Origin of the sequence: Clostridium pasteurianum BC1, from assembly GCF_000389635.1 — a bacterium.
GTDB classification, from domain to species: Bacteria; Bacillota; Clostridia; order Clostridiales; family Clostridiaceae; genus Clostridium_I; species Clostridium_I pasteurianum_A.
This window is the reverse complement of record NC_021182.1, coordinates 4,669,693-4,727,363: the sequence shown is the minus strand read 5'-3', so window position 1 is coordinate 4,727,363 and position 57,671 is coordinate 4,669,693. Positions and strand designations below refer to the sequence as shown.

At 30.8% G+C, this 57,671-nt stretch carries 55 protein-coding genes and 1 pseudogene (2 of these 56 only partly in view); 43 read left to right on the top strand and 13 right to left on the bottom strand.

The genetic code is table 11. The annotated features are described in order from the left end of the window. The 9 genes from aroF to CLOPA_RS21985 all read left to right on the top strand — a co-directional run. Positions 1-932: the 3' portion of a 3-deoxy-7-phosphoheptulonate synthase gene (gene aroF / locus CLOPA_RS22025; protein ID WP_015617623.1), read on the top strand. The gene continues 100 nt to the left of window position 1, outside the view; the window shows 932 of its 1,032 coding nt (coding positions 101-1,032); its start codon lies off the left edge, out of view; its stop codon occupies positions 930-932. Beyond that, positions 913-1,773: a prephenate dehydrogenase gene (locus CLOPA_RS22020; protein ID WP_015617622.1), complete on the top strand. Its 861-nt coding sequence runs from the start codon at positions 913-915 to the stop codon at positions 1,771-1,773. The genes aroF and CLOPA_RS22020 overlap by 20 nt, the downstream gene beginning before the upstream one ends. Further along, the gene (gene aroB, locus CLOPA_RS22015) at positions 1,766-2,827 is read left to right on the top strand and encodes a 3-dehydroquinate synthase (protein WP_041711053.1); all 1,062 of its coding nucleotides are present in this window, start codon (positions 1,766-1,768) and stop codon (positions 2,825-2,827) included. Before CLOPA_RS22020 ends, aroB begins: the two co-directional genes overlap by 8 nt. Before the next feature lie 16 nt (positions 2,828-2,843). Beyond that, positions 2,844-4,136: a 3-phosphoshikimate 1-carboxyvinyltransferase gene (gene aroA, locus CLOPA_RS22010; protein ID WP_015617620.1), complete on the top strand. Its 1,293-nt coding sequence runs from the start codon at positions 2,844-2,846 to the stop codon at positions 4,134-4,136. After that, on the top strand, positions 4,117-5,199 hold the full coding sequence (aroC, locus tag CLOPA_RS22005) for a chorismate synthase (RefSeq protein ID WP_015617619.1): 1,083 nt from the start codon (positions 4,117-4,119) through the stop codon (positions 5,197-5,199). The genes aroA and aroC overlap by 20 nt, the downstream gene beginning before the upstream one ends. Before the next feature lie 407 nt (positions 5,200-5,606). Beyond that, on the top strand, positions 5,607-6,770 hold the full coding sequence (gene aroE / locus CLOPA_RS22000; RefSeq protein WP_015617618.1) for a shikimate dehydrogenase: 1,164 nt from the start codon (positions 5,607-5,609) through the stop codon (positions 6,768-6,770). A gap of 171 nt (positions 6,771-6,941) precedes the next feature. Next, positions 6,942-7,448, top strand: a complete 507-nt coding sequence (locus CLOPA_RS21995; protein WP_015617617.1) for a shikimate kinase — start codon at positions 6,942-6,944, stop codon at positions 7,446-7,448. Between the two features lie 145 nt (positions 7,449-7,593). Next, positions 7,594-8,028: a type II 3-dehydroquinate dehydratase gene (gene aroQ, locus CLOPA_RS21990; RefSeq protein WP_015617616.1), complete on the top strand. Its 435-nt coding sequence runs from the start codon at positions 7,594-7,596 to the stop codon at positions 8,026-8,028. Between the two features lies 1 nt (position 8,029). Further along, positions 8,030-8,656: a TrkA C-terminal domain-containing protein gene (locus tag CLOPA_RS21985; protein ID WP_015617615.1), complete on the top strand. Its 627-nt coding sequence runs from the start codon at positions 8,030-8,032 to the stop codon at positions 8,654-8,656. A 329-nt stretch (positions 8,657-8,985) separates the two neighbouring features. On the opposite strand, the gene CLOPA_RS26315 is transcribed toward CLOPA_RS21985, so the two are convergent. After that, entirely contained in the window at positions 8,986-9,249 is a 264-nt protein-coding gene (locus CLOPA_RS26315; RefSeq protein WP_041711052.1) for a hypothetical protein, read from the bottom strand. A 43-nt stretch (positions 9,250-9,292) separates the two neighbouring features. Continuing rightward, positions 9,293-9,508: an ATP-binding cassette domain-containing protein gene (locus tag CLOPA_RS26310; RefSeq protein WP_041711051.1), complete on the bottom strand. Its 216-nt coding sequence runs from the start codon at positions 9,506-9,508 to the stop codon at positions 9,293-9,295. A gap of 133 nt (positions 9,509-9,641) precedes the next feature. Between CLOPA_RS26310 and CLOPA_RS21970 the strand changes: the two genes are divergently transcribed. The 7 genes from CLOPA_RS21970 (at position 9,642) to CLOPA_RS21940 (ending at position 18,868) form a co-directional block, all read left to right on the top strand. After that, positions 9,642-10,769, top strand: coding sequence for a betaine/proline/choline family ABC transporter ATP-binding protein (locus CLOPA_RS21970; RefSeq protein WP_015617614.1), 1,128 nt, complete (start codon positions 9,642-9,644; stop codon positions 10,767-10,769). Next, positions 10,769-12,355 (top strand): glycine betaine ABC transporter substrate-binding protein, encoded by a 1,587-nt coding sequence (locus CLOPA_RS21965; protein WP_015617613.1) that lies wholly within the window; start codon positions 10,769-10,771, stop codon positions 12,353-12,355. Before CLOPA_RS21970 ends, CLOPA_RS21965 begins: the two co-directional genes overlap by 1 nt. Before the next feature lie 223 nt (positions 12,356-12,578). After that, positions 12,579-14,336: a helicase-related protein gene (locus CLOPA_RS21960; RefSeq protein ID WP_015617612.1), complete on the top strand. Its 1,758-nt coding sequence runs from the start codon at positions 12,579-12,581 to the stop codon at positions 14,334-14,336. A gap of 29 nt (positions 14,337-14,365) precedes the next feature. Further along, positions 14,366-14,563: a hypothetical protein gene (locus CLOPA_RS21955; protein ID WP_015617611.1), complete on the top strand. Its 198-nt coding sequence runs from the start codon at positions 14,366-14,368 to the stop codon at positions 14,561-14,563. Positions 14,564-14,675: 112 nt separating this feature from the next. After that, entirely contained in the window at positions 14,676-15,131 is a 456-nt protein-coding gene (locus CLOPA_RS21950; protein WP_015617610.1) for a MarR family winged helix-turn-helix transcriptional regulator, read from the top strand. Between the two features lie 21 nt (positions 15,132-15,152). Next, positions 15,153-16,880, top strand: a complete 1,728-nt coding sequence (locus CLOPA_RS21945; RefSeq protein ID WP_015617609.1) for an ABC transporter ATP-binding protein — start codon at positions 15,153-15,155, stop codon at positions 16,878-16,880. Continuing rightward, positions 16,877-18,868 (top strand): ABC transporter ATP-binding protein, encoded by a 1,992-nt coding sequence (locus tag CLOPA_RS21940; protein ID WP_015617608.1) that lies wholly within the window; start codon positions 16,877-16,879, stop codon positions 18,866-18,868. The genes CLOPA_RS21945 and CLOPA_RS21940 overlap by 4 nt, the downstream gene beginning before the upstream one ends. 170 nt (positions 18,869-19,038) lie before the next feature. Here the strand turns inward: CLOPA_RS21940 and CLOPA_RS21935 are convergent, their stop codons facing one another. The 5 genes from CLOPA_RS21935 to CLOPA_RS21915 all read right to left on the bottom strand — a co-directional run bounded on the left by CLOPA_RS21935 (position 19,039) and on the right by CLOPA_RS21915 (position 22,197). Beyond that, complete coding sequence (locus tag CLOPA_RS21935) at positions 19,039-19,941, bottom strand: AraC family transcriptional regulator (RefSeq protein ID WP_015617607.1); 903 nt, start codon at positions 19,939-19,941, stop codon at positions 19,039-19,041. 57 nt (positions 19,942-19,998) lie between these two features. Next, positions 19,999-20,469 carry a pyridoxamine 5'-phosphate oxidase family protein gene (locus CLOPA_RS21930; protein WP_015617606.1) on the bottom strand — a complete coding sequence of 157 codons (471 nt, stop codon included), beginning with the start codon at positions 20,467-20,469 and terminating at the stop codon, positions 19,999-20,001. 472 nt (positions 20,470-20,941) lie between these two features. Beyond that, the gene (locus CLOPA_RS21925; protein WP_015617605.1) at positions 20,942-21,514 is read right to left on the bottom strand and encodes a manganese catalase family protein; all 573 of its coding nucleotides are present in this window, start codon (positions 21,512-21,514) and stop codon (positions 20,942-20,944) included. Between the two features lie 26 nt (positions 21,515-21,540). Beyond that, positions 21,541-21,813, bottom strand: a complete 273-nt coding sequence (locus CLOPA_RS21920) for a spore coat protein CotJB (protein WP_015617604.1) — start codon at positions 21,811-21,813, stop codon at positions 21,541-21,543. Between the two features lie 15 nt (positions 21,814-21,828). Beyond that, a complete protein-coding gene (locus CLOPA_RS21915; RefSeq protein WP_015617603.1) occupies positions 21,829-22,197 on the bottom strand; it encodes a spore coat associated protein CotJA in 369 nt (122 codons plus the stop codon). A gap of 428 nt (positions 22,198-22,625) precedes the next feature. Here CLOPA_RS21915 and trxB point away from each other — a divergent pair, with 428 nt between their 5' ends. The 4 genes from trxB (at position 22,626) to rd (ending at position 24,825) form a co-directional block, all read left to right on the top strand. After that, positions 22,626-23,552 carry a thioredoxin-disulfide reductase gene (trxB, locus tag CLOPA_RS21910; protein WP_015617602.1) on the top strand — a complete coding sequence of 309 codons (927 nt, stop codon included), beginning with the start codon at positions 22,626-22,628 and terminating at the stop codon, positions 23,550-23,552. Between the two features lies 1 nt (position 23,553). Then, positions 23,554-23,793 carry a glutaredoxin domain-containing protein gene (locus CLOPA_RS21905; RefSeq protein WP_015617601.1) on the top strand — a complete coding sequence of 80 codons (240 nt, stop codon included), beginning with the start codon at positions 23,554-23,556 and terminating at the stop codon, positions 23,791-23,793. An 88-nt stretch (positions 23,794-23,881) separates the two neighbouring features. After that, positions 23,882-24,418: a peroxiredoxin gene (locus CLOPA_RS21900; protein WP_015617600.1), complete on the top strand. Its 537-nt coding sequence runs from the start codon at positions 23,882-23,884 to the stop codon at positions 24,416-24,418. A gap of 242 nt (positions 24,419-24,660) precedes the next feature. Continuing rightward, complete coding sequence (rd, locus tag CLOPA_RS21895) at positions 24,661-24,825, top strand: rubredoxin (protein WP_015617599.1); 165 nt, start codon at positions 24,661-24,663, stop codon at positions 24,823-24,825. 43 nt (positions 24,826-24,868) lie between these two features. Here rd and asnB read toward each other — a convergent pair whose 3' ends face one another. Continuing rightward, complete coding sequence (gene asnB / locus CLOPA_RS21890) at positions 24,869-26,710, bottom strand: asparagine synthase (glutamine-hydrolyzing) (RefSeq protein WP_015617598.1); 1,842 nt, start codon at positions 26,708-26,710, stop codon at positions 24,869-24,871. Between the two features lie 841 nt (positions 26,711-27,551). Between asnB and asnS the strand changes: the two genes are divergently transcribed. From asnS to CLOPA_RS24595, 11 genes and pseudogenes are all read left to right on the top strand, one after another. After that, positions 27,552-28,943, top strand: coding sequence for an asparagine--tRNA ligase (gene asnS, locus CLOPA_RS21885; protein ID WP_015617597.1), 1,392 nt, complete (start codon positions 27,552-27,554; stop codon positions 28,941-28,943). A gap of 324 nt (positions 28,944-29,267) precedes the next feature. Next, positions 29,268-29,951, top strand: coding sequence for a glycerophosphodiester phosphodiesterase (locus tag CLOPA_RS21880; protein WP_015617596.1), 684 nt, complete (start codon positions 29,268-29,270; stop codon positions 29,949-29,951). 4 nt (positions 29,952-29,955) lie between these two features. Then, a complete protein-coding gene (locus CLOPA_RS21875; RefSeq protein ID WP_015617595.1) occupies positions 29,956-30,789 on the top strand; it encodes an ABC transporter permease in 834 nt (277 codons plus the stop codon). A 20-nt stretch (positions 30,790-30,809) separates the two neighbouring features. After that, the gene (locus tag CLOPA_RS21870) at positions 30,810-31,793 is read left to right on the top strand and encodes an ABC transporter ATP-binding protein (RefSeq protein ID WP_015617594.1); all 984 of its coding nucleotides are present in this window, start codon (positions 30,810-30,812) and stop codon (positions 31,791-31,793) included. 49 nt (positions 31,794-31,842) lie between these two features. Beyond that, positions 31,843-33,009, top strand: coding sequence for an extracellular solute-binding protein (locus CLOPA_RS21865; protein ID WP_015617593.1), 1,167 nt, complete (start codon positions 31,843-31,845; stop codon positions 33,007-33,009). Positions 33,010-33,083: 74 nt separating this feature from the next. Then, entirely contained in the window at positions 33,084-33,923 is an 840-nt protein-coding gene (locus tag CLOPA_RS21860) for an ABC transporter permease (protein WP_015617592.1), read from the top strand. 336 nt (positions 33,924-34,259) lie between these two features. Further along, positions 34,260-34,715 (top strand): hypothetical protein, encoded by a 456-nt coding sequence (locus CLOPA_RS21855; protein WP_041711049.1) that lies wholly within the window; start codon positions 34,260-34,262, stop codon positions 34,713-34,715. Positions 34,716-34,747: 32 nt separating this feature from the next. After that, the gene (locus tag CLOPA_RS21850; RefSeq protein ID WP_015617590.1) at positions 34,748-35,713 is read left to right on the top strand and encodes a CehA/McbA family metallohydrolase; all 966 of its coding nucleotides are present in this window, start codon (positions 34,748-34,750) and stop codon (positions 35,711-35,713) included. Positions 35,714-35,786: 73 nt separating this feature from the next. Next, a complete protein-coding gene (locus CLOPA_RS21845) occupies positions 35,787-36,674 on the top strand; it encodes an MBL fold metallo-hydrolase (RefSeq protein WP_015617589.1) in 888 nt (295 codons plus the stop codon). Between the two features lie 73 nt (positions 36,675-36,747). Beyond that, positions 36,748-37,452 carry a GntR family transcriptional regulator gene (locus CLOPA_RS21840; protein ID WP_041711048.1) on the top strand — a complete coding sequence of 235 codons (705 nt, stop codon included), beginning with the start codon at positions 36,748-36,750 and terminating at the stop codon, positions 37,450-37,452. A gap of 41 nt (positions 37,453-37,493) precedes the next feature. After that, positions 37,494-37,673 (top strand): annotated as a pseudogene (locus CLOPA_RS24595) (response regulator transcription factor); the annotation flags it as partial. Between the two features lie 13 nt (positions 37,674-37,686). Here the strand turns inward: CLOPA_RS24595 and CLOPA_RS21835 are convergent. Both CLOPA_RS21835 and proB read right to left on the bottom strand, forming a co-directional pair. Continuing rightward, positions 37,687-38,943, bottom strand: coding sequence for a glutamate-5-semialdehyde dehydrogenase (locus CLOPA_RS21835; RefSeq protein WP_015617587.1), 1,257 nt, complete (start codon positions 38,941-38,943; stop codon positions 37,687-37,689). A gap of 27 nt (positions 38,944-38,970) precedes the next feature. Then, positions 38,971-39,771, bottom strand: coding sequence for a glutamate 5-kinase (gene proB, locus CLOPA_RS21830; protein WP_015617586.1), 801 nt, complete (start codon positions 39,769-39,771; stop codon positions 38,971-38,973). 178 nt (positions 39,772-39,949) lie between these two features. Here proB and proC point away from each other — a divergent pair, with 178 nt between their 5' ends. After that, positions 39,950-40,756 carry a pyrroline-5-carboxylate reductase gene (gene proC / locus CLOPA_RS21825; RefSeq protein WP_015617585.1) on the top strand — a complete coding sequence of 269 codons (807 nt, stop codon included), beginning with the start codon at positions 39,950-39,952 and terminating at the stop codon, positions 40,754-40,756. Positions 40,757-40,821: 65 nt separating this feature from the next. Here the strand turns inward: proC and CLOPA_RS21820 are convergent, their stop codons facing one another. After that, a complete protein-coding gene (locus CLOPA_RS21820; RefSeq protein WP_015617584.1) occupies positions 40,822-42,906 on the bottom strand; it encodes a glutamine synthetase III in 2,085 nt (694 codons plus the stop codon). Positions 42,907-43,687: 781 nt separating this feature from the next. On the opposite strand from CLOPA_RS21820, the gene murI reads away from it, so the two are divergent. The 5 genes from murI to CLOPA_RS21795 all read left to right on the top strand — a co-directional run bounded on the left by murI (position 43,688) and on the right by CLOPA_RS21795 (position 48,815). After that, positions 43,688-44,452, top strand: coding sequence for a glutamate racemase (gene murI, locus CLOPA_RS21815; protein ID WP_015617583.1), 765 nt, complete (start codon positions 43,688-43,690; stop codon positions 44,450-44,452). Between the two features lie 458 nt (positions 44,453-44,910). Then, positions 44,911-45,426 (top strand): peptidylprolyl isomerase, encoded by a 516-nt coding sequence (locus tag CLOPA_RS21810; protein WP_015617582.1) that lies wholly within the window; start codon positions 44,911-44,913, stop codon positions 45,424-45,426. A gap of 490 nt (positions 45,427-45,916) precedes the next feature. After that, a complete protein-coding gene (locus CLOPA_RS21805; RefSeq protein WP_015617581.1) occupies positions 45,917-46,297 on the top strand; it encodes a DUF3783 domain-containing protein in 381 nt (126 codons plus the stop codon). Between the two features lie 12 nt (positions 46,298-46,309). After that, positions 46,310-46,996 carry a helix-turn-helix domain-containing protein gene (locus CLOPA_RS21800; RefSeq protein WP_015617580.1) on the top strand — a complete coding sequence of 229 codons (687 nt, stop codon included), beginning with the start codon at positions 46,310-46,312 and terminating at the stop codon, positions 46,994-46,996. A 19-nt stretch (positions 46,997-47,015) separates the two neighbouring features. Then, entirely contained in the window at positions 47,016-48,815 is a 1,800-nt protein-coding gene (locus CLOPA_RS21795; protein ID WP_041711046.1) for a heme NO-binding domain-containing protein, read from the top strand. Between the two features lie 146 nt (positions 48,816-48,961). Here the strand turns inward: CLOPA_RS21795 and CLOPA_RS21790 are convergent, their stop codons facing one another. Then, the gene (locus tag CLOPA_RS21790) at positions 48,962-49,861 is read right to left on the bottom strand and encodes a radical SAM protein (RefSeq protein ID WP_015617578.1); all 900 of its coding nucleotides are present in this window, start codon (positions 49,859-49,861) and stop codon (positions 48,962-48,964) included. Between the two features lie 70 nt (positions 49,862-49,931). Beyond that, positions 49,932-50,978 carry a YkvI family membrane protein gene (locus tag CLOPA_RS21785; RefSeq protein ID WP_015617577.1) on the bottom strand — a complete coding sequence of 349 codons (1,047 nt, stop codon included), beginning with the start codon at positions 50,976-50,978 and terminating at the stop codon, positions 49,932-49,934. Between the two features lie 331 nt (positions 50,979-51,309). On the opposite strand from CLOPA_RS21785, the gene CLOPA_RS21780 reads away from it, so the two are divergent. The 6 genes from CLOPA_RS21780 to CLOPA_RS21755 all read left to right on the top strand — a co-directional run. Beyond that, on the top strand, positions 51,310-52,527 hold the full coding sequence (locus CLOPA_RS21780) for a hypothetical protein (RefSeq protein ID WP_015617576.1): 1,218 nt from the start codon (positions 51,310-51,312) through the stop codon (positions 52,525-52,527). A 66-nt stretch (positions 52,528-52,593) separates the two neighbouring features. Then, on the top strand, positions 52,594-53,565 hold the full coding sequence (locus CLOPA_RS21775) for a TIGR01212 family radical SAM protein (RefSeq protein WP_015617575.1): 972 nt from the start codon (positions 52,594-52,596) through the stop codon (positions 53,563-53,565). 87 nt (positions 53,566-53,652) lie between these two features. Then, positions 53,653-54,762: an ABC transporter ATP-binding protein gene (locus CLOPA_RS21770; protein WP_015617574.1), complete on the top strand. Its 1,110-nt coding sequence runs from the start codon at positions 53,653-53,655 to the stop codon at positions 54,760-54,762. 12 nt (positions 54,763-54,774) lie between these two features. Continuing rightward, complete coding sequence (locus CLOPA_RS21765; RefSeq protein ID WP_015617573.1) at positions 54,775-55,719, top strand: PucR family transcriptional regulator; 945 nt, start codon at positions 54,775-54,777, stop codon at positions 55,717-55,719. A gap of 392 nt (positions 55,720-56,111) precedes the next feature. Beyond that, entirely contained in the window at positions 56,112-56,822 is a 711-nt protein-coding gene (locus tag CLOPA_RS21760) for a 2-phosphosulfolactate phosphatase family protein (protein ID WP_015617572.1), read from the top strand. 155 nt (positions 56,823-56,977) lie between these two features. Next, positions 56,978-57,671, top strand: partial view of an ABC-F family ATP-binding cassette domain-containing protein gene (locus CLOPA_RS21755; protein ID WP_015617571.1) — the 5' portion only. It continues 863 nt past the right edge of the window; only the first 694 of its 1,557 coding nucleotides appear in the window; its start codon is at positions 56,978-56,980; the stop codon falls past the right edge of the window.

Here is a 57,671-nt window from a genome sequence, read left to right as displayed (position 1 = left end):
ATAATTACTGTATACTAGGTTTAATAGGAGATACCAGAGCAATTGATCCAGAGCAGATTCAGGCATATGAAGAGGTTGAAAAAGTTATGATTGTTCAGGAACCATATAAGAAAGCAAATAGATTATTCCATCCTGAAGATTCTATAATAAATATAAATGGCAGAACTATTGGGGGAGGTAAATTAGCTGTTATAGCAGGACCATGTTCTGTTGAAAGTGAAGATCAGATTGTAAGTATAGCAGAAGATGTTAAAGAAGCAGGAGCAGGATTTTTAAGAGGTGGTGCTTTCAAACCTAGAACATCACCTTACAGTTTCCAAGGTATGGAACTAGAAGGCTTAGAACTTTTAAAAATTGCCAGAGAAAAAACAGGACTTCCAATAGTAACAGAATTAATGGGAACTAAGATGCTTGAAAGATTTGTTGAAGATGTTGATGTAATACAGGTTGGAGCTAGAAACATGCAGAACTTCGAGCTTTTAAAGGAACTGGGAAAAACTAATAAGCCTATTCTTTTAAAGAGAGGATTATGTGCTACCATTGAAGAATGGCTTATGTCAGCAGAATATATAATGGCTGGTGGAAATGAAAATGTAATACTGTGTGAAAGAGGAATAAGAACTTATGAGACTTATACTAGAAATACGCTAGACTTAAGTGCTATACCGGCTATAAAGAAACAAAGTCATCTTCCAGTTATAGTTGATCCAAGTCATGCAGCAGGAATGTGGTGGATGGTAGAACCTCTTTCAAAAGCAGCTGTAGCAGTTGGAGCAGATGGATTAATAATTGAGGTACATAATGATCCTGCTAATGCTAAATGTGATGGTCAACAATCCATAAAACCAAATAAATTCAAGTCTCTAATGGACTCTTTAAAGGAAATAGAAAAATTTAAATGGAGCTTTAACGTTGATAAGCTTGGAATTTAATATTACCGTTGTTGGACTTGGATTAATTGGTGGATCTTATGCTATGGCCCTTAAGGAGCTAAAGCCTAATAATTTATGGGGAATTGATATTGATTTAAAGGCAATTAAAGCTGCAGAAGCTTTAGGAATTATAGATAAGGGATATGAAGATGCTTCAGTACCTCTAAGTAAATCAGATATAGTTATAGTATCTCTATACCCGGAGGCAGCAATAGAATTTATTAAAAAGCATAAGAATGATTTCAAAAGGGGTGCAGTTATTACTGACACCTCTGGTATTAAGGAAAGTATAGTAAAAGAGGTATCAGCCCTTATACCAGATTATGTTGATTTTATTGGAGGACATCCAATGGCAGGAAGAGAGTCAAAGGGACTTGCCTTTGCCTCTAAGGACATTTTTAAAAATGCAAATTACATAATAACACCAACAGAGAAAAATGAAAAAGAAAATATCAAGTTAATAGAAGAAATTGCTAAAAATATAGGCTGCAAAAATGTGGTTTTAATAGATGCTAAAGTGCATGACAAAATTATAGCCTATACCAGTGCTATACCACATATAATTGCTGTGGCTTTAATGAATTGTGATAATTTTGATGAACAAAGGGGCTTCTTTATAGGGGGAAGCTTTAGAGATGCAACAAGAGTAGCATTAATTAATCCTGATTTATGGTCAGAATTATTTATTTCCAATAAAGATAATATAATAGCTGAACTGGAGGAGTTTGAAAACAATTTAGCTGTTATGAAAAAAGCTATTGAAAATGAAGATGTGTCTTCAATGAAAGAGATATTCAATAATGCAGGTTCAAAAAGGAGGAAACTTAACAGCAATGAGTGATATTATGATAAAGCTTTCGCATAAAACTTATCCCATTCATATAGAAAAGGGATTAATGGACTCCATTGGGAAAGAAATAAAGAAAATATATAGTGGCAAGAAAATTGCTGTAGTAACAGATTCTAATGTTAATAGTTTCTATGGACAAAAGCTTGAAGAAGCTTTAAAAGAGGAAAATTATAATGTAAAGACCTTTGTTGTAGAAGCTGGAGAAAAGAGTAAATCAATTAATGTACTACTAAAGCTTTATGATGATCTTCTAGGTTTCGAAATGACTAGAGGAGATCTTATAATAGCCCTTGGTGGAGGGGTAGTGGGAGATTTGACTGGATTTGCAGCTGCAACTACATTAAGAGGAATACCTTTTGTTCAGATTCCTACATCTCTATTGGCTCAAATAGACAGCAGTATAGGGGGTAAGGTAGCTGTAGATCTTCCGAGAGGTAAAAATTTAATAGGAAATTTCTATCATCCTGAAGCGGTATTTATTGATCCCAATGTGTTAAAAACCTTAGATAAAAAATTTCTTCATGATGGCATGGGCGAAGTTATAAAGTATGGTGCTATCAAGGATAGGGCTTTATTTGATACGCTGCTTAGCTTTAATGATGATGAAGAACTTTTAAACAATATAGATGAGATAATTTATAAATGCTGTAATATAAAAAAGGAAGTAGTGGAAAAGGACGAAAAAGATAAAGGTGACAGAATGATGCTGAATTTTGGGCATACTATAGGTCATGCTATTGAAAAATATTTTAATTATGAAAGATATACTCATGGAGAAGCTGTGGCTATTGGTATGTATAAAATTACTGAAAAGAGCGAAGCTATGGGTATAACTGAAAAGGGAACTGCAGATTTATTAAAGAAGATATTAATTAAATATAGTTTGCCTTTTGAAATCGAAGCTTTAGATAAGTGTAAAGTATTAGAAACTATATCTATGGACAAGAAAAATGATAGAGACAGAATTAATATTATTTTATTAAATAAACTAGGTGAAGCTTTTATTAAAAATATAGATAGCAAACTTATGGAAAATTATATTTAGGAGAAGTGGATAGGCTATGAATTACGTTAAGATAACTCCATCAAAATTAAAAGGCAAGGTAACAATTCCACCATCTAAGAGCTTAAGTCATAGAGCTATAATTGCAGCAGGACTTTCTAAAGGTAAGAGTGTAGTAGAAAACGTTATGTTTTCAGAGGATATATTAACTACTTGTAATGCTATGGAGGCACTAGGTGTAACTATAGAAAAAAAAGAAGAAGAAAATAATATTTATACTTTGATAATAGATGGAAGTACTGAGTTAAAATTATTGAAGAAAGAAATAGACTGTTCAGAATCGGGTTCATCTCTAAGATTTTTTATACCTATATGTTTAGCTGAAGAAAATGATGTTGTATTTACAGGAAGGGGGAAATTAGTTTCCCGTCCTCTGAATCAGTATTATGAAATTTTTGATAAACAAGGTATAAAGTATTCCAATGAAAATGGAAAGCTTCCCTTGAAGGTACAGGGTAAAATTCAGTCTGGAGAATTTACTATAGACGGAGATGTAAGCTCTCAGTTTATAACGGGACTTATGTTTACTTTGCCATTACTTCAGGGTGATTCTAAAATTATAATTAATAAGAAGCTTGAATCAAAGGGATATTTGGATCTAACTATGGACATATTAAATAGATTTTCGGTAGAAGTAATAAATAAGGATTATAAAGAATTTTTAATAAAGGGAAATCAGCAATATAAAAGTATGGACTATAGAGTTGAAGGGGACTTTTCACAGGCGGCCTTTTGGCTTGTGGCAGGTATGATAGGCGGAGAAATAGATTGTCTTGATTTAAATCCTGACTCTAAGCAAGGTGACAAAGAAGTATTAGATATAATAAAGAGAATGAATGGAGCACTAAACATTACTAGTGATAAAATATATGCAGAAACAACAAATACAAGTTCTACAGTTATAGATGCATCTCAATGTCCTGATATAATACCGGTACTAGCAGTTTTAGCGGCTTTAAGCGAAGGCACTACAGAGGTTATTAATGCAGGTAGACTTAGAATAAAAGAGTCAGACAGATTAACTGCCATAACTACAGAATTAAACAAATTAGGTGCAGATTTAGAAGAAAAAGAAGATGGTCTTATAATAAGAGGGAAAAAAGAGCTTACAGGCGGGGAAGTGGACAGCTGGAATGATCATAGAATTGCCATGGCCCTTGCAGTAGCTTCTATAAGATGTAAAGATGAGGTTACTATAAAAGACAGTGGATGTGTAAAAAAATCTTATCCTACCTTTTGGGAGGACTTTAAGAAGCTAGGAGGAAATGTCCATGAGTGGAGTGTGGGGTAAAAATATTAAACTTTCAATTTTTGGAGAATCCCATGGAAATGCTATAGGAATTACTATAGATGGACTTTTGCCAGGAATTGAACTGAATATAGATTACATAAAGAGAGAAATGGAAAGAAGAATGCCTGGTAAAAATAAGCTTTCTACTGCCAGAAAGGAAGCAGACCAGTTTGAAATTCTTTCCGGTTATTTTAATAATAAAACTACCGGTTCACCATTATGTGCTATAATAAGAAATTCAGATCAGCATTCTAAGGATTACAGTAAACTAAAGAGTCTTATGCGTCCGGGACATGCAGATTATACTGGAAATATAAGATACAAGGGTTTTAATGATTATAGGGGTGGTGGACATTTTTCTGGTAGAATTACTGCACCACTTGTGTTTGCAGGAGCTGTAGCTAAGCAAATTTTAGCTGAAAAGGGAATACTTATTGGCAGTCATATAAAAAGTATTGCTAATGTTGAAGATGATTCTTTTCACAAAGTGAATATAGAAGATTCTCTGTTATCGGGTTTATTAAAAGAAGAATTTCCTACAATCAACAAAGAAAAAGGCGTAGAAATGAGGAAGCTGATAATAGATGCTAAAGGAGAACTAGATTCTGTGGGTGGAGTAGTTGAAACAGCAGTTTTGAACTTACCAGTAGGCATTGGCTCCCCGTTTTTTTATTCCGTAGAAGCTCATTTGTCTCATATGATTTTTTCTATTCCAGCGGTAAAGGGAATAGAGTTTGGAGAAGGTTTTGATATAACTAAACTTAGGGGTTCAGAGGCTAATGATGAGTATTATATAGAGAATGATCAGGTGAAAACTCGTACTAACAATAATGGTGGAATACTAGGTGGTATAACAAATGGTATGCCTATTGTATTTAGAACGGCTTTTAAGCCTACAGCATCTATAGCTAGACTTCAACATACTATTGATATAGAAAAGCATGAAAATGCAGAGCTTGAAATAACAGGTCGTCATGATCCTTGTATTGTTCAAAGAGCTGTACCTGTGGTAGAAGCAGCAGCGGCAATTGCCATATTAGATTTGATGTATGATATTAAATAATAGAATTATTACAACAATAACTAGTCAGTTTAATATATAATCTTATAGGAGATAAAATTTTCATTATGTCTTATATAGTTATTTTATTGAATTTGACTTGTTATTTAGTTTAAGGTGATTTAAATTTATATGTATAAAGGTAAATTATCATAAATGAAATATGACATGTTCTTATTATAGTGATCATTAGAATTGTATTATGTAGTATTATTCATTGAATAAGTATTAAAATAGACAGATTTACGGGATAATTATTTTATCCGATGACTAGTCGCTGTAACGCTCCACCTTCTAAAAAGTTGGAGATAACAGCGACACGTCCCTGGATAATTCATCTAAACTTGGTGGGAGTACAAACTCCCACCAAGTAAGATTCATTGATATTAATAAGGAGGTGGCAGTTTTCTGTGAAAGATTTAGAAGAACTTCGTGAAGAAATTGATACTATAGATAAACAACTGGTGGCTCTTTTTGAAAAGAGGATGGAAGCTGTTTTAGATGTAGCGAAATATAAAATTAAAAATTCTATACCAATTTTAAATGCTGAAAGAGAAAAACAGGTTATAGAAAAAAATATAAGAATTTTAAAAAATAAAGAATTTAGTAATGCTGTAGAAGATTTTTTTAAGTCAGTAATGTCTATAAGTAGGAATCTTGAAGCACATAATATGCCTGATGATAAGAATATAGGAAAACAAAGTAACATAGAAAATTTTGAACCTAAGATTGAGGATAATGTAAAGATTGAAGCTGACAAAACTCAAACTAAAAGTACCTTATTTGGACTTATAGGAGAAAAATTAGGGCACAGCATATCTCCAGCTATACATTCAAAGCTTTATAAAATATTGGGAATGAACGCTGTTTATGAATTATTTGAAATAGAAAAGAAAAAACTGGAAGTAAATTTCAAAGCTTTAATAGCAAATGGAGTAAAGGGTTTGAATGTTACTATACCCTATAAAGTGGATATTATAAAATATTTAGATGAAATATCCGTGGAAGCAGATAAAATAGGAGCTGTTAATACTATATGCTTTAAAAATGGCAAAGTTATTGGGCATAATACAGATTATCATGGTTTTGGCAAAATGCTTGAAAAAAATAATATACCAGTAAAAAATAAAAAAATTGTAGTTTTAGGTGCTGGCGGTGCTGCAAAGGCAGTTATACAATATTTTATAGACAACAATGCTAAAGATATACTACTGGTAAGTCGAGATAAAAAAAAGGCAGCAGAAAACTTTAAGGGTACAAAAATAATTGATTATGATGAACTTAAAGCGTTGGAACAAGGTGATGTAATTGTAAATTGTACACCTTGTGGAATGTATCCCAAAACAGAAATTTCTCCTGTAGATGAGAATTGCATAGGTAAATTTTCTTCAGCTGTTGATTTAATATATAATCCAAAGGAAACTTTATTTTTAAAGTATGCTAAAGAAAAGGGGATAAAAGCAGTTAATGGGCTATATATGCTGGTTGGGCAAGCCATAGCTGCTGAGGAACTGTGGAATGATAGTACTATTGATGAAAATATAGTGGATAAAATATACCAAGAACTTTTATAAAAATAATTATATATTTGAGAAGTATATTTGTTTACTACAGTATGCTTTCTGTAAACACAGTTTTAAAAAATCAAGAATTATATTGTATCTATAATAATGATTTATCAATTCTAAAAGTATAAAATTTATAAGGAATTGAGAATTTGCATTAGTAAAGGGTGTTATGTTGGTATGAATTTACGAAAAAATATAGTATTAATAGGTATGCCGGGCTCTGGAAAAACAACTATAGCTAAAGCTATATCAAGACTTTACGGACTTGAATTATATGATACTGATGAATACATAGAAAAAAAAGAAGGAAAAATTATATCTGATATATTTAAAAATGGAGAGAAACATTTTAGAAAGCTTGAGACAGAGGCAGTAAAGGATATCAGCAGCAAAGACGCGGTAGTTATTTCTACAGGCGGTGGAGTTATAAAATCTCCTTATAATATGGAACTTTTAAAAAGAAATGGCTTAATAGTATTTATAAATAGATCAGTAGAAGATATAATAAAGGATGTGGATACAGCTAATCGTCCTCTTTTAAATAAGTCTAAAGATAATTTGCATAAATTGTATAATGAAAGATACAAATTGTATAAAGAATATAGTGATTATGAAGTTATAAATGATAAAAATTTGAAAGTAGTTATAGATAAGATATCGGATATAATAAGAGAAAATCTTTAGCATTTAGTCTATTTATTAATTTCTTCATAAAAGAATTAAGGGTGTTGATAATTAAATATAGTGTCTTCTTAATTGAAAACAAATAAAATTTTACTGAATAAAATTTAGTTGATATAAAAATAAATTAAAAAGGAAGCGTATATTTGTGAAAATATTAATGATTAACGGACCTAATATTAATTTTTTAGGAATTAGAGAAAAAAATATTTATGGAACTAAAAATTATAAAGATTTGTGTGATTATGTAAAAAGTGAAGCTAAAATATTAGGAGTAGAAGTTGAAATTTTACAGAGTAATATTGAGGGAGAAATAATTGGTTATATACAGGAGGCTTATGAAAAGTATGATGGAATTGTAATAAATCCTGGCGCATATACTCATTACAGTATAGCTATTTATGATGCATTGAAAGCTGTTTCCATCAAAACTGTAGAAGTACATATAAGTAATATACATTCAAGAGAAGAATTCAGAAGAAAATCTGTTACAGCACCAGCTTGTATTGGACAAATTTGCGGTTTTGGCTTTTATGGATACATAATGGCTATAATGGCATTATTAAAGGAAGATGAAAGATAAAATGTCAAGCGAATCAATTATAAAACCTGTTTATCAAAAAATAGCAATTGATATTGCAAATAGAATAGTAGCTGGAGATTTTGCTGTAGGGGATAAACTATATGGAAGGTCTTCCCTGGCAAGTAAATACAATGTATCTCCTGAAACCATAAGAAGAGCAACTATTCTTCTAAGTGATATGGGAATAGTAAAAGTTACAAAGGGCAGTGGAATAATAGTAGAATCTGTAGATAATTCTCTGAAATTTATTGACAAATTTAAAGATATAGATTCACTAACTTCATTAAAAAGAGAAATTACAGATTTAATGACTAAGAAAAATCAGATAGAAAAAAGTATGGATAATGTTATAAATGAATTAATCGATTATTCCAATCGATTTAACAAGAGCAATCCTTTTGTACCTTTTGAGTTTGAAATATATGAGGGACTGCATATAGTAGGAAAAGCTATATCGGAAGTAAAGTTCTGGCAAAATACAGGGGCAACCATAATAGCTATAAGAAGAAATGGAAAGCTGATACTTTCACCAGGCCCCTATACTGTGTTCTTGGAAAATGATGTATTTATTTTTATAGGAGATGAGAGTACCTATTACAGAACTAAGCAATTTCTTTATGAGGAATAGCATCTAATTTCCTAATACCTGATTGCTTATATCAAGATGTACATATAAGGAACAAGTACAAAGTCTTATATTTTCAAAGACTTGTATTTGTTCCTATTTTATAATTATCTATTCCATAGGCATAAGCCTGATCTTTGAAATAGTTATATTTTACATAAACAGAGTTCTTTGTTTCAGGTGAGTTTTTTCTCCAGCTGAAACTTACTAACAGAGTTCTTAGTATCGGTATTTTCGATACTTAGAAATCGTTGTCCTTTAGGGTAAATCGTTATCCAGGGACGTAGCAGCCGTTATCTCCCACTTTGATAGAAAAGCAGAGAACCAAAATCTTAGATTTTGTGTGAATCGCTTTCACAGAGTGCGTTGGGAGTATTACGGATGGTAGTCATCGGATAAAAGCTCATCTCGAAGGATTTAAACAAATGATATATTACAAAAACGCCTGAAGAATACTGCTGTATTTTACCTGAATTCATTACTATAATGTTATCTGATATACTCATAGTTTCTTCTTGATCATGCGTTACAGATACTGTAGTAACTCCTGTTTTTCTCTGTATTTCCCCTATTTCTTCTTGCATCTCTATACGCAATCTTGCATCCAGATTAGAAAGTGGTTAATCCAGAAGAAGTACTTTAGGGTTCTTTATTGAGTACAGATTCCTTTCCAAAGAGAATATCTCCCTTTGTAGGAGTATATAGTCCAGCTAGTATAAATAGTGTTGTGGATTTTCCACAGCTGCTTTCTCCAAGCAAAGAAACCAATTCACCAGATTTAATTGTAGGATTATTATTATCAACAGCTGTGGTGTTGTTAAAGTTCATGGAAATATCCTTTAGGCAAATATCCAAATTATAACCCTCTAGTATAGTATCTAAATCTAATGAGAAGGGATTTATAGTAAAGAGAAATTTAATATTCTTTACATAGTAACAACTCTATGATATGCTTGAGTTGTTACTTTTTGAAGAATGGAGGAATATTATGATAGAATTTAAAAATGTTGGTAAAGTTATAAACGGTAAAACCATACTTAATGATATAAATATAAAAATAGAGCAGGGGGAATTGGTAACTTTCATTGGACCTAGTGGCTGTGGTAAAACCACAACTTTAAAAATGATAAATAAACTTATAAAACCAACTTCAGGTGAAATTTTAGTTGACGGTAAAAAAATTGAAGGAGAAGATACTATTAAACTTAGAAGAACCATGGGTTATGTAATACAACAAACGGGACTTCTTCCTCATTTAACTGTAAAAGAAAATATAGAATTAATACCTTCTATAGAAAAGCTGCCAGAACAGCAAATAGCTAACAGAACAAAGGAATTATTTGAATTAGTAGATATGAAAGCAGAAGATTATATAGATAAATACCCTAGTGAACTCAGTGGTGGACAGCAACAGAGGGTGGGGATTGCAAGAGCTTTTGCTATGGATCCTGAGATAATACTCATGGATGAACCTTTCAGTGCTTTAGATCCCATAACCAGGGCCCAGCTTCAAGATGAGGTATTCAATATACAACAGAATATTAAGAAGACAATAGTATTTGTAACTCACGATATGGACGAAGCATTAAAATTAGCGGATAAAATTTGTATTATGGAAGATGGAAGGGTAGTTCAATTTGATACTCCTGAAAATATATTAAGAAAGCCTGCTAATGATTTTGTAAAAAACTTTATTGGAGTTAATAGAATATGGAGTCAACCAGAGCTTATAAAGGTGAAGGATATTATGATAGAAAATCCAGTAAAGTCTAGTGCAGAGAGAACAGTAATACAGGCTATAGAAATAATGAAATATAATCATGTAGACAGCCTACTTGTTGTAAATAGAGATAATACCTTAAATGGGATTATAACACTGAAAGAGATTAGAACCAGTATGGATAAAAATAAAAAATTGAAAGATATAATGGAAAGACAAGTAATAACAGTGAATTATGAAGATTCTATATTAAACGTATTAGAGATTATAGAAAAAGAACATATAGGTTATGTGCCAGCTGTAGATAAGGATTCTAAATTAGTAGGACTTGTTACTAAAAGCAGTTTGCTATCCATACTAAGTGATCAGCTGATTAATAAGGAGGTACAAGAATAGTGCAAGGATTAAATACTTTTTTTCATTTTATAATAGACAGAAAATTGCAAATATATGATTTGTTCATTCAACATATTGAGCTTACATTATTTTCAGTTGTAATTTCCATACTAATTGGAATACCCTTGGGAATACTGATAGTTAGAGTTAAAAAGCTTTCTACTCCTATTATAGGACTGGCAAATATAATTCAGTCTATTCCCAGTTTAGCTTTATTGGGCTTTTTAATACCTGTACTGGGTATAGGAAGTAAACCTGCCATAGCAATGGTAGTTTTATATTCACTATTGCCAATTGTAAAAAATACTTTTACAGGTCTAACTAATATTGAGCAATCTACTATTGAGGCGGCAGAGGGTATAGGGCTTACCAATAATCAAATATTATTAAAGGTCAGATTTCCATTAGCTATGCCAATTATAATGTCTGGAATTAGGATATCTGCAGTTACGGCAGTGGGACTTATGACTATAGCAGCCTTTATTGGAGCAGGAGGACTAGGGTACCTAGTGTTCTCTGGTGTACAAACTATAAATAACAATATGATTTTAGGGGGAGCTATTCCAGCTTGTATTCTTGCCATTGTATTGGATTTTGTCATCGGTAAAATTGAAAATGTAGTGGTTCCAGAAGGAATAAAAGTTGCCAATGGAAGAGGTAAGAGAAAAAAATCAAAATTTATAAATGCTATAAAAAAATACAAGTTGGCAGTTTCTTTGGTAGTACTTATATGCATAATAGGTGGAGTTGTATTTAGCTATACTAGGAATAAAAACACTATAGTTATAGGCTCCAAAAACTTTAATGAACAATTAGTAATGGGAAATATGATTGCTTCGCTTATAGAAGATAATACTGATTACAAAGTTGATAGAAAATTAAATTTAGGTGGTACTAGTGTAGTGTTTGATGCCATGAAGGCCGGAGATGTGGACTTATATGTTGAATATACTGGTACAGGCCTTGTAAATATAATGAAGCAGAATTCAGTAAGTGATGAAAATAAAGTATATGATACTGTAAAAGACTATTTTCATAAGAATTATCAAATGGAATGGATGAAGCCCTTAGGATTTAATAATACGTATGTATTGGCTATGAATAAGGCTGTAGCAAATAAATATAATTTAAATTCAATATCAGATTTAGCAAAGGTCAGCGATGAACTTAATTTAGGTTCAACCATGGAATTTACAAATAGACCTGATGGTTACCCAGGACTACAAAAGCAATATAGTGGTTTGAATTTTAAGACGGTTAAAGGACTGGATGGTGGACTTAGATATTCCGCTTTAGAAAAGAATGAAACTCAAGTTACAGATGCTTTTTCTACAGATGGATTATTAAAAAAATTTGACCTCAAAACATTAAAGGATGATAAAAATTTCTTTCCACCATATTATGCTGCTACTTTAATAAGAGAAGATACATTAGAAAAATATCCTAAAATAAAACCCGTGTTAGAAAAACTTGAAGGAAGGATTACGGATGAAGACATGCGTAATCTCAATTATAGAGTAGATAGTGGAGAGGATCCAAAGATAGTGGCAGAGGATTTTCTAAGAAGTAGAGATTTAATTAAGTAGTATTAGTTTTTAACTAAATTACCCGAGAGATTGAAGTTGAGAAATAAGGTTTAGTATTGAAAATAAGATTTTCAATACTAAACCTTATTTTTTAATATGTATAATAATAGCTATTTAATTAATGGATTAGATTTAAATTGTAGCATAGTTTTTATTATGCTATGGTAGAATATAGTTATCTAAAGTTTGTAAGTACATAGAAGTTTATTTGGGAGGTGCTCATATGAAAATAGGAGCAATTGAAAGAAATTTCAGAAAGATAAAGAATCAATTTGCCCAGACAAAAAATGTGGTGAAACATACAAAGTCAAATGGACTTTGGGAACATGAAGCCTCAATAAGAAAAAAGCTTAAACTGTTAAGAGAATTTGAAAAAGAAAATTTAAAAGATTATGATCTGGTCTATGGAGATTATTTAGAGCTTTTAGAATATATATCAAGAAAGCTTATTGAAGCCTATAACAATAAGAATGACACTAGATTTCGTTTTGAAGATGTATTGGAGGAGGACTATGAAGGTTATCTTCAATCTGGAATTATAAGTGTACTTATAACAAAGCATATTCCAGAAATTATATCTGAAGAATTTAATAGAGTGTTTCCATTAAATCCAAAGGATGAATACAGGGATGCCAGAAGATTAAAGAGAAAATTTTATCTTCACCTAGGAGAAACTAATACAGGTAAAACTTACAATGCTATGCTTAAGCTGAAACAATGTAATAAGGGTATATATTTATCTCCGCTTAGAATACTGGCACTTGAAAATTATGAAAGGCTAAATAAAGAAGGAGTAAAATGCAGCCTTATAACAGGTGAAGAGGAAATAATAGTTGAAGGTGCTAACCATATATGCTGTACCATAGAAAAGTTGGATATAAAAGAAGTCTATGATGTGGCGGTTATTGACGAAGTTCAGATGATAGATGACGATCAAAGGGGAGCTGCATGGACAAGAGCTATATTAGCACTTCAATGTAATGAAATCCATGTTTGTGGAGCATATAATGCGAGAACTTTGCTTTTAGATATAATAGAAGACTGTAATGATCAATATATATTTAAGCAATATACAAGAGATATACCGCTTAAGATAGATTATAAAACTTTTGCCTACAGAGATGCAAAAGATGGAGATGCTTTGGTAGCATTTTCAAAGAAAATGGTATTAAATTTAGCTTATTACTATTCAAATATAGGTATAAAGGCAAGTATTATCTATGGAGATTTACCACCAGAGGTAAGAAAAAAGCAGTATGAGGAATTTATAAATAAGGAAACAAAGATTTTGATAACTACAGATGCCATAGGTATGGGAGTAAATCTGCCTATAAAGAGAATAGTTTTTATGGATATTAAAAAATTTGATGGAAATGAAGTACGGTATTTAAAATCTCAAGAGGTGAAGCAAATAGCAGGGAGAGCAGGGAGAAAAGGTATATATGACATTGGATATGTAGCAACCTATAATAAGGTTCAGGATTTTATAAAGGAAAATCTTGATATAGAAGATAAAATAATAGAACAGGCTGTTGTAGGGCCAAGTGAAGAAATTCTAAAGATAAAAGAACTTTCTTTAAGAGAAAAGCTAGCTCTGTGGAGTACAAAAGAAGAAAAATTATCCTACTACAGAAAAATGGATATAAATGAGTATTTAGCAGTACTTGATAGTATTAAAAATTATAAATTAGAAGATAAAATTCAGTGGAGGCTTTTGAAAATTCCATTTGATGTATCAAATGAGGATATGCTTAATGCATTTTTGTTCTATATAGATGAATTGTTTGTAGCTAAAAAAGATACTGTATCGAAACCAGGTTGTAATTTAAAGGAATTATATGATTTGGAGATATTCTATCGGAAGATAAATCTTTATTATTCTTTTTCTAAAGCTTTTAGCTTAGAATTTGATCAAGAGTGGGTTTATGAAAATAGGATTAAGGTTAGTGAAGATATAAATAATATTTTGAGAAAGATATAGAAAATTTAAGGAACGTACATAGGCTGTATATGTATATTACATCTATAGATGTTCTTTTTTTGGTACATTTATCAGAAAAGCATATTCCTAAGAGAGAAAGGGAATATATTAACTGTATTGACTTTGACAAACTTGGAGCCAGTTTAAAGTATCTAAAATACAATAAGGGATTAAAGCTTATTGATATAAAGACACAGGAAGGTTATATGGTAAAAATAGTTATATAGGTTTTTAAAATTAATCTATTGACATAGACTAATTAAAAAAATATAATTAGGTAGGCTAATAATTCAAATTATTGATTATTAACTTATCTAATTATTATAGAGGTGTAAAAATGTGGAAGAAAATAAAGAATTGATTGCACAAAAAATTATGAAAGGTTTGATTGAATTTAGAAGATTGCATAAGCATAAGAGTCCAATTTGCAGCTTAACTCATAGTGAAATTATAGTATTGTCTTCTATAAAAAGCTATGTAGAGACACATAAATTGGGAATTAAGACCTCGGAGTTAAGTAATATTTTAAATGTAGCATCACCTACAATTACTCAGCAAGTCAATAGTCTTGAAAGACGAGGCTTTGTAGAACGTGCCGTAGATAAAGAAGACAGGCGTGCTGTTAGAATTAAAGTTACAGAAAAAGGAGAGGAGGTTTTAAAAAAAGCATCAGAAGAATTTGAAGCTTCAATTAATGGATTGGTGGAGTATTTGGGACCGGGGCAGAGTGAGCAATTAGCCGATCTTTTATCAAAGACATTTAATTATTTTATGAATAATGAAAATAATTTATAAAAAGAATGGAGATGACAATATATGCTGAAATTATTAAAATATCTAAAACCCTTTGCTATATCATTAGTTGTTGTAATAGCATTATTTTTTATTCAAGCCTTAGCGGAATTATACTTACCAACATTGATGTCAGATATCGTTAATAACGGAATAGTTAAAAATGATACAAATTATATAATGAATATAGGTAAAATTATGATTCTTGTAGCATTAGGGGATGCTGTCTGCGTTGTAATAGCAAATTTTATAGGATCAAAGGTTGCAGTAGCACTTGGTAGAAATCTAAGAGATATTCTCTTTAAAAAAGCAGAGAGATTTTCACTGCATGAGTTCGATAAGGTTGGAACAGCCTCAATGATAACAAGAACTACAAATGATATTATTCAGGTTCAACAAGTATTAGTAATGATAATGCGTATGATGATTAGTGCACCACTTATGTGTATAGGTGGAATTATTATGGCAGTTCATAAGGATGCTAAACTTTCAATCATTTTTGCAGTGGCATTGCCATTTTTATTGATTGCCATAGGGATATTCCTACTAAAAGGGCTGCCATATTTTAGAATTATGCAGAAAAAGCTTGATAAATTAAACCTTGTTACCCGTGAAGGATTAACTGGCATAAGGGTAATTCGTGCTTTTAACAGAATCAATAGCGAAAAGAAAAAATTTAAGGAAGCAAATTTAGATATTAGAGATACAGGACTTACAGTTAATAGAATTATGGCAGGAATGATGCCAATTATGATGTTTACACTCAGTGCTACTCAACTTGCAGTTGTGTGGTTTGGAGGACTTAGAATTGACAGCGGGCACATGCAGGTTGGAGATATGATGGCATTTATACAATATGCTATGCAAATTATGTTTTCATTTCTCATGATGGCAATTATGTTTGTTATGATTCCACGTGCAGAAGCTTCAGCTATAAGAATAGATGAAGTACTTAAAATGGATCCTGAAATTGTAGATGCAAAAGAGGTTAAAAGTGCTGAAGGCAAGAGGGGATATGTTGAATTCAGGGATGTAACCTTCAGTTATCCTGGAGCTGAACAGCCGGCTATAAATAATATATCCTTCAGTGCAAAACCAGGAGAGATAACAGCTATTATAGGGGGAACGGGTTCTGGAAAATCCACATTAATAAATTTAATACCTCGTTTTTATGATGTAACTGCTGGAAGTGTAATAATAGATGGTTTAGATGTACGTGAAATGTCCCAGAAAATTCTAAGAACTAAGATTGGTTTTGTTCCACAAAAAGCTGTGTTATTTACTGGGACTATAAATGATAATATAAGATATGGTAAAGCTGATGCAAGCTTAGAAGAAATTGAAAAAGCAGCGGAAGTTGCTCAGGCCTCTGAATTTATATCAAACATGAAGGAAGGCTTTGAGTCTGTTATAGCGCAAGGAGGTAACAATGTCTCCGGAGGTCAGAAACAGCGTCTTTCCATTGCACGTGCATTAGTTAGAAGACCAGAAATATATGTTTTTGACGACAGCTTTTCAGCTTTGGACTTCAAGACAGATGCAAAACTTAGAGCAGCACTTAAAAGTGAAACCAAAGAATCTACAGTTCTTATTGTAGCCCAAAGAGTTAGTACAGTAATGGATGCTGATAGAATTATAGTTTTAGATGAAGGTAAAATTGAGGCCATTGGCAATCATAAAGAACTTTTAAATACCTGTGATGTATATCGTGAAATTGTGTACTCACAGTTGTCAGAGGAGGAATTGGCATGAGTGAAGAAAAGAAAAAGCATGATGATGGAACTCAAAAAGGAGGTCCTATGGCGGGCTTCGGAGCTCCCGTTCAAAAGGCAAAAGACGTTAAAGGAACATTAAAAAGACTTCTGATATATTTTAAACCCTATTCTGTTAAATTTATAATTGTCTTTGTATTCGCTATCTTAAGCACTATTTTTAATATAGTAAGTCCTAAGATTATGGGAAATGCAACTACAAAATTATTTGAAGGTATTTATGGAAAGCTTGCCTTAGCTAAGCTAATGACTCAGCAAACAGCACTGGAAAAATTAGCTGGAAACAAGCTTACCGCTACGCCTGAGGTTATGAAGGGTTTAGCCGGTGTTAAAGCAGGAATAACTAAAGTTATCAGCGAAACCGGTGGAAAGATAGACTTTACCTATATTAGAAATATTGTATTGTTATTAATTGTATTATATGTGATAAGTTCTTTATTTTCTTTTGTACAACAATATATTATGGCAGGTATAGGACAAGATGTTGTCTATAATATGCGTCAGGACTTAAGTGATAAACTCAATAAATTGCCTATTAAATTCTATGATTCACGTACTAATGGAGAAATATTAAGTCGTGTTACAAATGATATGGATAACATATCTACAACCCTTCAGCAAAGCTTAACTCAGCTTATTACATCAGTTGTTGCAATTATAGGTACCGTAATAATGATGCTTACTATTAGTCCTATATTAACCCTTGTAGCAATCGTAACTTTACCACTATGCGGATTCGCTACTGCGGGACTTGCAAAAAAGTCACAGCAATATTTTGCAGCACAGCAAAAGGAGATTGGTGAATTAAACGGTCATGTGGAGGAAATGTATACTGGTCACAAAATTGTTAAAGCTTTTGGTAGGGAAAATGAAGCCATAAAAGAGTTTGATAAAATAAATGTTAGACTTTATGATGTGGGTTGGAAAGCACAATTTATATCTGGTGTAGTAATGCCTATAATGAATTTTATTAACAACGTAGGCTATGTAGTAGTTTCTGTTGTAGGAGGTATTTATGTAGCTAAAGGGAAAATAAAAATTGGAGATATTCAGGCCTTCATTCAATATACAAGACAGTTTACCATGCCAATAGTTCAGACTGCCAATATAGTAAATATTGTTCAATCAACAATTGCGTCAGCTGAGCGTGTATTTGAACTTTTAGATGAAATAGAAGAAACTGCTGAGGTAGTAGAACCTAAGGTTATAGAATTACCTAAAGGTGAAGTTAAATTTGAACATGTTGATTTTGGTTACAAAGAGGGAGTAACTCTTATAAAAGATATGAATGTTTTGGCAAAGCCAGGACAGAACATAGCTATAGTAGGGCCAACTGGTGCTGGAAAAACTACTCTTGTAAATTTACTTATGCGTTTTTATGAAATAAATGCTGGAAAAATTACTATTGATAGTGTGGATACTAGGGATATGACCAGAGAAGCTTTACGTGGAATGTTTGGAATGGTACTTCAAGATACTTGGTTATTTAATGGAACTATAAGAGATAACATCGCCTATGGAAGAGAAGGCTGTACAGAGGAAGAGATTGTTAAAGCAGCAAAAGCAGCGCATGCAGATCATTTTATAAGAACTCTTCCAGAGGGTTACGATACGATACTTAATGAAGAAGCATCAAATATTTCTCAAGGTCAGAAGCAGCTACTGACTATAGCAAGAGCTATACTTGCCAATCCAAGAATTCTTATTCTTGATGAAGCTACAAGTAGTGTTGATACGAGAACAGAAGTATTCATACAAAAAGCAATGGAAAACCTTATGAAGGGAAGGACTAGTTTTGTTATTGCCCATAGATTGTCTACAATACGTGATGCTGATTTAATACTTGTTATGAATAATGGAAGTATTATTGAACAGGGAAATCATAATGAGTTAATGTCTCAAAATGGCTTCTATGCAGATCTTTATAATAGTCAATTTAGTGATGATAATTCTGAAGATGTAGGATAGATAGTAAAAAAAGCTGCCTTGTTTTTATAAGGCAACTTTTGTTTTTTATTCTAAATATGCTAAGTAATCCACAGAAGTATTGATGATCCTATATATTTTTTTATAAGGATTTTTTTAAGGGATAATTAAGATGTAGCAACTATTTACCATATTACCTTCCCAATTGAAGCTTAGTGTACATGATTATTAATTTTATAATAATTTTGTAAATCACGTGTTACCTTATAATAATTTCTAGGGGATAGATCAAACATTTTTTTAAAAGCTCTTACAAAGCTTGAATAATCTCCAAAACCACATTCTTCACATACTGTGGACATTGAAATTCCTTTCTTTAAGAGGTTAGATGCCTGTAATAATCTTTTCTGCTGGATATAATTATGAATAGTATAACCAGTCTGTTCTTTGAATTTATGCATTAAATAATATCTATTAATAAAAAATTTTGAAGATATAATTTCAATTGAAAGATTTTCAGATAAATGAGAATTTATATATTGTAGTATTTCTACGATAGATTCATCATATTGAATATCATTCTTTTCTAGATCTAATTTATTTCCTAAAAATAATCTGTTTATATATACCATAAGCTGAATTAGTATTGAATTTTTTAAAATGTGATTTCCAAATTCTTTACTTGTATAATTATTTTCTAAAGAGTCTAGTGTAGATTTTATTATTTCAATATTATCTTTATTCAATCTAAGCAAATTATTTTTTTGGGATGAAGAAAGCTTAAAGCAATTCAATAAATTACTATCTTCTGTATTATGTTTTTCTAAAAACAATTTATTAATCCATATTATTATTCTTTCATAAGGTTTTTCAGGATTTATTATAGGTTTATGAACTTCATTGCTGTTTATTAAAATCACATCCCAGGGTTTTAATCTATAAGATTTTCCTTCAACAAGATAATTTACGTTACCAGATAGAAAAATTATAATTTTATTAAAATCATGATAATGAGACTCAAACTCCATATGCTTATGATCTTTTAAATGAAAATATTTAAAATCCTCATTAAGATAACCTCTCTTAATTTTCAACAGAGCATTTTTATCTATCATTTTACCACCTAATATAATTTTAATAATGATGATTTGATATTGTTCAATAATTTTTATTTAATCAACTCTAGCTTTACCAGAAAAATGATCTATGTTAATTCTAATTATTTTTGTTGCACTGGCAGCTCTATGTATATATTCTAGCCCCTCTTTTAAATAATTTTCAGAGAATTTTTTTATTAATTCAGTGAGAATTGTTTCTTTTTCATCATATGAGGTTATTTCTTCAGCGGTGCCAAAAACTATTACACTTTTATATTTTGTACTAAATTTGTCTGGTAAAGTTTCTACATCATCTATAACACAAAAAGAAACCTTATTGCTAAATTCAATGTTATCTAATTTATGACCAAGCTTACCACAATGAAAATATATACAATTATCATAGAATACATAACTAAGAGGCAATCCATAAGGATAACCATCTTCACCTATAGTAGATAATACACCATAATCACAGCTTTTCAAAAAGTCCAATGCTTGGGAGTATTCCATTTTTCTAGTAATTTTTCTTATCTCTTTAAACATTTTTAAACCTCCAAGTAATCATATTTACTAAAATTTTATAGTATAATCAAGTAAAATTCAATAAAATTTGGCTTTTCTTAACAGAGGAACTAAAGATAGACTATGTCTCTGGATAACGAGTTCTAAGCATCAGGTGGAATAAAAACTCCACCTGATGCTTAGAACTCTATTTATATAATTTATCCGATGACTAGTCGCTGTAATACTCCACCGCACTCTGTGAAAGTGATTCACACAAAATTAAAAATTTTGGTTCTCTGCTTTTCTAAAGGTGGAGATAACAGCGACACGTCCCTGGATAATTCATCTAAACTCAGCGGGAGTACAAACTCCCACTGAGTAAGATTCATTGATATTTAAGCATCGTAAATAAATAGCTAGTCAGCATGCTAGCATCTTTGACTTACTATCTATTTTCAGATGCCTTAAGTAATCTAATCTTTAAAGCTTTTGTATGAAATATATGTGAAGGTTAAAACTGTTTTTTACTGTTTTTTAAATCATATACACTTTCTAAGGCTTCTCCAAAACGTTGATAGTGTATAATTTCTCTAGCCCATAAGAATTTTAAAACATCTTTTACGTCGTGGTCGTCTGTTAAGTCTATAAGATGTTCATAGGTAGCCTTAGCTTTCTGTTCAGCAGCCATATCTTCATGAAGATCCGTTACGGCTTTATCTGAATTGGCAAAATAGGTTACTGTAAAGGGAACCCCATTTGCATCTGTTGGGAACAACCCATTACCATGTTGAGAATAATTACCTCCTAGTCCTGCAGCTTCCATCTCTTTAGGAGTTGCATCTTTGGTAAGCTGATAAACCATAGCACAAATTATTTCAACATGAGCTAATTCTTCTGTACCAATGTCTGTTAGAAGACCTTTAGTTTCACCTGTGGGCATTGTATAACGCTGATTTAAATATCTTAGCGAAGCAGCTAATTCTCCATCAGGACCACCATACTGAGTTACTAGGAATTTAGCCATTCTTATATCTTTATTTTTTATTTTTACTTTGTGTTGTAAATTTTTTGAGTAATTCCACATAATCTATTATCCTCCTTATTTATATTCTATTCTCCGCTTTCCCAAGGCCAAGGTTCATTAGTCCATGCCCATGGATATTTGCTTTCAGCGCCGCCAAAGTTGGTTAATGGAGCGTATTTGCTTTCATACACACTTATTACTGCTTTTAAATCGCTAGTTATATTATTATAATCATTTAGCGCAGGTTTACATTCAGGATGTGTATCTAAATACAAATTTAAATCCAAAGCAGCAAATTTAAGTTCACGAATAGTATTCATTAATTCTTCGCGCGATAGGTCTTTTAATGTTTTAGCCATTTTAATTCCCCCATTCTATAATCTAGGATAGTTAAGATTTATATTTGGAAATATGCTTCCTCTTTTTAAACCTTCACTAAGTGGTAGTAAACCAACATAAGTTTGAATTGGCATATAGGCTCTGGCTAATTCTAAATTATTGGGATTGTAACCACAACCTGAGGAGCTAACTGAAGCGTTATTGTCTGAAGAATTAGCTGCAATATTGCTATTAGGAATTTTAGGATTAGTGCTACTATTTAAATTATTAGGGATTTTGGGGTTAGGGTTGCTATTTGCATTACTGGGATTACCATTTGTATTATTATATATATTATCGTAAGGAATTTTTTCCGTATATCTCATCATCACTGGATTTATACAAGGAAAGAAATTTTCATACATTATATTTTCACCTCTTAATTTTAACTTACAATAATAGAATATTCATAATGGGAAAAATATGTGTAATAAAAAATATTTTAATTTTTTAATAGGCTTAATATGAATGAAAATCTATGTAGTAGAATTAATTTAGAATGAGCATAATAATATTAATAGAATACAATTTGCAATTATTGGGAAGATAAATCATAAATTTTATTTTTTATATTATAAATATATTACTAAAAATATTAATAATTTTGTAAAAAAAGAATCTTATGGTATATTGCATATTTTTTTGTATTGTATTATAATTATTATTGTAAAGAAAAAATATTAATTAATAATAGTTATTGGTTAATATTTTCGGAATTGATCATTTAAATAAATTAATATTATTAGTGATATGAAAAATTCTTCTTATATAAATATATGGTGGTGATTATGACATGAAAGAAGAAAAGCAATTGGATTTGGTTATAATCGGAGCAGGTCCAGCAGGACTTACAGCTGCAATTTATGCATTAAGAGCTAAACTCAATACTATAGTTTTAGAAAATGGACTTGTAGGAGGACAAATTAGAGAAACCTATACAGTAGAAAATTTTCCGGGATTTGATTTTATATCAGGAGCTGATTTGGCAGATAATATGGAAAAACATGCTAAAAAAGTTGGGGCAGATATAAATGAATTTGGTAATATACAGAAAGTTAAATTAACAGATGATGAAAAAATTATAGAAACAGATGATATCATATATAGAACTAAAGCTGTAATAATAGCTACAGGAGCAAAAGCTAGAAATTTGCCTATACCAGAAGAAGAAAAATTACATGGAAAAGTTATTCATTACTGTGAACTCTGTGACGGTGCTCTATATCAGGGTAAGGATATAGTTGTTGTAGGTGGTGGAAATTCTGCTATAGAGGCAGCTATATTTTTAACAAAATATGCAAAAAACATTACTATAGTACATCAGTTTGATTATTTCCAAGCACAAAAATATTCTCAGGATGAATTATTTAAGCATAATAATATAAAAATAATATGGAATAGCGAAATAAGAAATATTGTTGGGGAAGATAAAATTGAGAAAATAATAATTGAGAATGTAGAGACAAAGGAAAAAAGTGATCTGAAAGCAGATGGAGTGTTTGTTTATATTGGTTATGAACCTAAGACTGAACTTTTTAAGGACTTTATAAATATAAATAAATGGGGATATATAGAGACTGATGAAAATATGGAAACTAATATAAAAGGTGTATTTGCAGCTGGTGATGTTAGAAATAAAACAATAAGACAGCTTACCACAGCAGTTAATGATGGTACTATTGCTGCATTAATGGCTGAGAAATATATAGGAGGTAAATAGTATGATAAAAATATATTCAACACCAACATGTCCATGGTGTAAAAAAACCAAGGAGTATTTAAAATCAAAAAGTATAGATTTTATTGATGTAAATGTAGCAGATGATATGAAAGAAAGAGAAGAAATGCGTAGTTTGTCAAGGCAATCAGGAGTACCTGTTATTAATATAGATGGAAATATTGTAGTTGGATTTAACAAGGGCGAAATAGATAAATTAATAAAAGATAAAACTACAGTATAGTAGTACTATTTTGACATCTAAAAATAATTACTTAGTTTATTTTAATAATTATTTTTAGATGCTTTATAAAAACAAAGGAGGCGATTTTATGGAAAGATTAGTAGGAAAAGCAGCACCAGAATTTAAGATGAATGCCGTTAAAGGCGATGGTAGTGGTTTTACTGAGATTAAATTAGGCGATTATAAAGAAAAATGGTTAGTAATGTTTTTTTATCCCTTAGATTTTACTTTTGTTTGCCCAACAGAGATCACAGGCTTTAGTAAAAGAGCCGAAGAATTTAGAGATTTAAAAGCGGAACTGTTAGCAGTAAGTTGTGACAGTCAATATTCTCATGAAGCTTGGATAAAGCAAAATGTAAAGGAAGGTGGACTTGGTAAAATTAATTTTCCTATTGCTTCTGATAAAACAACCGAAGTAAGCGAAAAATATGGGGTACAAATAAAAGAAGAAGGTATTGCCTTAAGGGGATTGTTTATAATTGATCCTGAGGGAATAGTAAGGTATTCCGTTGTACACGATCTTAATGTAGGAAGAAGTGTTGACGAAACGCTCCGTGTACTAAAGGCTTTCCAAAATGGAGGGTTATGTGCAGTGGATTGGCATGAAGGAGAGCCTAACCTATAGTGTAGTATCTTTACTATATGTATATTTTATCTAAACTTAGTGAACGTTAGTTATTTTTTACTAAGTTTAGATAATTTTCTTAAATATAGATTTTTAGTTGTAATAAGGTGGAAATATTTATTTGAATATTGTAATATAAAATAAAGTACATTAAAAATTTTACTAAGGCATGTGAAAATAAATATATTATCATATTGATTAGTTAGTTATTTGAATATGTCTAAGATATTGGAGGAATTTTTATGAAAAAATATACATGTGTAGTATGTGGTTATATTTATGATCCAGAAGATGGAGATCCAGATAATGGAGTAAATCCTGGGACAGCTTTTGAAGATATCCCTGAGGATTGGGTATGTCCTTTATGTGGAGTAGGTAAGGATCAGTTCGAAGAAGTAGAAGAATAGGAAAATATTAAAGGCCAGCAGCAATTGTTGCTGGCCTTTAATATCATATTTGAATATCTACATTATACAATTTTAGCCATGTATCTACTTGAATAAGGTAAGCTATGAGCTGAGGACCTGTCATCAATTGACCATACCATGGTTTTTTATAGGATTCCCCGCCAGTTTTCACAATTTCTCTTACTATAGGTAAATCAATTAATTGAAGTATAGGAGAATTGGGATCATCTAAAATGTTATCTAACCATTTTTGAACTACTTTAGTATAGTTAGGGTTATGAGTTTTTGGGTATGGGCTTTTCTTTCTATAAATAATATCCTCAGGAAGTATTCCCTTTAAGGCCTTTCTTAGAATCCCCTTTTCTCTATCTCCATAAAAACGTATCTCTGGAGGAATATTAAAAGCATATTGAACTAATCTATAATCGGCAAAAGGAATTCTTACCTCTAAATTACTTGCCATGCTCATACGATCATTTCTAGTGAGCAAAGTAAGCATAAACCATTTCATGTTAAGATAGAAAAGTTCTCTCATTCGATGGGCATAATTGCTTTCACCATCAAGATGAGGAACCTGTTTTAGTGTATTTTCATAGTGAAATCTTACATAGTTATCTAGATCAAGTTTCTTTAAATCGCCACTTAGTATTTTAGTTCTTTCACTGACAGATTTTGACCATGGAAAGGTATCTGCATTTATATCTTCTGCTCTCCTATACCAGGGATATCCACCAAATATTTCATCAGCACATTCACCTGATAAAGTAACAGTCTTTTCCTTTCTCACAGCTTTACAGAAAAGATAGAAAGAAGAATCTATATCTGCCATTCCTGGTAAATCATTGGCTTTTACTGCATCCACTAGAGTATCAGCTAAATCTTTATTACTATTCACTATACCATGATGATTACTGCCTATAAATTCATGCATTTTTATTGCCCATTCACTGTCAGAGTTAGGTTGAAATTCGTTTGCCTTGAAATATTTTGAATTATCCTCATAATCTATTGAGTAGGTATCTAAAATTTTCCCCTGTTTTTTAAATTCTTCAGCTGCGAAAGCAGAAATGGCACTGGAATCCAGACCACCGGATAGAAAAGTACCTACTGGTACATCAGAAACAAGTTGCCTTTTTACGGCATCTTCTAATAAATTTCTTAAATGTTCAGCTGTTTCTTCTACATTTTCTGTATGAGGTTCACTTTTCAATTTCCAGTATTCCTCAACTTTAAAGCCATAAGGAGTATATATTCCGCAATGTGCTGGTGGTATTTCATATATATCTTTAAATACTCCACTATCTGGAGCGCGACCTGGTCCAAGACCAAATATCTCAGTTAAGCCTTCTTTAGTCAATATAGGTTTTACATCTGGATGAGCAAGTACTGTTTTGATTTCCGATCCAAATATAAGAGAATTATTTTTTAGGGTATAAAATAAAGGTTTTACGCCAAGAGGATCTCTTGCTAAAAATAGGCTTCTATTTTTTTCATCCCAAATTCCAAAGGCATAGATGCCGTTAATATATTCCACACATTTATATCCCCAGTGAATATAAGCTGTTAATAATACTTCAGTATCGGAATAAGAATCAAATTGGTAGCCTTCTGATATAAGCGTTTTTCTTAAATCTTCCGTATTATATAATTCTCCATTATATACTAATACAAACTTATTATTATTTAAGGTTTTTATCATAGGTTGTTTTCCGCCTGAAGGATCAACAACAACTAATCTTCTATGCCCTAGAAGAGTATGTTTTGAAAGATAATATCCTAATTCATCAGGCCCTCTTTGTTTTAAGGTATCAGTCATGTTTTCTATGATATATTTATTATATAATATATTTTCTTTAAAATTAACAAAGCCAGCAATTCCACACATTATATCAATCTCCATTATTATTAATAATATATAATTAGTGTATGATATATGCTGAATATTAGTTACGAGGGATGAGAAAGTATAAGGCACATTCAAATAAATAGACTAGCATCTTTGACTTACTATTTATTTGAATGTGCCTTATAGAAGATAATTTATTAATAAGAAAATCTTTTTATTTAATTATGAATATTTATTCTAGTTTAGGAGCAATTTGATTATATATTACATATATTTTATTAAACATGAAATATTACTAGATATAATAAGGTGAAATTAGTATGTTTAGTGCATGTTAATTGCCCTTATAACAGGTGTAAGTAGTTGACATATATTAAATCAAATATTATAATTTTCGTGTAAATAAGCTTAATAAATTAGAAATATGTTAATAATATCTATATATAATCTAAGATAATTATCAATTATGAAATGATATGTATGAAAAATGTATTTAATAATAAATAAAAATTTACATTCTGTATAGTATGATTAGACCACAAAAAGCTGTAAACTAATTTCAACTATACCATCTATAGTGGTTCCAATGTGAAATCTGCGCAATATATAGTATATATCTTTTATTAAATATACTCTTTGTGAAATAATCATAGTACAGCGGCTATAAAAAAATATTTTAAAATTAATAAATAAGAGCTTTCAAGTAGGCTTAGAGGGGTTCTATATGTTAAAATAGATTAGTGTGATTTTTGGTGCTTTAATCTTATCATATTTTGAACATTTCTATGGCAGCTAGTGTAGTAATACAAACTGTCCTTTCACCCTTTAAATTATCAGGGGAGAAAGGTCTTTTATTTATGATTTTGTAGGAGGAAGAAAAATGGAAAATGTACTTATAAAAGAACTTTATAGAAAAATAGAAGAGTACAATGGGAAAGATATAAGAATATCAGGCTGGGTGAGGACTATAAGAGCATCCAATGCCTTTGGATTTATAGAGTTAAATGATGGAAGCTTTTTTAAAAATATTCAAATTGTCTTTGAAAAAAGTCTTGATAATTTTAAAGATATATGTAAAATTTCTATCAGTTCTTCATTGGATATAGAAGGTAGTGTAGTTTTAACTCCAGAGGCAAAACAGCCTTTTGAAATACATGCAAAAAATATCATCATAGAAGGAAATTCTAGTGTGGATTATCCTTTACAGAAGAAGAGACATACATTAGAGTATTTAAGAACAATTGCACATTTAAGACCAAGGAGTAACACTTTTTCAGCAGTATTCAGGGTACGTTCTTTAGCTGCCTTTGCAATACATAAGTTTTTTCAGGATAAAAACTTTGTATATGTTAACACTCCTATAATTACAGGTAGTGACTGTGAAGGTGCAGGAGAAATGTTTGAATTAACTACTTTGGATTTAAGCAATGTTCCTAGAAATAATGATGGTGACGTAGATTATTCAAAGGATTTTTTTGGAAAAGAAACAAATCTTACTGTCAGTGGTCAGCTTTCGGCAGAAAGTTTTGCATTGGCTTTTAGGAACGTTTATACCTTTGGACCAACTTTTAGGGCTGAAAATTCATATACTGGGAGGCATGCAGCAGAATTTTGGATGATTGAGCCTGAAATAGCATTTGCAGATCTTGAAGATGATATGATACTTGCAGAAGCTATGGTTAAGTATGTTATAAAATATGTTATGGAAAATGCTCCAGAAGAAATGGAGTTTTTTAATAAATTTGTGGATAAGACTCTTTTTGATAGATTACAGAATGTAGTAAATTCGGATTTTGGTAAAATAACTTATACTGAAGCAATAGATATACTTGAAAAATCAAATGAAAAATTTCAGTATGAGGTTAAATGGGGAATTGACCTTCAAACTGAGCATGAAAGATATTTAACAGAGAAGGTTTTTAAAAAGCCTTTATTTGTAACAGATTATCCAAAGGATATAAAAGCTTTCTATATGAGAATTAATGATGACAATAAAACTGTAGCAGCAGCAGACTTACTTGTACCAGGAGTAGGTGAAATAATAGGAGGAAGCCAAAGGGAAGAAAGATTAGATGTCCTTGAAGCTAGAATGTTAGAATTAGGACTTAATAAAGAGGACTATTGGTGGTATTTGGAACTTAGAAAGTATGGGGAGACAAAACATGCTGGTTTTGGATTAGGTTTTGAACGAATTATTATGTATGTAACCGGGATGACAAATATTAGAGATGTTATACCATTCCCTAGGACAACAGGTTCAGCAGAATTTTAATATATGTTTACAGTTGAATTGTTAATAATTTTATATTATCTTCAATTAGGCAAGTAATTTTTAAATATTTAAAAATTACTTGCCTAATTGTCATTTTTTGTAGTTTATTAGTGTTTTAATATAATTTTGAATAAGAAAAACTCTATATATAAATGATAAATTGACAAATAATAGAACTTATTGTACATTTTCATAATTTTTTATTATTTAACACTAACTTAACCAAGTCAAAAGATGAAATTAACATTGATAGTATAAAGTATTAACTGTCGGACAGCTTAAGATGTCCGACAGATGCAAATTAAAAGGGGGTTATATTTATTTATGATAAATGAAAATAAAATAAACATAACTGCACATGCGGGTTGTATGGGAACAGAAATGGACAGTATAGAAGCAGTTGAAGAAGGAATAAAATATGGAGCAGATATCATAGAAATTGATTTAAATATTGATTCAAATGGAAACTTAGTTCTTTGCCATGATAAGCCAAAGGAGTTTGAAAAGTATCTAAGACTGGAAGAAGTTCTGGAAATAATAAAGAGAGAAGAAGCTGTATTGTTAAATATTGATGTTAAGGATGCTAAAGTGCTTGATAAACTTAACAGTATTATTTTGGATTTTAGTGCTGAGAATAAAGTATTTTTTACAGGACTTGACTACAAATGCATAATTGATAATAAAAAAATTCTTGAAGGAACAAATTATTTTATAAATTTGGGAATTCCTAAACTTAATATAACAAGGCTAAGAGATAAGGAATATTTAGTGGGGCTGCTTGATGAATTAGAATCCTTAAACATCATGGGAATAAATATAAATTACAGATTTGTAACTTCTGAATTGATAAATGCTTGCAAAGAAAGAAAAATGATGTCCTCTGTATGGACAGTTGATGATAATGAAAATATGAAAAGAATGATAGCTTTAGAGGTGAACTCCATAACAACAAAGAGAGTAGATGTTTTAAAAAATTTAATATCAGAAATTAAAGATGATAGAGGGTGATTATATGAACAGTGTAAAGAGATTATACTATACTCTGGGAAAGAAAAATTTTTTTGGTTATTGTCTATTTGGAATTTTTTTAATATTTTTCTTTTTTCCAATTTTACATCTTATAATGCTAGCCTTTGGAGACAGTTATCAATATCCATCCTTTCTCCCACAGGCATTTTCCTTTAAATGGTGGGGGTTTGTATTGAGTCAAGATGATTTAGCGGGAGCTGTGATGCTTTCATTCTTACTTGCAATAATAACCACTGTATTATCAATAATAATATGTATACCAGCAGCCTATGCTTTTGCCAGATATGATTTCCCCTTAAGAAGAGTGTTTTTATTTTCTTTTTTAATATCTAATGCATTTCCTAAAATAGGATTGTATATAATGATTGGTGTTGTATTTTTTAAATTAAAGCTTATGGGAACCTTGCCGGGGGTTATTTTAGTACACATTGTAAATACATTGATGTTTATGACCTGGATACCTGCAGGAGCATTTAAAAGTATACATAAACAGCAGGAAGAAGCAGCACGAGATGTTGGAGCCACACCATGGCAAACCTTTAGGCATATTACATTACCCTTAGCTCTACCTGGAATTATTACAGCATCTATATTTACTTTTTTAGCATCTATGGAAGAAGCACAGGGTACTTTACTTATAGGTATGCCAGATATAAAAACAATACCAGTTGCAATGTATTCAATAATAATAGATTATCCTGCAACAGCTGGTGCAGTATTAGCCTGTGTATTAATTATTCCTACTGTTATACTTTTGTTCATTTTAAGAAGATTTTTGGGTGCTGATGCATTATCAAGCGGATTTAATATGAAATAACTTTTGATGGAGAGGTATTTATGAATAAAAAAAATAACGAAGCAAAGATAAAATTATCTCTAAAAGAATTGACAAAAAAATATTCAAATGGAGATGGTGTGGAGGGAATTAACCTTAACATATACGAAAGCGAGCTTTTGACAATGCTCGGACCTTCTGGCTGTGGAAAAACTACTATACTCAGGGCTATAGGTGGGTTTATTGAGGCAGATTCGGGAGAAATAATATTAGATGAAGTAAATATAGAAAATCTGCCACCTGAGAAAAGACCAACAGTTATGGTATTTCAAAGCTATAATCTTTGGCCCCACATGACAATATTCGAGAATTTGGCCTTTGGTTTAAAACTTAGAAAAATTGATAAGAAACAAATACAAAGTGAAATAAAAGAAGTTTTGACGTTGATAAGAATGGAGGGAGTAGAAAAAAAGTATCCATCTCAATTATCAGGTGGTCAGCAACAGAGAATAGCAATAGCAAGAGCTTTACTTCTAAAGCCATCAGTACTGTTATTGGATGAACCATTTTCAGCTTTAGATGCTAAAATTCGTGCTCAAATGAGAGAAGAATTAAAGAAAATTCAATCAGAATTAAGTATAACTATTGTATTTGTCACTCATGACCAAGAAGAAGCTATGACTCTTTCAGATAGAATAGTAGTTATGAATAAAGGTGTTTTTGAACAAATTGGAACACCTGAGGAAATATATGATAATCCTAAATCAAAATTTGTGGCTGAATTTATAGGCAATATGAACTTCATAGAAGAAGAGGACAAGATAATTGCTGCTAGGCCAGAAAATACAATTATAAACAAAAATGAAATAGGCGACTATTTTGGAGATATAGTAAACAGTGTGATTTTAGGACATTTTGTAGAAATAAGTGTAGCTACAGATAAGGGAATAATAAAAGCATTTTTGTCAAGAGAAGAAGCAAAGGCTTTCTCACAGGGAGACAGAGTAGGAATAAGTTTTAGGAGTAATCACAGTTTTAATAAATAGTTTCCAAATAAATTTATATAAATAAATTATTTAAAAAGGAGATTAAATTATGTTAAAGAAAAAAATTTTATCACTTGCAATTACAGCAGCGGTTTCAGTTTCATTTTTAGCTACCGGTTGTGGAGCTTCTAACCAAAATTCTAGTCAAAGTTCCTCAATTAAACCAGCTACAATTAATCTTTATTCCGGTGGATCGGAAAACGTTAGGACAACTTGGGAACAGGTAATAAAAGCCTTTAAGGCAAAATATCCTCAGATTACTGTTAATCTTCAATTTATAGCTTCAGGTCCAAGTGCACAATCTGCTGTAGACAAAGAAATAGCTTCTGAAAAAGCTGGTGAGACAGAAACAGATATGGACATTGTAGAAGTTTCAGATAGTGATATTGCCAAATTATTCAAGGCAGCAGGAAAAGATTCCGTTGTTACCTTGAGCAAAGATAAAATTCCAAATATGAAAGATATAAAATTTCAATCATCTGTGGGACAGGATAAAGCTCTTGTCTTTAGAGGTACAACAGTTGTACTAGCATATAATTCAGATAAAGTAAAAGATGTTCCAAAAACAGATAAAGAATTATATGATTGGATAAAGTCACATCCTGGAAGATTTGCTTATAATGACCCAACAACAGGAGGTTCAGGGGATGCATTTTTAATTACTTCAGTATATAATAGTTTACCTCAGGAGGCTATCACTTCAGATGATCCAAAGTGGGAACAACAATGGGATACAGGCTTTAACTTATTAAAGGAACTGCATCCATATATGTATAAAGCTTCTGGAAAGGTTCAATATCCAGTAAAAAATCAAGGTACTTTAGATTTGTTAGCAAACGGACAAGTAGATATGATACCAGCTTGGGCAGATATGGCACTTGATCAATTATCTAAAGGTACTTTACCAAAATCAATTAAAATTACTCAAATTAGCCCTTCCTTTACTGGCGGCGTGCAATCATTGGTAATTCCAGCTAAGAGTAAAAATAAGGAAGCAGCAGAAATATTCTTGAATTTTGCAGCTTCAAGTGATGGCCAAAAGATATTTATGGATTCAATGAAGGCTTTACCTATAATTGACACTTCAAAGCTTCCAAAGGAATCTGTTGATATGCTTGCTGGTTTAAAAATTAAGGACTTCAGAGTAAATTCTTTAGGTGATTTAAGTAAAGATATACACAAACGTTGGCAGGATCAAATCGCTACTTTAAAGTAATATTTAAATAGTATTTAGAAGTTTTGTTGTGCCTTTTGTGATGAGGCACAACAAAGCTATTTATGGAGGGTTTTATGAAGAAAAATAGTAAACTGAAAGCCTTATTATTTGTATTACCGTCTTTTGCTGTAATGCTCATGGTTATCATAGTTCCAATAATTAATTCTGCTGTACTCAGTCTATATAATGAGAAAGAGAACAAGTATGATTTTTCTAACTATATAAGTATACTTACTGATAAAAATCAGATTAATAATATTAGATATACACTATATATTGTAATAATTACGGTTGTTTTGTGTATAAGCATTTCTCTGCTGCTTGCAATTTATTTGAGATTCAGTAAAAGCAAAATTGCAGCATTGATAGAAAAAATATATATAATACCAAAATTCATTCCTGGAATAGTGGCTGTATATGCTTTAATGTTGATAATTAAAGACGTAGGGGCAATCAACAGATTTTTACTGATGTTTGGAATAGATTTTAAACCTGGTTTAATGTTTACCCCTAATGGTATAATTATTGTTAATTTATGGTTTAATATTCCTTTTGCTACTATGCTAATACTTTCTGATTTAACCAAGATATCTCCTTCAATAATTGAGAGTGCAAGAGATGTGGGAGCAAATAAATTAAGAATATTGATGGAGATAATACTTCCACTAACTTATAGATCCTTATTAATAGCTGCAACCTTTGTATTTATGGGAAATATAGGGGAATTTACAACACCATATTTAATGGGGACTAATGCGCCAAGAATGTTAGGTGTAGCTCTGCAGCAGGAATTTAATGTGTTTACCAATTACCCAAGAGCAGCTGCTATGTCAGTAATGATGTTCATACTATCAGCTATTGTGGGGCTTTTCTACATTTATTCCATGATGAAAGAGGACAAGTGGGTATCTTAAGGAGGATTAGTGAATTATCTAGAAATACACTTCAGTTAACTTCTTTTTAAGAAAAAGGGTTTTACGGCTAATTGTCAGATGAATGTAATATCAGTAAAACTACCATTATTTCTTATATGGTAGTTTTATTGTTAATCAATGAATCTTACTTAGTGGGAGTTTTTGCTCCCACTGAGTTTAGACGAATTATCCAGGGACGTGCCGCTGTTATCTCCAGTTTTATAAAAGCAGAGAACCAAAATCTTAGATTTTGTGTGAATCGCTTTCACAGAGTGCGGCGGAATATTACAGCGGCTAGTCATCGGATAAAAATAAATTATAAGGCGTGATAAAAAAGTGGAAAAAATTTTGGACTTAGCTTTAACAGTAAATAAAAGTGATATAAAGTCTCATAAAAGTATCAAATTCAATGTAGATAAAGAGGCAGAAATTTTAAAGATTGAATTTGATTATTTACCTAGAGTTGCAAAAGAGTTAGGGGATATAATATACGCTTTTGAAAATCGCAGTTCAAATCTAAGTCATGAAGAAATTAGCTCTTTAAAAGAAAAATTTATAAGAGGAGAGGAAGAGTTAAAAAATTTGGCTACGCTATCTCTTTATTATAATAATAAATATATTGGATGTGCTCATAGACACATAGGAAAACAAACAATAATTATATCATCAAAGGAAAGTACCGCAGGATTCATAAATGCTCCAATAAAAACTGGACTGTGGGAAATAGTTATATCTTTACATGGAGTGTTTACAGATAATATGAAAATCTTTGTAAATGCGTTTATTGAATAAATAAAGAAGTTTTTCAGAAAGGAAAATGATAAATGAGTTTTAAATGGATAAAAATTCACACCCATACCCATACATTAAATTCAGATGGAAAAGATAATTTAAGGGATATGGCTTATGCCGCAAGAAAAACTTCTGTAGATGCTATGTTTCTAACAGATCATAATACCATGGCAGCTTGGCAAGGTGCCGATGCTATTTCAAAGGAAATAGGTGTTAAGATAATAAAGGGCATTGAGTATACTACTTTTTACGGACATATTGTTGTAGTTGGAGCTCCCTATTATAGATGGGAAACCCTAACTATTAAATCTTTAAATGAACTTGCAGATTACGTTCATAAATATAATGGAATAATAGGAATTGCTCATCCTAGGGGTGTTGATGATCCTGTATGTACTGGTGGAGGCTATAGCTTTGAAGATGTGGATTTCAGTAAAATTGATTTTATTGAAGTTTGGCATGGAGTAACTGATAAGTTTAACGAGTGGAAAAAAAATCAGGAATTTTGGGAAAATAAACTAAATGAAGGAAGAATTATTACAGCTGTTTATGGTGGAGATTTTCATAGAAAAGAGCATTTTCAAGAAAGCAATGCATTTAATTGGTTATTGATTGATGAAGCACAGGAGCTTGAAGAGGCAATTATTGAAGCAATAAAATCTGGCAGAGTGGTTATGTCAAAGGGACCACGCTTCAATATGGAATTTGAAAGAGATATGGAAAGTTATAATATGGGTGAAACAATTAAGTCAGAAAATGATGGCATTTTATATAATGTTTTTTTTGATATAGATTGGACAACTATTGAAGGAAACATAATAATAAATTTAGTAGACAATCTCGGAAGAGTAAAGGAAGTTAAATGCAGTAAAAATAGCAAAATTAACATTAAAATAAATGGAGATAGTAGTATTAAGTGGATAAGAGCAGAAATACTTGATAAAATGAATAGGGAAGTTCTGGCAGTTTGTAATCCCATATATTTTAAATATATTTGATCTGACAAAAGCTTTATTGCTTCAGGAAGTAGCATAAGTAAGAATTTTTTAGTTTGGGGGATATATAAGTAAAATGATAAATGATAATTTAATGTTTTTAGGTACTGGTGCTGCTGAGGGTATACCAAACCCTTTATGTGGCTGCAAAGTCTGTCAAAATGCAAGAAAAGTTTGTGGAAGAGAGTTAAGGCTCAGAAGTTCGTTCAGAATAAATAAAAGAATTCAAATTGATTTTGGCCCTGATGTATTGGCTACATCAATGAAACATAACTTAGATATGACTGAACTGAAACATATATTAATAACTCATTCACATAGTGACCATTTATGTTTATCCGAACTATTATTAAAGGAAATGGTATATGGAGATGCTGGAGAAAAAATAAATATTTATCTAAGTCAAAGTGGACACCAGTGGGTTATGGAACAGTTAAAAGACTTTAGAATGGGAGAGAGCAATTTTGCTAATTCACCTGTCATAAAAGATAAGATGGTAGAATTCGTACCAATAGAATATTATAAAGAGTATGAAATAGAAAAGCTGAAAGTTGTTCCATTAAAGGGAGCACATTATGGTTTTGGAATAAATGAGAATTCTAATAATTATTTTATAACTTTGGAGGATGGTAGGATATTATTTTATGGTGTTGATACAGGATATCCACTAGCAGAGACAATAGAATATTTAAAAGAAAAGTATATAGATTTATTAGTTATGGAATGTACCTTTGCAGGAGAAATAAGAAAAGAAGATAAACCTTTTGGTCATTTAGATCTCATAAGTTTGATAAAAGTTTTAAAGGTGTTTTATGATAATGGTACTATAGATAGTAATACAAAAGTATATTTAACTCATATAAATCATAAGCATCACCTGACACATGCATTGTTAGAAAAAGAAGTAAAAAAATATAGCAAATTTCAGATAATAGTAGCCTATGATGGCTTAAAAATAGATTAGAAATAAGCTAATAATACATAAATTTCAGAACTATATTTACTGCTAGAAATATTAACGGAAAGAAGTGAATACCTTGCTTTATTTAAAAATAAAACAGCAGCTAGAAAATATGATTAAAGATGGTGTATTTAAGGAAGGGGACAAGTTGCCCACAGAACCACTGCTTGCAAAACAGCTGCAGGTTTCAAGATCCACCTTAAGAGAAGCAATAAAACTTTTGCAAAGGCAAGGGGTTTTAATATCAAAAAATGGAGTTGGAACCTATGTAAACAAAAACAGAGGAGTAATAAATAGCTCTCTAAATAAGCTGCAAAGTACTAAAACCATGATAAATAATACTGGAATTGTTGCATCCGAGGGGAATATGAAGGTATATGAAAGAGAAACAATTGAGGAGTGGAGTGAGAAGTTAAATTCGGATGAGAATGTAGTTATTATTAAAAGAACAAGGAAGAATGGAGATATAAATCTTGCATATACTTTTAATATATTTCCAAAGAGTATAGCAGGGGACTTTTTCTCTGAAGGTATAACTGGCTCTTTGCTGAATTTGTTAAAAGATAAAATGAGTATAAATATAAGCTATGCGTTAAGTGAAATATGTTTGCCAGATGGCAGCAGTATTTTTGATAAGAAAGCACTAACAAAGCTTGGGGACAAGACCATGCTGTTAAAGCAGCTGCATTTTGACGAAAATGATTTGCCTATTTTTTATTCCTATGATTACATGAATAATAGCTATATTAAATTTTACGTAAAAAGGGATAGAGACATGTAGTTAAGAAAATAAATGTAATATACTTTTGCTTCTTCAAGAAAATTTCACCAAGAGAATTTGAAATACTGCAGCTGGTAGGGGAAGGCATGTCAAATAAAGAAATCGCTGATAAATTATTTATCAGCGATGGCACTGTTAGAAATTATGTAACTGGTCTTCTTGAAAAACTAAACCTGAGGGACAGGACGCAACTTGCCATATTTTATATTAAGAATTTTTAATAGATTAAAAATTCTATTTTCTTATCTGTCCGTCACCATATATTATATACTTTATAGTTGTTAGTTCATTTAAGCCCATAGGTCCTCTTGCATGAAGTTTTTGGGTACTTATACCAATTTCTGCTCCAAAACCAAACTCTCCTCCATCAGTGAATCTTGTAGAGGCATTTACGTATACAGCAGATGAATCAACTTCTTTTAAGAAGCGCTGAGAAGCTTCATAGCTGTTTGTTATTATGGCTTCAGAATGTTTTGTGCTGTACTTATAAATATGGTCTAATGCTTCATCTAAGGAATCAACTACTTTTACAGCCAATATTAAATCTAAGAATTCTATTTCATAGTCTTCTTCAGAAGCAGGCTTTGCATAAGGAAGTATCCTTTGAGTTTCACTGCAGCCTCTTATTTCCACTCCTAAAGCTTTTAAAGTATTTCCAAGCTTAGGTAGAAATTCCTCGGCAACTGACTTGTGAACAAGTAATGTTTCCATGGCATTACAAACAGCAGGCCTTTGAGTTTTTGCATTTACTATTATGTTTTCAGCCATTTCTAAATCTGCATCACTGTGAACATAGACATGACAGTTTCCAACGCCAGTTTGGATTACAGGTACAGTAGAATTATTTACCACGTTATTAATTAAACCTGCACCACCTCTTGGAATTAATACGTCTATATATTTATTAAGTTTCATAAGAATATTTACTGCTTCTCGTTCAGTTATATCTATAAATTCAATGGAACCTTCTGGAAGGCCTGCTTTAATTGCCGCGTCATTAATGGTTCTATAGACTTCCAGGTTAGAATTTATAGCTTCACTGCCACCTCTTAGAACAACAGAATTACCGCTTTTAAGGCATAGTGCCGCTGCATCAACTGTTACATTTGGTCTTGCCTCATAAATTATGCCTATAGTGCCAAGAGGTACTTTAATTCTACCTATATTTAAGTTATTTGGTCTTTTCCACATACCAGTAACTTCACCTATTGGGTCAGGCAGTGCAGCTACGCTTCTAAGACCATCTGCCATACCAGCTATTCTCTTTTCATTTAAAGTCAATCTATCAATAAGTGCTGTGGTAGTGCCGGTTTTTTTAGCATTTTCTACGTCTATACTGTTTGCCTTTAAAATATTTTCTTCATTATTTTTAAGGGCTTCAGCCATGGCAATTAATGCATTGTTTTTTATATTAGTATCTAAAGTACCAAGTTTTCGTGCAGCTAGACTAGCATTTTTAGCTTTTTCAATTACATAATCATTAATATTCATTTAATAACCTCCATTATTGTAAATATACTATTTATGTGCTGAAAAGAGCGTACCTATTTCTTTATTTGATATTATATTTTTTATTACATCGTCATCAGAACCATTTGCAATTATCATTGATACACCATGTTCTACTGCAATTTTTGCAGCTTTAATTTTAGTGTACATACCTCCAACACCAAGCTTTGAACCAGGAGCACCGCCAAAACTTTCAATTTTCTTTGTAATCTCATCTACAAGAGATATAAGTTTAGCATCTCTATTTGCTCGGGGGTCTGAATCATATAAACCATTAATATCTGAAAGTAATATAAGGAGATCAGCATCCACTATACTTGAAACTAAAGCGGATAAGGTGTCATTATCTCCAAATTTTATTTCATGTGTGGCAATAACATCATTTTCGTTTACTATGGGTATAACACCCTGTTTCAAAAGTTCGTTTAAGGTATTTTTTGCATTGCTGTATCTTGTTTTATTGGTTATATCGTCCTTGGTAAGTAAAATCTGCGCAACTATTTGACCATACTCTGCAAAGAATTTTTCATAAATGTGAAGAAGAATACCCTGGCCAATTGCAGCAGCTGCCTGCTTTTCAGGTATAGTTTCGGGTTTTGTCTTTATTCCTAGTTTTGCAGTACCAACACCAATGGCACCAGAAGTTACTAGAATGACTTCTTTACCTTGATTGTGAAGATCTGAAAGCTGCCTTGCTAGTTTATCTATTCTATCAAAATTTAGAAGTCCATTTTCATGAGTAAGGGTTGAAGTACCTACTTTCACTACTATTTTTTTTGCGTTATCTATATGTTCTTTTCTAGTATTCATATTCGTACCTATATAAAAGCTAATGAAGCTTTATCCTTTCGATAAATTTACATTTTAAAATTACCAATTAAAGATTTAAATTTACTCGTAAAACATTGTAAAAAAATGTGATATAATTAAATTAATTATATCACAGTAATATGTGTTTTTTCAATGCATAAGAGGAGGCGGCATGAAGATGACTAAAAATATAGGATTCATAGGTTGTGGAAATATGGCAAAGGCTATGATAGGTGGCATTGTAATTTCAAAGCTTTATTCTCCACAAAAAATAATGGTGAGTAATCCATCAAATCCATCGTTACAGGAGGTTAAGGAAAATTTCAATGTAATAACTACCAATGATAATATGAAAGTGGCAGAGTTCGCTGATATATTAATACTTTCGGTTAAGCCTAATAAATATGCCCATGTAATTGATAAGATTAAAGCTGCAGTTAAAAGCAATGTAGTTATTGTATCCATAGCGGCTGGGATGAGTATAGAAAACATTAAAAAGTATTTTGGAAAGGACATTAAGATCGTAAGAGCAATGCCAAATACACCAGCACTTGTAGGTGAGGGCATGGCATCCCTATGTAGAAACAGAAATGTAACAGATGATGAAATGGAATCAGTATCAAATATTTTTAAGGCTTTTGGTAAGTCGGAAGTTGTTGAAGAAAAATTAATGGATGTGGTAACCAGTGTAGGTGGGTCTTCTCCAGCACTTGTATATATGTTTATAGAAGCTCTTGCAGATGGTGGAGTATTAGAGGGTTTACCTAGAGAAAAAGCATACAAAATGGCTGCACAAGCTGTGCTTGGATCTGCTAAAATGGTATTGGAAACAGGCAAGCATCCGGGACAATTGAAGGATGAAGTGTGTTCACCTGGTGGTACAACTATTGAGGCTGTTTATTGTCTTGAAAAAAATAAATTTAGAAGTGCTGTAATAGAAGCGGTTAGAGTATGTACAGAAAAGTCTAAAAATATGGCCAAATAGTATTTAATAATTACATAAGAAAAACTCCTTGTAATTTTTACAAGGAGTTTTTTTACTAACTAAATTTATATACCGAATAATAACTCACCATAAGTTGGTAATGGCCAGAATTCTGCACCTACTATAGTTTCAAGTTTATCTGCAACTTCTCTTAATTCACTCATTTTTTCAAATACGTCAAATTTGTAGAAGTGAGCAGTATCGTAAGCATCTTCTAAACCTTGAGCTTTTTCTACTGAAGCTTCTAAATCAGCTATCTTAGTCTTTAATGAACCAGCTAATTCAGCCACTTCAGAAAGTATTTCAGTTTGAACTTTAGCGTCTACACCAGCAGCTTTCACAGCAGCAACTGATTTAGCTAAACTAGTTTCAAATTTAATAACAGCAGGTAAAATTTGACGTTTTGCTATTAAAAGTTCTGTTTCAGCTTCTATGTTTATAGTAGTAGCATAGTTTTCAAGAATAACTTCATAACGTGCATGTGATTCAGTTGAATCTAATACATTATGTTTTTCAAGTAAAGCTACATTCTTATCAGCAACTAAAGCTTTTGCAGCTTCCACAGTAGTTTTTACATTTGGAAGACCTCTTTTTTCAGCTTCAACTACCCATTCATCTGAATAGCCATTTCCGTTAAATATAACTTTTTTATGTTCTTTAACTGTTTCAGTAAGAATAGCTTGAATTTCAGCTTTTATATCAGATGCTTTTTCTAATCTATCAGCTACTTCAGAAAGTACTTCAGCAACTGATGTATTTAAAACAATGTTAGGACCAGCAATATTTCCTGAAGATGGTACCATTCTGAATTCAAATTTATTTCCTGTAAATGCAAATGGTGATGTTCTGTTTCTGTCAGTTGCATCTTTAACAAGTACTGGAAGTGTTAAAGCTCCAAGAGATAAGTTTCCAGTAGTTTTTGAAGTAGTAGCAGCTCCTTTTTCAAGTTGTTCTATTACATCTTCTAACTGGTCACCTAGGAATATGGAGATAATAGCTGGAGGAGCTTCATTAGCACCTAAACGATGATCGTTACCAGCATTAGCAGCTGACAATCTCAATAAATCTGCATATTCATCTACAGCTTTTATAACTGAAGTTAAGAATAATAAGAATTGAGTATTTTCATGTGGTGTTGCACCTGGATCAAGAAGATTCTGACCATCGTCAGTGCTCATTGACCAGTTGTTATGTTTACCTGATCCGTTTATACCTGCAAAAGGTTTTTCATGAAGTAGGCATACTAAACCATGTCTTAATGCAACTTTCTTCATAAGATCCATTGTAACTTGATTGTTATCAGTTGCAACATTTGTTGTACCAAATATTGGAGCTAATTCAAATTGTGCAGGAGCAACTTCATTATGCTTAGTTTTTGCTGGTATTCCAAGCTTCCAAAGTTCTTCATCAAGTTCTTTCATGTAAGAAGAAACTCTTTCTTTTAGTGTTCCAAAATAATGATCATCAAGTTCTTGACCCTTTGGAGATTTTGCACCAAATAAAGTTCTACCAGTATATATAAGATCTTGACGTTTATTAAATAATTCTTTAGTAACTAAGAAATATTCTTGTTCAGGTCCTACAGTTGTTATAACTTTTTTTGTAGCAGTGTTTCCAAGTGCAGTTAAAACACGAACAGCCTGTTTTGATAAAGCTTCCATTGAACGAAGAAGAGGTGTCTTTTTATCAAGTGCTTCACCTGTATATGAAATAAAAGCAGTTGGGATGTATAAAGATCCATCTTTTACGAAAGCGGGAGATGTTATATCCCATGCAGTATAACCTCTAGCTGAACAAGTAGCTCTGATTCCACCAGAAGGGAAAGAAGATGCATCTGGTTCTCCTTTGATTAATTCTTTACCAGAAAACTCTAATAATAATTTACCATCACCAGTTGGAGAGATAAAAGAATCATGTTTTTCTGCTGTAGTTTCAGTTAATGGCTGAAACCAATGAGTGAAGTGAGTAGCACCTTTTTCTACAGCCCAATCCTTCATTGCAGAAGCTATTACATTTGCTGAATCTAAATCAAGAGCAAGACCTTTTTCTATTGCCTTTTTATAAGCCTTATATGTGGCTTTAGGAAGACGTTCCTTTATAACTGCATCACTAAATACATTTGAACCAAAAGTTTCGACTAAATTGCTCATTATGAAATCCCCTTTCATTATTAGGCATCTTCAAAAAAATAATCAGTCAGCGTATCAGTGTATTTTAATAATATTGCTTCTATAGAAATCCATTATATCCTCAACGGAATATGTTTCTCTGTGTCATGGAAAATACATCTAATATCTTACTAGCTATTTATTTTCAAATGTCTTAAAAAATATCAAAAATTATAGTGGTAAATTAGTTTAGAGATAAAATAGACTAAATTAGTATCCCTTAATAAATTTATCATATGTACAATAATAAAATGTAAAATTATATTATGAAATAAATATCAGTAATATTGTTAATTATAATATAATTATTAAAGATATACAATATAAGTTATAAATTTTTTAGTTAAAGTTAATGAAAAATGAAATTATGATAAATTTAGATGCCAATACTCTAAATTTAACCCCAAAATAAGATCTGCTAACTATAAATAACCAAATTTCACTTTATATATTGTAAAATGGCTTGTTTTCTACATCATAGCTTGATTATGTAAAATTCACATTATTAATATTTACTTAATAATCAAAATTAATGCATCATTTCACCTATCGTTAGATTAAAATTTTCATGTTCATAACAACTTAATATAAGTTTCACATAAAGGCATATAGCCTTGGATTATTAAGTAAATATTATTTGTTATAGAGCTGCTAAGTAGTAAGATTGGTTATAGAATAAAATATATGTATGAGTTATAATAAAATTGAATTTAGAATATATGTATAAGGCATTTCTTTTCAAATGCTTGACTGAGGTGATATAGTGGAAATGCAGAGTAAATCTATAGGTTTTTTTGATTCTGGTGTTGGTGGAATTAGTGTATTAAAAAGAGCAATAAAGCTCCTGCCTAATGAGAACTTTATCTATTATGGTGATTCAAAAAATGCACCATATGGTACTAAAAATGTTAATGAAGTGAGACAATTGAGTTTTCAAGTTTCTGATTTTCTTATGGAAAAGAATATAAAAGCATTGGTAGTTGCATGTAATACAGCTACAAGTGCTGCAATTAAAGACTTAAGAATAAGATATTCAAATATTCCTGTTATAGGTATAGAACCAGCATTAAAACCAGCTGTAGAGATTAAAAGAAGAGGCAAGGTGTTAATTATGGCTACACCTGTAACCCTAGCGGAAAAAAAATTTAATAATCTCTTGAAGAAATATAATGATAAAGCTGACATAACGCTTCTGCCATGTCCTGGACTTGTAGAGCTAATAGAAGCTGGTGTTTTAAGCGGAAATAAATTAGAAAATTATTTAAAGGAAAAATTATCTGTTTACATAAATAGTGAAATAGCAGCTATTGTTTTAGGATGTACACATTATCCTTTTATTGAGAATGAAATATCAAAACTTACACAAGATGTTCCTATAATAGATGGAAGCTTGGGGACTGTTAAGCAGTTAAAGAGAAAACTTGTGGCATTAAATTTATTAAACTTAAGTGGTCAAAAAGGCAGTGTAGAAATATTAAATTCTTCTGAAGATAAAATTGAATTAAGTAGAAAGCTTTTAAATATGTAAAGTTGTATAAATTAGTTAAAGATTTGGAATTTACTGTAAAATAAAGGTAAAAAATTATTTCCCAATAAAATTTTTATAAGAAGGAACTGTTTCACAATGCATAGATATGTATTGTGAAACAGTTTTTTAACTATTCTACTATTAAAATTTGATTTTTAATAAACAAATAGGCCATTCTCAAATTTAATGAATATTTGTTCCTTTTGAGACAGCCCCTTCTTATTTTTTTATTAATTTTAGTGTATAATAATTATGAATAAGGCATATGAAAATAAATAGTAAGTCAAAGATGCGAAATATATGATCATACAAGGAAACAGGTGACCAAGATAGTGAGCTATCTGAGGGCTCTGTTGACGCAGTAGGATTCAAAATAGACTAGTATACTGACTAGTTATTTATTTGAATGTGCATAATATAAATGTTATAAAATTAGAGAAAATAATGGAGGGATAAATATGAATCCTATAGTTACCATCAAGATATCAAATGGAGATATAATAAAAGCAGAATTATATCCAGATTTAGCACCAAATACAGTAAATAATTTTATAAGTCTTATTAAAAAGGGTTTTTACAATGGATTAATCTTTCATAGAGTAATACCAGGCTTTGTAATACAAGGAGGATGTCCAAATGGAACCGGCACAGGTAATCCTGGATATTCTATTAAGGGTGAATTTGAAATTAATGGATTTAAAAATGATATAAAGCATGTTGAAGGGGTATTGTCTATGGCAAGGTCCATGTCACCTGATTCAGCAGGAAGTCAATTTTTTATAATGGTAGGAGATTCCCCTCATTTGGATAGACAATATGCTGGCTTTGGAAAGGTAATTGAGGGCTTAGATATAGCTAAAAAAATAGCGGATGCAAAAACTGATTACAGAGATAAGCCACTAGAAGATATTATAATGCAAGAAGTAACAGTAGATACTCTCGAAAAAGAATATGATGAACCGGAAAAAATTTAGAACGTATAGATATTTCTTTCAAAGTATTTCATAAGACTTTGAAAGAAATATCTATTGTTTTAGAGAAGAGGAAAGCTTTAGTTACTAAAAGCATAGACAATTATGAACAAATGTATGCAAAAAGTCCATGGCGACTATAAATTACTTCTATCTTTTCATCGGAAAAGGTTACGAAACAGGCGAAAAATAACCATTTGCAAAGCGAAAGGGTTGCAATAACTATAGAGTAGTATCTTGATGGTGCTTGTTGGTAGATGTGAAAAATAAAGATTTATAATTTTGATAAATAAAAAAAGAAAGGAAGGGAATGCTACGAACCTGTAAATAATCACTTTAAAGAATTTATAGGTATGTACCCAAGGCTATTTGGGGAATTTACGCCTTTAGAGTGTCATATCAAACGAAAGTAGCTTATGCAAAATCGGACACGTTGAAAAAGGAAAAATCTTAATATGGACACATTTGTCTATATTTTAAGTAGCAGAGGTTTATGACACTTAATAATGATAAATTGATTTTAATATATGGCTTTAATCAAGAGGAAATTGTGAATATAGGTGAATTGGTATTAAGTAATAAGCTTGTGAAATTCAAAGTAATTGATAGACATATGGGTAAGATGAAGATAGAAAGTATTATACAGGGTTTAATTTTACCAGTAGCACATGGAATTGTCAGTAATGAAAAAGTAGTTTTATTTAATAATTTGGATGATGAAGAGCTTGAAAAAACTATAAAGGTATTTAGAAACAGCGTAGATAGAAAAACCATATTCGCAGTGGTAACCCCAACATCTATTAAGTGGACTTTTGATGATCTTTTAGAACACTTGGTAGAGGAACGAAAATGGGCAGAAAGACGAAAGAAATAAGGGTTGGTGAGTATGACTAGAATTGGAGAAAAAATTAAGGCTTTAAGAACTAAAAATGGATTAACGCAGAAAACTTTGGGGAAAAAACTAGGAGTTTCGGAAGGGTTTGTAAATGAACTTGAAACTGGCAGAAAGGTTGCCAATGAAGCTATTATTAAAAGAATTTCAAAGGTCTTCGGCAAAGACTTAGATGACATCAATATGTATGCAGATGAGCAAAAAGAAACTAAAGAAACTAATGTATCTAGAGATAAAATATCTATAAAATCTGACAGGAGAAAGCAAGAAGTTAATGCTGTGTGGGATGATGCATTAGGATCTATATTAAAGAATGTTCCTGTATATAAGACTGATTTGAAAACAGTTGTTTCATCAAAAAAGCTTCCTATAATTGCAAATAAGATAGAAGGATATGCTCAAGATAAGGTATTTTTTGTAGAAATACAAAATGACGATATGATTGGTTTTAGAGTTGCAAAGGGAGATATTGCCTTTGCTCATACAATTCATGAAATAGAAAATAATTCATTATGTTTACTGGAATATGATGATCAAGTAATAATAAGACAGATTAAAAAACTAGATAGTAACAAGGTGTTACTTGTTAGTAACAGTGGAAGTGGTGTTAAAACACAAACTGCATATGTAAGGGAAATAAAGCCATTAGCGAAACTTGATAAGTTGGAAATTATATTATAAATATTAGGAGTTGAGAATGATGAAGGGAACTGTAGTTGCGACTTGGGTAAGGACTTGTAGAAAACTTTATGGTGATTCTATAATTAATGAGGCCATGAACCAAGCAGGCTTTGGCAGTGAAAAAATATTTTCACCACTTGAAAACGTTAATGATGATCAGGTAAATAATTTAATAATACATATTTCTAAAAAGACTAATACTGATGTTAAAAATCTCTGGGGAAAAATAGGTAGAGATAATGTAATATCATTTTTTAATGATTTTCCTTCATTTTTTCAGCATGACAATTTATATTCATTTTTAAGATCACTTTTTGATATTCATGTAGTGATGACTCAAAGATTTCCAGGAGCAAAACCACCAATTGTATCTATTGAACCCACAGCTGCCAGAGAAGCCATATTCACTTATGAATCCAAAAGGGGAATGTTTGATTATTTATATGGACTACTTAATGGTAGTGCAGAATTTTTTAAAGAAAATATAACTATAGATGAAGTTCAAAGAACAGATAGCTGCGCAAAACTAAAGATTAATTTTGAAAAGGATATACATTATGTAAAAGTATTTAGATTTAATAAATTATTATCCTTAGGATTTATAAAGAGTATTGAAGTTAAGGCAGCTATATTTACATTTATAGTTTCTATAGTATTGTTTATTCCTCTATTTGGGACAAGCAATATTGTAAAAATTACTGTTGCTGCAATTATTGCAGCCTTATCTTCATTTGTAGGTACAAAACTTTTACTTAGACCTAAGAATTTTATAAAGCAACAGTTACAAAAAATAAGCAATCATAATTTTGTTATAGATAGCAGTATAAAAACTTCAGATTTTTTTGAAGAATTTCATAATTTAATAATAAATCATGAAAAAATTATATGTAAAGATTTTGTTGGAATTAAGGGTATAACAGATGAAATGAATACTTTTGTGAAAAATATAAATAATATTTCGGATTTTATGAGTAATACTTCAAATGAGATATCTAACATTGTAGAGCAATTGGCAAGTGGGGCTGTAGATCAAGCAAATAACACACAAAATTGTGCTACTATTTTGAATGAAAACATAGAATCCTTAAAAGATGTAGTAAGAGATGAAAATGAGAATAAAGAAAAACTTGAAAATGCCATTAATAAAATTGATAATAGTTATGAAAGTGTAGATGATACTGGTAAAAATATAATGAATAGTCTTACTAAATTTAAAGAAGTTAAGGATAAAGGAACTAAATTAAGCGGAGAAGCTAAAAATATCAGAGGAATTATTTCTATAGTTTCAGAAATATCAGAGCAGATTAACTTATTGGCTTTAAATGCTTCAATTGAAGCAGCACGTGCAGGGGAAGCAGGAAAAGGGTTTAATGTAGTAGCAGAAGAGGTAAGAAAATTAGCAGAAGAAACAAGAAATGCTGTAGAAGAAATAAATAATAGCCTGGAACATTTTGTTGGGGATATTGAGGGGCTTATTGAGAATATAGGAACCCAATATAGTGTGCTTGAAGATGGAATAGATTCATTGCAAAATGTAAGAAATCTAAGTTATGGAGCAAAAGTATCTGCTAAGAATGTTTCAGAATCTATGATAAAAGCTGCAGAAAGGTTAAATGTTGAGGCTGATTCAATAGCAAGTATATATAATAACATAGAGTCGCTTGCGGCTATAGCTGAAGAAAATTCTGCTTCTTCAGAAGAAGTAAGTGCTAACGTAAGTAATTATACTAATCAAATTAAGTATTTAACGGATAAGGTAGGTCAATTTAAAAGTCTCGTAGAAAGTTTTGAAATGGAACTTAAGAAATATAAAGTGTAAAAACTCAGTAACCTTTCGCTGGTGGGAAATCTTTGGGTTTTTCACCAGCTATATATACATAAAAGGGACGTACATAGATTTGATTTACACAAATCTATGTACATTCCAAAAAACTATTATAGGTATTATTTACTGTAACGATTTTTTCAAACTCCGCTTAAATCAAAGTGAGGCACAAAGCTTTCTTTCACTGTTCCATCTTCTTGTATGAAGCCATTTTTAATTCCTAAGTTCAAGCTATAATCTATAAGGCTGTCATAGTGTTTTTTGTTTAAAGGCCTATTAATTTCAGGGTAGTTTTTGGAATTAAACATAGGTGTGTATTGATTCATAATGCTAATATAAACAGAATCATCAAAGGTGCTATGTATATAGTCTATTATTTTTTTTGAATCAAAAAGCAATCCTGGCAGCATTAGATGTCGTATAATAACTCCTTTTGTAATTAGACCTTCTTTATTAAATGATGGCTCAGGACATTGTCTAATCATCTCTTCTATGGCCTTTGATGCAAATTTGAAATAATTTTTTACCTTTGAATATTTTAATGCATATTTGTCATTCATATATTTAAAATCAGGTAAATAAATATCTATATATCCCTCTAGTAATTTTATTGTTTCTACATTTTCATAACCATTGCTATTATATAAAATTGGTATGTGAAGACCAGATTTTTTTGATATTTTAATAGCTTCTATAATTTGAGGAACATAATGAGTTGGAGTGACTAGGTTAATATTATTGGCACCTCTCTTTTGTTGCTCTATAAATATTTCACTTAGTCTCTCTACAGAAATATTTTTTCCTATATTTTGCTGACTTATTTCATGATTTTGGCAAAATACACAATTTAGATTACAATTAGAAAAAAAGACAGTTCCAGATCCTCTTGTTCCAGAAATGCAGGGTTCCTCCCAGGCGTGAAGAGAAACTCTAGCTATTTTAATGTCTCTACCAGATCTACAGAAACCAATTTCATTTTTTAATCTATTTACACCACAATTTCTAGGACAAAGCTTACAGTTTTCTAGTATTTCCAACATAAATACACCTCTTAAATTACTGATTAGTTATAAGCTCATTATATAATTTTTGCAGTGTAATTACAAAAACTCAATGATTTTTTCTATAAAATATAATGCACTGTATTAAAAATATAAAACTTATAACTCCAAAGGCTGGATATAAAAAATTTATAAGTTTTTTAAAGCCTATTTGAGAAATAGGAATTGATAAGATCAATATACATATAACGGCTTTATTGTAGGATATTTTAAAGGATTGCTCTAAAGTTTTAGATACACTGTATATATCTGATACTTCAGTAGAAAACATTTCAAGCCATATAATACCAAGAAGGACTACTTGAATTATTTTTCCAAATCGGCTGACTATATATAACAAGGGAATATCGTAATCATATATATAAGGTATATTTGTCAGCAGCATAAAATTTATCATTAAGGAAAGGACAGTTAAGCCTAAAGCTCCAAGTGCAGTGCCAATTATTAAATATTTTTTGTTTTTAATGTCATGGCTAAAGGGAACTAGTACTCCGCTAAAGGATAATATATTAAAGCTAGCGTATATTAATGAAGATAGAAACCAATAGTTTTTATTATGAGAAATAGTCTTTACATGATTTATGTTAGCAGCATGTCCTGAAAATAGCATGTACAATAAAAAAATAGTAGTTATTACTATAAGTAATGATGGAACAATAAAAGAATTTATTTCCACTAGACCCTTAGTATTTCTGAAAAGTACCATTAAAGCTATAATTGACATTATTAGTATACCTATCCATTTGGATACTCCAAAGTATTGATGCAATAGAGCCCCACTGCCTGCCAGAATTATAGCGGCACCACTTACCATGAAAAAACTTGTTAATATATCGGTTATTTTTCCTAAGAATCCCGAACTAACTAATACTATTAAATCTTTATATGAATTTAACTTATATTTTGTACTGAGATCTATAATCATAAAACTACATAGTATATACATAAGCATACAAATTATAAGGCCGAAGAAACTTTTATACCCAAAGGTAGTAAAAAATTGAGTTATTTCTTGTCCAGAAGCAAGCCCTGCACCTACAATTGTACCTATAAATACAGCAGCAACTTGAAAAATTATACTTAGTGATTTTCTCATAGGATACCTCCAGGGTTAAATACTATGGTTAAAATATTATGACATATGAAATAATAGGCGCAGATAAAAATAATGATCTATAGCATCATAAAACTACATAGATTTTTAAGATAAAATAATCGTGAAGATATGATGTTATGTAAAGAGAGATGATCTGCTAACTGATTATTATTTCTTTATTATGTCATATATAGATTAATATGATAGGCATAATAAATATATGATAAATTAATATAGCATTTTAATTTAAAAATAATTAAAACTTTATAAATGAAATTTTAAATTTTGTGGAAAACTATTATAAAAATTCTTTATAAAGTGAGGTAATTTTATGAAAAAAATATTTTTAGGTATAATATGTTTTTGTATATTTATAGGTACTTTTGGATGTAATATAAGTCATGTAAAACAAAGTAGTGAACTAAAAGAATTTGATATAGAAAAAGCTTTTCAAGCAGTAAACCAATATATGGTAGCAAATATGAAGAATGATGTCAATGAAATGGCTAAGTTTTATAGCAGTGATTTTAAAAAAGATAACAGTGAAAAGCCGCAGCAAGACGTTATTATAAACGGCTATAGGTTTGATGAAGTTAATCAGGCTCAAAGTATGGCAGATATAAATGTAAGAGTAACAAAAATTAATACTAAAATACCCTATGCATCTTTAGAAATTCAAGATTTTAAGGTGATAAAAGAAAAGAACGATTATAAAATTAAGAGTATAGATATTGAAAATCAGAATGAAAGCTTTGAGACTTATGCAAATAATAATCAAAATATGTTGAATGGAAGTAATAATAATCAGACCGCATTGAATGGAAGACAAATAAGAGTCAGATTGAGGAATAATGTAAAAACAAACCTTGTGACAAATTTTCAGGGAATTCCTAAATATTACTATACTCAGGATGATAAAGCGAGAATTACTAAAATACCTGTGACACTTGGGCAATTTGGAGTTACCGCTTTTGCTTATGGGGGAACAATGGAAGCAATAACTACGAAAGGTGATAATCCTTTTATAGAAATTGTCCATTTTGATGAATCCATGGCAACGCAGGGAGGAGCTGATGGAAGTGGTGGTGGAGCTCCAAGTTCTAGTGGAGGCGGTGCTGCAGGTGGTGCTGCAGGTGGTGCTGCAGGCGGTGGTGAAAGTGAGATGAAGCCAGAAACACCAATTAGTAAAGATATTGTGCCAATTGATATAATTCCTGGAGCGGTTATAAATAATATGGTGTTCTCTCAGGATGAAAGATACTTGGCTATTCAATATTCTAAAGCTAATTTGGGAAATTCCATAAGAATATATTTAAATAAGAATGGCAAAATTATATCATTTAAATTTGAAAACAATTATCCTATGGATAAAGTAGATGTAAGAATTATAAATTTTGTAGAAGATGGACTTATCTACAATGTTGTGCCAAGAGATGGGAAAACAGATGATAATAGTATAAAAAATATAATAGGAACCTGGCAAATAGATATGAAAAAATATAAACCAAAGAGAATAAATGAAAATGAAATAAGTAAATTAAAGAAGTAAATGATATAATAAGATTTAAAAGATTTAACCTGGGTTTTGCCAGTTAAAAATATAGTATGAGAAGAAATGAGGTATATTACCATAGAAAGGGAGTTTAATTTAGATACAGGTTTAAAATGGGATGATAAACGGTATTATAGTTTAAATAGTTTTTTGAAAAAAAAATTTGGAGAAAAAGTCTTTAAAATATCCCTTGATGCTGGTTTTTCATGCCCTAATAGAGATGGAACTATAAGTGACATTGGATGTATTTTTTGTAGTGAAAGAGGTTCTGGAGATTTTGCAGGTGATAGAAAATTTTCCATAGATAAACAGTTTGAGGATATAAAGAATATGATGAATAAAAAGTGGAAAAGCGGAAAATATATAGCTTATTTTCAAGCCTACACTAATACCTATGGGGATATTAATGCCTTAAGAAATAAATATGATGAGGCTTTAAGACAGGAAGGGGTAGTTGGATTGGCTATTGCCACAAGACCGGATTGTCTGGAAGATGAGGTTTTAAAGTTACTTCATGAATATAATAGTAGAACTTATCTTTGGATAGAGCTTGGATTACAAACGGCAAATAATAATACAGCTAAAATAATTAATAGAGGATATAATTTAAATACCTTTGAAACAGCACTTGAAAAACTCAGAAGAAGAAATATAAATGTAGTTGTACATACAATATTTGGACTTCCAGGAGAAAATGAAGGAGATATGTTAAATACCATAAAATATATATCTAATAAAGATATTCAAGGCATTAAGATGCACCTATTACATTTAATGAAGCATACGCCTTTAGTGAAATTATATGAGGCTAATAAATTGAATTTTATGAGTAAGGAAGAATATGTTAATATCGTATGCAAAGCCATTACTATGCTAAGAGAAGATATTGTTATACACAGACTCACTGGAGATGCTCCTAGAAATCTTTTAATAGAACCACAATGGAGTATAAAAAAATGGGAAGTTTTAAATGCCATTAATGCCAAGCTAAAATCTGAGGAGCTTTATCAAGGTTTGTATTTTCATACAAATTAAATGCAATACTTTTGTTATTTTTGAGAATGGATAAAGGTATTGTAATGGTTTAGAATATAAATATAAAATGATTTGGGGGGATTTTAAATGGCTGATTTATCATTAAAACATATATATAAAATTTATTCAGGTAACGTTACAGCTGTAAAGGATTTTAATCTGGAAATAGAGGATAAGGAATTTATTGTATTTGTAGGGCCTTCAGGCTGCGGAAAATCAACTACGCTAAGAATGATAGCTGGGCTTGAGGAAATTTCTAAAGGTGAGTTGTATATAGGTGGAGATTTGAAAAATGATGTTTCTCCAAAGGATAGAGATATAGCAATGGTATTCCAAAACTATGCATTGTATCCACATATGACTGTTTATGATAATATGGCATTTGGTTTAAAACTTAGAAAAATACCTAAAGATGTTATAGATACTAAGGTTAGGGATGCGGCTAAAGTGCTTGATATTGAACATTTATTAGATAGAAAGCCAAAAGCTTTATCAGGTGGACAAAGACAAAGAGTAGCTATGGGTAGAGCTATAGTAAGAGAACCAAAGGTATTTCTTATGGATGAACCTCTATCAAATCTTGATGCAAAGCTTAGAGTTCAAATGAGAACAGAAATAGCAAAGCTTCATAAGAGACTTGAAACTACATTTATATATGTTACCCATGACCAAACTGAAGCTATGACTTTGGGAACTAGAATAGTAGTTATGAAGGATGGTATAATTCAGCAGGTAGATACACCTCAGCATTTATATAATCATCCTGTAAATATTTTTGTAGCTGGATTTATAGGAAGTCCTCAGATGAATTTTATTGATGTAAAAGTATTAGATAATAATGGTAAAATAACTTTAAAATTTGAAGAGGATACAATTCCATTAAATGAAGAACATAGTAAGATTCTTAAAGAAAAAGGCTATATAGGAAAAGATGTGGTTATGGGAATAAGGCCAGAAAACATAGATGATAACGAAGAATTTATTGAGAAGCATAATAATTCTGTTATTGAAGCTAAAGTTACAGTAACAGAACTTATGGGAGCTGAAACTTACCTATATTTAACTAAAGGCAAAGCTAATTTTACTGCAAAAGTAGATGGTAGTACGAAGTCAAGAATTGGAGATACTATAAGAATAGCTTTTAACAATGATAAAATACATGTTTTTGATAAGGAAACAGAGCAAACTGTAATTTAGGGGGCGCAATTTATGGAACAATTTAAGAATTTTCTACAAGAGTTAAGTAGTGATACTAAAATAGATTTTAATATCACCTATGAAGATGGTAATGTCATCTTTGAAAGCAATGCTTTTGTAGAAAATTCTAATATGATATCTGTTCCCATATATATATGCAAAAATAGAGCAAGAATTAATCTGGAAAATAAATTTCAAGTTTGTTCTAAATTGTTAAAATATACTATTGAAAATAAATATAAGGAATTATATTTGACGGAAGAACAGATACTTATAGATATATTAGAGGAGAGAAATGTGTCTAATGATAGGGTATCTAGCAGTATTCCATTTTTATCAGAGGGTTGTTTTTTGCTCCTAATAAGTGTAGATAAAAATATACAGGAAGCATTTAACTTGATTAAACAGATTTATAAAGAGCAGAATGTAATTAGTACAATAAATGAAAATAAAATTATATTAATAGGAGATTTTTCAGAGGTTAATGAGCATGCTAAATCTGTAAAGGAAGCTATAAATTCAAACTTATTTTTAAAGTGTAAGATAAGCTTTGGTACTATTGCCTATAATAAATATGAAATAATAGAGACTTACAGTGAAAGTAAGCAAGCTATGTTATTTGGTAATATATATTCTTTAAAAGAAGATATATTGGACTATAATAAATTACTCTTTGAAAAAATAGTTTATAATTTAGATTCCAATCTTAAGAATAATATTTTAAATAATTTCAAGAAAAAATTTGATGAATTTGACTATGAAATTATAAATACTATAGAGGAATTTTTTAATTGTGGATTGAATATAACAGATGCCGCTAGAAAATTATATGTTCATAGAAACACTCTCATTTACAGATTAAGCAAAATTGAAAAAGTAACAGGTTTTGACATAAAAAATTTTAAAGATGCTACTGTTTTTGTAATAGCTTTTCTAGTATGGAGAGAAAGTAAATAACAAATAAAAAGAAGCCACTGTGGGAAAAGTTATTTTGTTCATAAAATCTACAACTAAACTTTTATAATCACAAAAAACACTATGAAATTCATATAATTAATTGATTTTCATAGTGTTTTATTATTTTAAATATTACTATTAATATGTTTATGGAAATGTTCTATGAATTTTCAATTTTAGAATGGCCTTTCCTTTCGATACTATAGTAAAATTATAGTATGCTTATCTTGCAAAAAGTATATTTAATAAAAGATATATGCTATACAATGTAAAGATTTCACATTAAAAACACTATAAATAGTACAATAGGAATTAACTTACAGATTTTTGTAGTTTAATCATAGTATGGATTATAATTTACATATAAGACCAAATTATACAAGGAGGAAAAAATGAAGGTTGATATAATAATATCTGCAGATGATATTAAGGAAAAGAAAATATTTAACAAATCAGTGGTGGTTATAGATATTTTAAGAGCTACCTCTGTCATTGTAACTGCTATTGATAATGGTTGTAAAAAGGTTATTCCTGTCCTAACGGTAGATGAGGCGGTAAAAATAGCAGAAAAGGACAGAAAAACATATATGCTTGGAGGAGAAAGAGATGCTTTAAAGATACAAGGCTTTGATTTCTCAAATTCTCCATTAGAATATAACAAAGAGAAAGTTAAGGGGAAGACTCTTGTTATGACTACTACTAATGGTACTAGAGCTATAAAGGCCAGCAGCAAGGCAAAAAATATAATTATTGGAGCTATGATAAATGCTAGAGCTGTTACGAAAAAACTCATTGAACTTGGTGATGATGTAGTTATTGTAAATTCAGGAACAAACGGTGAATTTTCTATTGATGATTTTCTATGCAGCGGATATATTATAAGTATATTAAAAAGAGAATGTGAAGTGAATTTATCGGATATTGCTACTACAGCTTTATATATATATGAAAATAACAAGGATATAAAGAGCTTCATAAAATATGCAAATCATTATAAAAAGATTGAAGAGCTTGGTCTCCATGAAGATTTAGAATATTGCTGTCAGAAAGATATAATAGATTCGGTACCAGAGTGTAGAGATGGAATAATTACAAGAAAATGATGCTTAAAAATTTTGATGTTATGGATAAAAATTTCTTTTGACATAGCTATTAAGCTAATTTAAACTATTTATTGTGGAAGAGTAATTTAGGAAAAATAAAATTTAATGCATTGATTTTTATATTAGATGCTTTATTATAAATTTTGGAGGAAAATATGAGTATTCTTACAGTAAAAAATATAAATCATGGTTTTGGAGATAGAGCAATATTTGAAGATGTCTCTTTTAGATTGTTAAAGGGAGAACATATAGGACTTATAGGAGCTAATGGGGAAGGTAAATCTACTTTTATGAACATAATAACTGGAAAACTTATGCCTGATGAAGGAAAAGTAGAGTGGTCTAATAATGTTAGAGTAGGATATATGGATCAGCACGCACAGCTTCAGAAAGGACAGAGTATAAAAGACATATTAAAAGGGGCTTTTAAATATCTATTTGATCTTGAAGCTGAGCTTATGAATGTAACAGAAAAAATGGCTGAAGCAGATGAAGATACCTTGGAAAAGCTGCTTGAGAAAATGGGAACTATACAGGATGTGCTGGACAATAATGGATTTTATATGATAGATGCAAAGGTAGAGGAAGTAGCAAAGGGGTTAGGACTTACAGATGTAGGATTAGATAGAGATGTAACAGATTTAAGTGGAGGACAGAGAACTAAGGTACTGTTGGCAAAATTACTACTGGAGAATCCAGATATACTGCTTTTAGATGAGCCTACAAATTACCTTGATGAGAAGCATGTAGAATGGTTAAGGAGATATTTAGAAGCTTACGAGAATGCATTTATATTAATTTCTCATGATATTCCATTCTTGAATAGTGTAATTAATCTCATATATCATG

Coding starts and splice junctions, on each gene's coding strand:
- CLOPA_RS21920 (WP_015617604.1), bottom strand. CDS start 21,813: ATGGCTAAAACATTAAAAGACCTATCGCGCGAAGAATTAATGAATACT.
- asnS (WP_015617597.1), top strand. CDS start 27,552: ATGGAAAATGTACTTATAAAAGAACTTTATAGAAAAATAGAAGAGTAC.
- CLOPA_RS21780 (WP_015617576.1), top strand. CDS start 51,310: ATGAAAAAAATATTTTTAGGTATAATATGTTTTTGTATATTTATAGGT.
- CLOPA_RS21970 (WP_015617614.1), top strand. CDS start 9,642: ATGATAGAATTTAAAAATGTTGGTAAAGTTATAAACGGTAAAACCATA.
- aroC (WP_015617619.1), top strand. CDS start 4,117: ATGAGTGGAGTGTGGGGTAAAAATATTAAACTTTCAATTTTTGGAGAA.
- CLOPA_RS21875 (WP_015617595.1), top strand. CDS start 29,956: ATGAACAGTGTAAAGAGATTATACTATACTCTGGGAAAGAAAAATTTT.
- CLOPA_RS21800 (WP_015617580.1), top strand. CDS start 46,310: ATGACTAGAATTGGAGAAAAAATTAAGGCTTTAAGAACTAAAAATGGA.
- CLOPA_RS21835 (WP_015617587.1), bottom strand. CDS start 38,943: ATGAATATTAATGATTATGTAATTGAAAAAGCTAAAAATGCTAGTCTA.
- CLOPA_RS21810 (WP_015617582.1), top strand. CDS start 44,911: ATGAATCCTATAGTTACCATCAAGATATCAAATGGAGATATAATAAAA.
- aroB (WP_041711053.1), top strand. CDS start 1,766: ATGAGTGATATTATGATAAAGCTTTCGCATAAAACTTATCCCATTCAT.
- CLOPA_RS21870 (WP_015617594.1), top strand. CDS start 30,810: ATGAATAAAAAAAATAACGAAGCAAAGATAAAATTATCTCTAAAAGAA.
- CLOPA_RS21795 (WP_041711046.1), top strand. CDS start 47,016: ATGAAGGGAACTGTAGTTGCGACTTGGGTAAGGACTTGTAGAAAACTT.
- CLOPA_RS21905 (WP_015617601.1), top strand. CDS start 23,554: ATGATAAAAATATATTCAACACCAACATGTCCATGGTGTAAAAAAACC.
- asnB (WP_015617598.1), bottom strand. CDS start 26,710: ATGTGTGGAATTGCTGGCTTTGTTAATTTTAAAGAAAATATATTATAT.
- rd (WP_015617599.1), top strand. CDS start 24,661: ATGAAAAAATATACATGTGTAGTATGTGGTTATATTTATGATCCAGAA.
- CLOPA_RS21775 (WP_015617575.1), top strand. CDS start 52,594: ATGAGGTATATTACCATAGAAAGGGAGTTTAATTTAGATACAGGTTTA.
- aroA (WP_015617620.1), top strand. CDS start 2,844: ATGAATTACGTTAAGATAACTCCATCAAAATTAAAAGGCAAGGTAACA.
- CLOPA_RS21820 (WP_015617584.1), bottom strand. CDS start 42,906: ATGAGCAATTTAGTCGAAACTTTTGGTTCAAATGTATTTAGTGATGCA.
- CLOPA_RS21960 (WP_015617612.1), top strand. CDS start 12,579: ATGAAAATAGGAGCAATTGAAAGAAATTTCAGAAAGATAAAGAATCAA.
- CLOPA_RS21865 (WP_015617593.1), top strand. CDS start 31,843: ATGTTAAAGAAAAAAATTTTATCACTTGCAATTACAGCAGCGGTTTCA.
- CLOPA_RS21770 (WP_015617574.1), top strand. CDS start 53,653: ATGGCTGATTTATCATTAAAACATATATATAAAATTTATTCAGGTAAC.
- CLOPA_RS21955 (WP_015617611.1), top strand. CDS start 14,366: ATGTATATTACATCTATAGATGTTCTTTTTTTGGTACATTTATCAGAA.
- CLOPA_RS21930 (WP_015617606.1), bottom strand. CDS start 20,469: ATGTTTAAAGAGATAAGAAAAATTACTAGAAAAATGGAATACTCCCAA.
- CLOPA_RS21860 (WP_015617592.1), top strand. CDS start 33,084: ATGAAGAAAAATAGTAAACTGAAAGCCTTATTATTTGTATTACCGTCT.
- CLOPA_RS21995 (WP_015617617.1), top strand. CDS start 6,942: ATGAATTTACGAAAAAATATAGTATTAATAGGTATGCCGGGCTCTGGA.
- CLOPA_RS21805 (WP_015617581.1), top strand. CDS start 45,917: ATGACACTTAATAATGATAAATTGATTTTAATATATGGCTTTAATCAA.
- CLOPA_RS21945 (WP_015617609.1), top strand. CDS start 15,153: ATGCTGAAATTATTAAAATATCTAAAACCCTTTGCTATATCATTAGTT.
- CLOPA_RS21925 (WP_015617605.1), bottom strand. CDS start 21,514: ATGTGGAATTACTCAAAAAATTTACAACACAAAGTAAAAATAAAAAAT.
- CLOPA_RS21880 (WP_015617596.1), top strand. CDS start 29,268: ATGATAAATGAAAATAAAATAAACATAACTGCACATGCGGGTTGTATG.
- trxB (WP_015617602.1), top strand. CDS start 22,626: ATGAAAGAAGAAAAGCAATTGGATTTGGTTATAATCGGAGCAGGTCCA.
- CLOPA_RS21760 (WP_015617572.1), top strand. CDS start 56,112: ATGAAGGTTGATATAATAATATCTGCAGATGATATTAAGGAAAAGAAA.
- CLOPA_RS21765 (WP_015617573.1), top strand. CDS start 54,775: ATGGAACAATTTAAGAATTTTCTACAAGAGTTAAGTAGTGATACTAAA.
- proC (WP_015617585.1), top strand. CDS start 39,950: ATGACTAAAAATATAGGATTCATAGGTTGTGGAAATATGGCAAAGGCT.
- CLOPA_RS21790 (WP_015617578.1), bottom strand. CDS start 49,861: ATGTTGGAAATACTAGAAAACTGTAAGCTTTGTCCTAGAAATTGTGGT.
- CLOPA_RS21900 (WP_015617600.1), top strand. CDS start 23,882: ATGGAAAGATTAGTAGGAAAAGCAGCACCAGAATTTAAGATGAATGCC.
- CLOPA_RS21845 (WP_015617589.1), top strand. CDS start 35,787: ATGATAAATGATAATTTAATGTTTTTAGGTACTGGTGCTGCTGAGGGT.
- CLOPA_RS21985 (WP_015617615.1), top strand. CDS start 8,030: ATGTCAAGCGAATCAATTATAAAACCTGTTTATCAAAAAATAGCAATT.
- CLOPA_RS21785 (WP_015617577.1), bottom strand. CDS start 50,978: ATGAGAAAATCACTAAGTATAATTTTTCAAGTTGCTGCTGTATTTATA.
- CLOPA_RS21935 (WP_015617607.1), bottom strand. CDS start 19,941: ATGATAGATAAAAATGCTCTGTTGAAAATTAAGAGAGGTTATCTTAAT.
- CLOPA_RS21850 (WP_015617590.1), top strand. CDS start 34,748: ATGAGTTTTAAATGGATAAAAATTCACACCCATACCCATACATTAAAT.
- CLOPA_RS21940 (WP_015617608.1), top strand. CDS start 16,877: ATGAGTGAAGAAAAGAAAAAGCATGATGATGGAACTCAAAAAGGAGGT.
- CLOPA_RS21915 (WP_015617603.1), bottom strand. CDS start 22,197: ATGTATGAAAATTTCTTTCCTTGTATAAATCCAGTGATGATGAGATAT.
- proB (WP_015617586.1), bottom strand. CDS start 39,771: ATGAATACTAGAAAAGAACATATAGATAACGCAAAAAAAATAGTAGTG.